The organism is Bacillus sp. FJAT-28004 (assembly GCF_001280845.1).
Classification (GTDB): Bacteria; Bacillota; Bacilli; order Paenibacillales; family Paenibacillaceae; genus Pristimantibacillus.
Genome location: NZ_LGHP01000002.1, coordinates 1 through 52386 on the forward strand (window position 1 = coordinate 1; position 52386 = coordinate 52386).

At 46.3% G+C, this 52386-nt stretch carries 46 protein-coding genes, 1 tRNA gene and 2 other annotated features; of the genes, 46 read left to right on the forward strand and 1 reads right to left on the reverse strand.

What is annotated here, in order from left to right; all coding sequences use genetic code 11:
- Positions 1-207: 207 nt before the first annotated feature.
- Positions 208-284 (reverse strand) — tRNA-Arg (locus AC787_RS22365).
- A 239-nt stretch (positions 285-523) separates the two neighbouring features.
- Between AC787_RS22365 and AC787_RS22370 the strand changes: the two genes are divergently transcribed.
- From AC787_RS22370 to AC787_RS34885, 46 genes are all read left to right on the forward strand, one after another.
- Positions 524-1429 (forward strand): hypothetical protein, encoded by a 906-nt coding sequence (locus tag AC787_RS22370; protein WP_235561093.1) that lies wholly within the window; start codon positions 524-526, stop codon positions 1427-1429.
- 88 nt (positions 1430-1517) lie between these two features.
- Entirely contained in the window at positions 1518-2807 is a 1290-nt protein-coding gene (tig, locus tag AC787_RS22375) for a trigger factor (protein WP_054027208.1), read from the forward strand.
- A gap of 228 nt (positions 2808-3035) precedes the next feature.
- Positions 3036-3629, forward strand: a complete 594-nt coding sequence (clpP, locus tag AC787_RS22380; RefSeq protein ID WP_053374767.1) for an ATP-dependent Clp endopeptidase proteolytic subunit ClpP — start codon at positions 3036-3038, stop codon at positions 3627-3629.
- A gap of 16 nt (positions 3630-3645) precedes the next feature.
- A complete protein-coding gene (gene clpX, locus AC787_RS22385; RefSeq protein WP_054027209.1) occupies positions 3646-4902 on the forward strand; it encodes an ATP-dependent protease ATP-binding subunit ClpX in 1257 nt (418 codons plus the stop codon).
- 206 nt (positions 4903-5108) lie between these two features.
- Positions 5109-6218, forward strand: coding sequence for a flavodoxin-dependent (E)-4-hydroxy-3-methylbut-2-enyl-diphosphate synthase (gene ispG / locus AC787_RS22390; RefSeq protein WP_054027210.1), 1110 nt, complete (start codon positions 5109-5111; stop codon positions 6216-6218).
- A 934-nt stretch (positions 6219-7152) separates the two neighbouring features.
- Entirely contained in the window at positions 7153-8856 is a 1704-nt protein-coding gene (gene lonB, locus AC787_RS22395; RefSeq protein ID WP_054027211.1) for an ATP-dependent protease LonB, read from the forward strand.
- A 37-nt stretch (positions 8857-8893) separates the two neighbouring features.
- A complete protein-coding gene (gene lon / locus AC787_RS22400; protein WP_054027212.1) occupies positions 8894-11263 on the forward strand; it encodes an endopeptidase La in 2370 nt (789 codons plus the stop codon).
- Positions 11260-11847, forward strand: a complete 588-nt coding sequence (yihA, locus tag AC787_RS22405) for a ribosome biogenesis GTP-binding protein YihA/YsxC (RefSeq protein ID WP_054027213.1) — start codon at positions 11260-11262, stop codon at positions 11845-11847. The genes lon and yihA overlap by 4 nt, the downstream gene beginning before the upstream one ends.
- Positions 11848-12059: 212 nt before the next feature.
- Positions 12060-12650, forward strand: a complete 591-nt coding sequence (locus AC787_RS22410) for a hypothetical protein (RefSeq protein ID WP_054027214.1) — start codon at positions 12060-12062, stop codon at positions 12648-12650.
- A 171-nt stretch (positions 12651-12821) separates the two neighbouring features.
- On the forward strand, positions 12822-13505 hold the full coding sequence (locus tag AC787_RS22415; protein WP_054027215.1) for a YjgB family protein: 684 nt from the start codon (positions 12822-12824) through the stop codon (positions 13503-13505).
- A 281-nt stretch (positions 13506-13786) separates the two neighbouring features.
- Entirely contained in the window at positions 13787-14185 is a 399-nt protein-coding gene (gene speD, locus AC787_RS22420; protein WP_054027216.1) for an adenosylmethionine decarboxylase, read from the forward strand.
- Positions 14186-14385: 200 nt separating this feature from the next.
- Positions 14386-15768 carry a glutamyl-tRNA reductase gene (hemA, locus tag AC787_RS22425; RefSeq protein WP_054027217.1) on the forward strand — a complete coding sequence of 461 codons (1383 nt, stop codon included), beginning with the start codon at positions 14386-14388 and terminating at the stop codon, positions 15766-15768.
- Positions 15769-15790: 22 nt separating this feature from the next.
- The gene (gene ccsA, locus AC787_RS22430; RefSeq protein ID WP_054027218.1) at positions 15791-16603 is read left to right on the forward strand and encodes a cytochrome c biogenesis protein CcsA; all 813 of its coding nucleotides are present in this window, start codon (positions 15791-15793) and stop codon (positions 16601-16603) included.
- A gap of 34 nt (positions 16604-16637) precedes the next feature.
- Entirely contained in the window at positions 16638-17282 is a 645-nt protein-coding gene (locus tag AC787_RS22435) for a bifunctional precorrin-2 dehydrogenase/sirohydrochlorin ferrochelatase (protein WP_054027219.1), read from the forward strand.
- Positions 17282-18253 (forward strand): hydroxymethylbilane synthase, encoded by a 972-nt coding sequence (gene hemC / locus AC787_RS22440; RefSeq protein WP_054027220.1) that lies wholly within the window; start codon positions 17282-17284, stop codon positions 18251-18253. Before AC787_RS22435 ends, hemC begins: the two co-directional genes overlap by 1 nt.
- Before the next feature lie 5 nt (positions 18254-18258).
- Positions 18259-19845, forward strand: a complete 1587-nt coding sequence (gene cobA / locus AC787_RS22445; protein WP_235561094.1) for a uroporphyrinogen-III C-methyltransferase — start codon at positions 18259-18261, stop codon at positions 19843-19845.
- A complete protein-coding gene (gene hemB, locus AC787_RS22450) occupies positions 19826-20824 on the forward strand; it encodes a porphobilinogen synthase (RefSeq protein WP_054028144.1) in 999 nt (332 codons plus the stop codon). The genes cobA and hemB overlap by 20 nt, the downstream gene beginning before the upstream one ends.
- Positions 20825-20828: 4 nt before the next feature.
- Positions 20829-22130, forward strand: a complete 1302-nt coding sequence (gene hemL, locus AC787_RS22455; protein WP_054027222.1) for a glutamate-1-semialdehyde 2,1-aminomutase — start codon at positions 20829-20831, stop codon at positions 22128-22130.
- A gap of 91 nt (positions 22131-22221) precedes the next feature.
- On the forward strand, positions 22222-23223 hold the full coding sequence (locus AC787_RS22460) for an RluA family pseudouridine synthase (RefSeq protein ID WP_054027223.1): 1002 nt from the start codon (positions 22222-22224) through the stop codon (positions 23221-23223).
- Between the two features lie 89 nt (positions 23224-23312).
- Complete coding sequence (locus AC787_RS22465; protein WP_054027224.1) at positions 23313-24617, forward strand: LysM peptidoglycan-binding domain-containing protein; 1305 nt, start codon at positions 23313-23315, stop codon at positions 24615-24617.
- 121 nt (positions 24618-24738) lie between these two features.
- Positions 24739-24979 (forward strand) — a binding site (T-box leader).
- 56 nt (positions 24980-25035) lie between these two features.
- Positions 25036-27678 carry a valine--tRNA ligase gene (locus AC787_RS22470; RefSeq protein WP_054027225.1) on the forward strand — a complete coding sequence of 881 codons (2643 nt, stop codon included), beginning with the start codon at positions 25036-25038 and terminating at the stop codon, positions 27676-27678.
- 29 nt (positions 27679-27707) lie between these two features.
- Positions 27708-29093, forward strand: a complete 1386-nt coding sequence (locus AC787_RS22475; protein ID WP_054027226.1) for a bifunctional folylpolyglutamate synthase/dihydrofolate synthase — start codon at positions 27708-27710, stop codon at positions 29091-29093.
- A 7-nt stretch (positions 29094-29100) separates the two neighbouring features.
- Complete coding sequence (gene murC / locus AC787_RS22480; RefSeq protein ID WP_054027227.1) at positions 29101-30495, forward strand: UDP-N-acetylmuramate--L-alanine ligase; 1395 nt, start codon at positions 29101-29103, stop codon at positions 30493-30495.
- 1335 nt (positions 30496-31830) lie between these two features.
- Positions 31831-33252 (forward strand): SPOR domain-containing protein, encoded by a 1422-nt coding sequence (locus AC787_RS22485; RefSeq protein ID WP_054027228.1) that lies wholly within the window; start codon positions 31831-31833, stop codon positions 33250-33252.
- A gap of 61 nt (positions 33253-33313) precedes the next feature.
- A complete protein-coding gene (locus AC787_RS22490) occupies positions 33314-33556 on the forward strand; it encodes a DUF4321 domain-containing protein (RefSeq protein WP_054027229.1) in 243 nt (80 codons plus the stop codon).
- A 54-nt stretch (positions 33557-33610) separates the two neighbouring features.
- Positions 33611-34240: a Maf family protein gene (locus AC787_RS22495; RefSeq protein ID WP_054028145.1), complete on the forward strand. Its 630-nt coding sequence runs from the start codon at positions 33611-33613 to the stop codon at positions 34238-34240.
- Between the two features lie 89 nt (positions 34241-34329).
- Positions 34330-35019, forward strand: coding sequence for a RadC family protein (radC, locus tag AC787_RS22500; protein ID WP_054027230.1), 690 nt, complete (start codon positions 34330-34332; stop codon positions 35017-35019).
- A gap of 39 nt (positions 35020-35058) precedes the next feature.
- The gene (locus tag AC787_RS22505; protein ID WP_054027231.1) at positions 35059-36090 is read left to right on the forward strand and encodes a rod shape-determining protein; all 1032 of its coding nucleotides are present in this window, start codon (positions 35059-35061) and stop codon (positions 36088-36090) included.
- Between the two features lie 58 nt (positions 36091-36148).
- Entirely contained in the window at positions 36149-37012 is an 864-nt protein-coding gene (gene mreC / locus AC787_RS22510) for a rod shape-determining protein MreC (protein WP_054028146.1), read from the forward strand.
- Positions 37009-37533, forward strand: a complete 525-nt coding sequence (mreD, locus tag AC787_RS22515; protein ID WP_054027232.1) for a rod shape-determining protein MreD — start codon at positions 37009-37011, stop codon at positions 37531-37533. The genes mreC and mreD overlap by 4 nt, the downstream gene beginning before the upstream one ends.
- Before the next feature lie 65 nt (positions 37534-37598).
- A complete protein-coding gene (locus AC787_RS22520) occupies positions 37599-38264 on the forward strand; it encodes a septum site-determining protein MinC (RefSeq protein WP_054027233.1) in 666 nt (221 codons plus the stop codon).
- Positions 38265-38267: 3 nt separating this feature from the next.
- On the forward strand, positions 38268-39059 hold the full coding sequence (gene minD, locus AC787_RS22525; protein ID WP_054027234.1) for a septum site-determining protein MinD: 792 nt from the start codon (positions 38268-38270) through the stop codon (positions 39057-39059).
- A 7-nt stretch (positions 39060-39066) separates the two neighbouring features.
- The gene (locus tag AC787_RS22530; RefSeq protein ID WP_054027235.1) at positions 39067-40212 is read left to right on the forward strand and encodes an FtsW/RodA/SpoVE family cell cycle protein; all 1146 of its coding nucleotides are present in this window, start codon (positions 39067-39069) and stop codon (positions 40210-40212) included.
- Between the two features lie 65 nt (positions 40213-40277).
- Positions 40278-41288: a M23 family metallopeptidase gene (locus tag AC787_RS22535; RefSeq protein WP_082361044.1), complete on the forward strand. Its 1011-nt coding sequence runs from the start codon at positions 40278-40280 to the stop codon at positions 41286-41288.
- Entirely contained in the window at positions 41281-42162 is an 882-nt protein-coding gene (locus AC787_RS22540; protein WP_054027237.1) for a M50 family metallopeptidase, read from the forward strand. Before AC787_RS22535 ends, AC787_RS22540 begins: the two co-directional genes overlap by 8 nt.
- A gap of 37 nt (positions 42163-42199) precedes the next feature.
- The gene (locus AC787_RS22545; RefSeq protein WP_054027238.1) at positions 42200-43429 is read left to right on the forward strand and encodes an Rne/Rng family ribonuclease; all 1230 of its coding nucleotides are present in this window, start codon (positions 42200-42202) and stop codon (positions 43427-43429) included.
- A 101-nt stretch (positions 43430-43530) separates the two neighbouring features.
- Positions 43531-43620, forward strand: a sequence feature (ribosomal protein L21 leader region).
- A 15-nt stretch (positions 43621-43635) separates the two neighbouring features.
- Entirely contained in the window at positions 43636-43947 is a 312-nt protein-coding gene (gene rplU, locus AC787_RS22550) for a 50S ribosomal protein L21 (RefSeq protein WP_053374798.1), read from the forward strand.
- A gap of 11 nt (positions 43948-43958) precedes the next feature.
- Positions 43959-44297, forward strand: coding sequence for a ribosomal-processing cysteine protease Prp (locus tag AC787_RS22555; RefSeq protein ID WP_054027239.1), 339 nt, complete (start codon positions 43959-43961; stop codon positions 44295-44297).
- Positions 44298-44385: 88 nt separating this feature from the next.
- Complete coding sequence (gene rpmA, locus AC787_RS22560; protein WP_054027240.1) at positions 44386-44697, forward strand: 50S ribosomal protein L27; 312 nt, start codon at positions 44386-44388, stop codon at positions 44695-44697.
- 232 nt (positions 44698-44929) lie between these two features.
- On the forward strand, positions 44930-45667 hold the full coding sequence (locus tag AC787_RS22565; protein WP_054027241.1) for a Spo0B domain-containing protein: 738 nt from the start codon (positions 44930-44932) through the stop codon (positions 45665-45667).
- A 13-nt stretch (positions 45668-45680) separates the two neighbouring features.
- Positions 45681-47006 (forward strand): GTPase ObgE, encoded by a 1326-nt coding sequence (obgE, locus tag AC787_RS22570; RefSeq protein ID WP_054027242.1) that lies wholly within the window; start codon positions 45681-45683, stop codon positions 47004-47006.
- Positions 47007-47137: 131 nt separating this feature from the next.
- Positions 47138-47575: an ACT domain-containing protein gene (locus AC787_RS22575; protein WP_054027243.1), complete on the forward strand. Its 438-nt coding sequence runs from the start codon at positions 47138-47140 to the stop codon at positions 47573-47575.
- 24 nt (positions 47576-47599) lie between these two features.
- Positions 47600-48886 (forward strand): homoserine dehydrogenase, encoded by a 1287-nt coding sequence (locus tag AC787_RS22580; RefSeq protein WP_054027244.1) that lies wholly within the window; start codon positions 47600-47602, stop codon positions 48884-48886.
- A 5-nt stretch (positions 48887-48891) separates the two neighbouring features.
- On the forward strand, positions 48892-49878 hold the full coding sequence (gene thrB / locus AC787_RS22585; RefSeq protein WP_054027245.1) for a homoserine kinase: 987 nt from the start codon (positions 48892-48894) through the stop codon (positions 49876-49878).
- Positions 49875-50750: a prephenate dehydratase gene (gene pheA, locus AC787_RS22590; protein ID WP_054027246.1), complete on the forward strand. Its 876-nt coding sequence runs from the start codon at positions 49875-49877 to the stop codon at positions 50748-50750. Before thrB ends, pheA begins: the two co-directional genes overlap by 4 nt.
- Before the next feature lie 197 nt (positions 50751-50947).
- The coding region (locus tag AC787_RS34885) for a LysM peptidoglycan-binding domain-containing protein (RefSeq protein WP_054027247.1) at positions 50948-52386 on the forward strand (1439 nt) is incomplete at its 3' end.

Here is a 52386-nt window from a genome sequence, read left to right on the forward strand (position 1 = left end):
TTTTGAGCCCTTATAAAAAATAAGGGCTTTTCTTATTGTCACTTACATAAACCTAATGTGTAAAATAAGTGCAAAAAAAAATCAAAACCTATCGTATTCTATCGTATTCTCACGATCTGCAAAACAAAAGAAAACCCGCTAAAGCCTTGTTAACCAAGGCTTTAGCGGGTTTATGTAAATCATTAAAATGATCTAGGTAATTCTTAATGGCGTCCCGGAAGAGATTCGAACTCCCGACCGACGCCTTAGAAGGGCGTTGCTCTATCCAGCTGAGCTACCGGGACACAAGAAATAATATAGCACATATCATTAATTTATTGCAAGCACTTTTTTGTTTTTATATCCTTTTTATTATAAAATAAGATTTATGAGTTGTCGGAATACTACATTTGTTTTTTCTTTTGAATGTACATGGTATAATCGTACGCAAGATTGTCCGAATGAACAAAAGGCGCGACCATAAGGCGGTGTTATCATTACAACTCCCAATGACACACAAGGCGACAACAAGGATAACGTTTACTTGTTCCCTAGCATGCTGGACCATTATCAGGTACAGTTAACCCGTATGCTGGAAGCGGAACAATACGGGGAGGCCAAGGAGTTGCTGCGCTTTTTGCTGCAATGCCAGGGCGAGGATGCTCGCCATTATGAAGAGTGGGACAGCTTACTAACGTGGCTTGACATGGCTTTTCCTGGAGAAGGAAATGATGAAGAAGGTACGGGATTCCTATTGGCCAAGCGAGAAAAGGAAGAGGACGAGGCGACTATTCGCGAGCAGCTTCTTAATCCTCCTGATCAAGATGAGGCTTATGTTAACCAAGTACTCTACATCATGCAAAATCATCCGATGATCGACCAGCAAATCCTTGCCCTTGAACGTGCAGCTTATATTCAAGCTCCGGACATGGATGAGTCCATTAAAAATTGGCTTTTGAACCAGCAAGTTCACCCGGTCGTTCAGTTTAAGGCACTGCAATGCTTGCGCAAGCGAGGTGCAGTTGGATCACTCACACTGGAGAGACTTGGTGAAACGGTAGAGCTTGATTTGGAAGCTACGCCTCTTTCTATGGATGAATTTCCATCACCCATTATTCGGATTTTGGAGCGGACAGAGCAGGTTGCTGAGGTCGATGATCCCACATTGCCGCATTTTGCTAGAGAGCTTTGGAAGGAAAGTTTACAGTTTTTGTATGGTACGGCTGCTTATCATTGGATGCTGAGAGAAGACGAGGACACAGTTGATTATTTTGCAGCTGCGCTGCATTTGACGCTGCTTCTTACAGTTTACGGTTCAGCAAACGATGACGATATTCGTGATACATACGGCATTACCGAAGGTTTAAGGTTCCGTTATGAGCAAGCATGCAAGGCGCTTAGACAGGTTGCCGTTCTGCAGCAATCGGGAGAAGATGAACCAGAGTCTTGATAATCTGGGCTAGCTTGTTTATAATAGAATGGTTTATGAAACGTGATAACTACTGATGCATGAGCATTTTTGGAGGGGAAGGCATAAAATGAAAGCAACTTGGGAAAAAATAGACAAGAACATCGTGTCAATCGACGTGGAGGTAGGGGCGGAGAAAGTCACTGTTGCTCTTGATCAAGCATTTAAGAAAGTCGTTCAAAAAGTAAACGTACCTGGATTCCGTAAAGGTAAAGTGCCGCGCGGCATGTTCGAATCCCGTTTTGGTATTGAGAGTCTGTACCAGGATGCAATTGACATCCTGTTGCCAGATGCTTATTCCGAAGCGATCAAAGAAACTAATCTTGAGCCGGTTGACCGTCCTGAGATTGATGTTGAACAATTCGCAAAAGGTGAAACATTCAAATTCAAAGCAAAAGTTATCGTTAAGCCAGAAGTTACACTTGGCGAATACAAAGGCTTGGAAGTTGAATCGGTTGTTGCTGAAGTTACAGAAGAAGAAATCGCAGCTGAACTTGAGCGTTTGCAACAACGTCATGCTGAGCTTACTGTTGTTGAAGAAGGCGCAGCAGCTAATGGCGACATCACAGTTATCGATTTCGACGGTTATGTAGACGGCGAAGCGTTTGAAGGTGGAGCAAGCGAGCGTTATTCACTAGAGCTTGGTTCGAATTCCTTTATTCCTGGTTTCGAAGAGCAAGTGGTTGGCATGCAAATCGGCGACTTCAAGGACATTGAAGTTAATTTCCCTGAGAGCTACCATGCAGAGCACCTTGCAGGCAAGCCTGCTGTGTTCAAAGTGAAGCTTCATGAAATCAAACGCAAAAGCTTGCCAGCTCTAGACGATGAGTTTGCAAAAGACGTAAGTGAGTTCGATACGCTTGAAGAGTACAAGCAGGATCTCGTTAGCAAACTAAAAGAGCGCAAAGACCAAGAAGGCGAGCAAGCTCGTGAAACAGCGGTTGTTGATAAAGCTACTGCAGCAGCAGACGTTGAAATTCCAGAGCCGATGATCGTGTCTGAAACAGATTACATGATCAAAGATTTCGAGAATCGTCTTAAAATGCAAGGTATGAACATGGATCTTTACTTCCAATTCTCCGGTCAAAACGAATCCGTTCTTCGCGATCAAATGCGTGGAGATGCTGAGAAACGCGTTCGCAACAACCTTGTGCTTGATGCAATCGCTAAAGCAGAAAACATCGTTGCAAACGACGAAGATTTGAATGAAGAGCTTGAGAAGCTGTCCAAATCATACAACCGTCCTTCTGAAGAGCTTCGCGAGATTTTTGAGAAAAACGGAAATCTTAACAGCTTGCAAGAGGATATCGCTCTTCGCAAAACAATTAAATTCTTGCTTGAAAACAGCAAAGCTGTTTAATAGCGACATACGAATAATAGAATAAATGCATGACTCAGGATAAGGCACGTCGTTGATACGTGCCTTATTTTGACCCTACATATGAAAATGTGCTTGTTTTGGAGGCTAAACTCCGTACATATCGAACGGCCGGCGTCGTATAATGTATTATTGGAAAAATGACATGAATACGATGACGTGTTACAATAAGTAAGTAACCAAAGTCATAAACGAAAAGAGGTTGGTCGCATGAATCTAGTACCGATCGTAGTCGAACAAACGAATCGCGGGGAACGTTCTTACGATATTTACTCCCGTTTGCTGAAGGACCGTATCATTTTCCTTGGGAGCGCAATCGATGATGATGTTGCAAACTCCATCATTGCACAGCTGCTGTTTCTGGCGGCCGACGACCCAGAGAAAGACATTCATCTATACATTAACTCTCCCGGCGGCTCCGTGACTGCGGGAATGGGTATTTTTGATACGATGCAATATATTAAGCCTGAGGTGTCCACGATTTGTATGGGCATGGCAGCAAGCATGGGCTCGCTACTTCTTACAGCGGGCGCGAAGGGTAAGCGTTTTGCGCTTCCTAACGCAGAGGTCATGATACATCAACCGCTTGGCGGTGTTCGTGGTCAAGCATCTGATATCAAAATCCACGCAGATTGGATTTTGAAAACGAAACAAAAGCTGAATCAAATTTACGTAGACCGCACCGGACAGCCTTATGAAAAAATCGACCGAGATACCGACCGTGACAATTTCATGAGCGCGGAAGAGGCTCTTGCCTACGGATTGATTGACAAGGTGATTACAGCACCGGTATCGACGATTTAATCGAAGGGGTGATTACATGTTTAAATTCAACGACGAAAAAGGCCAGTTGAAATGTTCTTTCTGCGGTAAATCGCAGGATCAAGTACGTAAATTGGTTGCCGGTCCTGGCGTCTATATATGCGATGAGTGCATTGAGCTTTGTACCGAAATTGTTGAGGAAGAACTCGGCAATGAGGAAGAGCTTGATCTTAAGGATATTCCGAAACCGAAAGATATCCGGGCTATTCTGGATTCTTATGTCATCGGTCAAGAATTTGCGAAAAAATCGTTGTCTGTAGCGGTATATAACCATTACAAACGGATTAATTCCGGAAGCAAAATCGAAGACGTAGAGTTGCAAAAGAGTAATATTTTGCTGCTAGGTCCTACGGGCTCCGGTAAAACGTTGCTAGCTCAAACGATGGCTAAGATTTTGAATGTTCCTTTTGCGATTGCGGATGCAACCTCGCTAACTGAAGCTGGTTATGTCGGCGAAGACGTTGAGAACATTTTGCTTAAGCTCATTCAGGCTGCCGATTATGATGTGGAAAAAGCTGAACGCGGCATTATTTATATCGATGAGATCGATAAAGTAGCTCGCAAGTCAGAAAATCCATCTATTACGCGCGATGTTTCTGGCGAAGGCGTTCAACAAGCCTTGCTTAAAATTTTGGAAGGTACGGTTGCCTCTGTTCCTCCGCAAGGTGGACGCAAGCATCCGCATCAAGAATTTATTCAAATCGATACAACGAACATTTTGTTCATTTGCGGCGGCGCATTTGATGGCCTCGAGTCTTTGATCAAACGTCGTATCGGTAAGAAAGTAATCGGCTTTAGCTCTACGGGCGAATTGCAGAAGGATCTGAAAGCTGGTGAATACCTCACGATGGTATTGCCGGAGGATCTACTGAAATTCGGACTGATTCCGGAGTTTGTAGGCCGTCTGCCTATCATTTCAACGCTGGAGCCGCTTGATGAGCCTGCACTCGTTCGGATTTTATCCGAGCCGAAGAACGCGCTTGTGAAGCAATATCAGAAGCTGCTTGAAATGGACAACGTGAAGCTTGATTTCGAACCAGCTGCACTTGATGCCATTGCGAAAGAAGCGATCAAGCGCAACACCGGCGCTCGCGGCTTGCGTGCGATTATCGAAAGCATCATGCTGGAAGTTATGTACGAGGTACCATCACGCGATGATCTAAGTACATGCCTAATTACAGAGCAGACTGTTCAAGAAAAAATCATGCCTGAACTTACATCTAAGAAAAGCAAGAAGAAAGAGGAGAGTGCGTAAGCTAGCACTCCAATATAAGAAGCTATAAGCTCACGCTTATAACTTAGCTTATATACGACCGCGAAACGTGCTGCTGCCGCTACATTGTAATGGAATGGAAGCAGCCGTTTACGCTCGACTACCGTCATTGTTTCCACCCAGCCGCGCGGTGTTTCAAAACCGCCAGTCAAAGGGTGGACTTTGCCGTTCATGGGAGAGATAAGCTTATGTACTTACGTCAAGATACGGTACCGGTTAAAGTCGGCAATCTAACGATTGGCGGCAGTAACGAAGTGATTATTCAAAGTATGTGTACGACGAAGACTGCTGATGTCGAAGCTACTGTTGCGGAAATACTAGGACTTGAAGAAGCTGGCTGCCAGCTTGTCCGGGTTACTGTCAACAACAAGGAAGCGGCTGAAGCCATCAAAGAGATCAAGAAACGCATTCATATTCCGCTTGTAGCGGATATTCATTTTGACTATCGTTTGGCACTGCTTGCTATCGAGAACGGCATCGACAAAGTACGGATTAATCCGGGCAATATCGGTCGCCGCGAACGCATTGAAGCGGTTGTTAAGGCTTGTAAGGAAAAAGGCATTCCTATTCGTATAGGCGTTAATGCGGGCTCGTTAGAAAATCATCTGCTAGAAAAGTACGGTTATCCGACGCCGGAAGCTATGGTAGAAAGCGCGCTTTTCCATATCGGTATTTTGGAGGAGCTTGATTTCCACGATATTATCGTATCGCTCAAAGCATCTGATGTTCCGATGGCAATTGCTGCGTACTCGATGGCGGCTAAAGTCATCAAGTATCCGCTTCACCTTGGCATCACAGAAGCTGGAACGCTGCATACAGGCACGATTAAGAGCTCTGCAGGTATTGGCGCATTGCTTGCGCTCGGCATTGGCAACACGCTGCGAATCAGTCTTAGCGCTGACACAGTAGAAGAAGTGAAGGTTGCTCGTGAGCTGCTAAAAACCTTCGGCTTGATTACGAATGCTGCAACGCTTGTATCCTGCCCTACTTGCGGACGACTGGATATCGATCTGTTTTCAATCGCGAATGAGGTTGAAGATTATATTTCAAAAATTAAAGTGCCAATCAAGGTTTCTGTGCTTGGCTGTGCGGTAAACGGTCCAGGCGAGGCTCGTGAAGCGGATATCGGCATTGCAGGCGCTAGAGGCGAGGGAATGCTATTCCGTTACGGAGAGCTGATCCGCAAAGTGCCTGAGGCTGAATTGCTGTCTGAGCTGAAAAAGGAAATTGACGAAATCGTACGCGTATTTGAAGCGACTGGTGAAATACCTGGCCGCAAGCATCATACACCAGCATAATCATTTAGGAAGAGGTTTATTTACGCCATTTATTGGCGTGAGTAAGCCTCTTTTTTGTTGATTAAAGAGAAAGAATGATATGAGTATACATTGCAAACAAACATTTCTCCTGCTGATCAATTGCCATTGTGTGCTATAGAGTCTATTATTCAGCAGCTTGTTAACTACGTTGTAGTTTTTGCAGCAGAATAACTCGCGAACCACTTTCTATCGAGCTGCATTGTATTTTTTACAATAGAATCACTCTATTCCATCTCGTTTTCCACTTTGACAAAGTTTCTGTTGCAGTTCTGCAATGTAGCATCCTATTCTGAGTGTGATGTCAGGTTTCTATTGTACTTTGTACAATGTGTGACCATACGATATTTTCATAAGTGACAAGCTGCGATAAAGTAATTTCTCCTTTAAATACCCGTCGCATCAAAATGAAGAGAATTGCTTGTGAAAAATAACAGCAATAACGGTTATTCCCACATCGTAGAGGCAATACTATTTTATACGCATGCTTATAACGGATGGCTATGTTCATTGAAATCATCTAAGAAGGTCTAAGTTCTTTTCTTAAGTCCTTCTTGCATTTACGTGAATGTTGCGCGTTGTTTAGCAAGAAAGGTATAAAAATGAAAGAAAAATTAAGTTTTTATTTCCATTTAAGGATTATATTCCTCGGGGAAATGACAATCACAATTTAGTCGGCAACACAGCCGTTAACGCTTGAAATATAAGCATGAAAGTATAACTGATATTTTCAAATCAGGCTTATATTTCTACGCGAAACGAGCTTACACAATTTAATCGGCTTCAGCCGTATACGCTTGAAATATAAGAATGAAAATAAATGATCATTTTCATGAAAGCTTATATTTCTACGCGAAACGAGCTTACACTATTTTGACGGTTTCAGCCGTTTACGCTTGAAAGGAGCGGATTACTAATGAGTTTAAGTGTTGTATTAATGTTTATTCAAGTGTTTTTTGCAGTCGTTATCGGCTTGTATTTCTGGAATTTGCTGCGCAATCAGAAGACGAACCGCTCAGCCGTTGATCGCGAGTCTCGCAAGGAGATGGATAAGCTTAGAAAGCTAAGAAGCGTATCGCTTACGAAGCCTCTGTCGGAGAAGACGAGGCCGCAGGCGATGCAGGACATCGTTGGTCAACGTGATGGTCTGCGTGCCTTAAAAGCGGCGCTGTGCAGCGCAAACCCGCAGCATGTCATCATTTATGGTCCACCGGGCGTCGGGAAGACAGCTGCAGCGCGTGTCGTGCTGGAGGAAGCCAAAAAAAATCCTTCCTCGCCGTTTTTGCCAGAGGCGAAATTTACGGAGATCGATGCGACAACGGCAAGGTTTGATGAACGCGGAATAGCTGATCCATTAATCGGCTCGGTTCATGACCCTATTTATCAGGGAGCAGGCGCAATGGGCGTAGCCGGCATCCCGCAGCCGAAACCGGGCGCTGTTACGAAGGCGCATGGAGGAATCTTGTTTATTGACGAAATAGGTGAATTGCATCCGATTCAAATGAATAAATTGTTAAAAGTACTAGAAGACCGCAAAGTGTTTCTGGAGAGCGCGTATTATAATTCGGAAGATTCGAATATACCGGTGTATATTCATGATATTTTCCAAAATGGCCTGCCTGCTGATTTCCGTTTAGTCGGTGCAACTACACGTTCACCACAGGAAATTCCGCCTGCTATCCGTTCGCGCTGTATGGAGGTGTTCTTCCGTCCGCTGCTTGCTGACGAGATTGCTTTAGTAGCAGAAAACGCAGTGAAGAAAATAGGCTTTGCACCTTGTCCTGAAGCGATAGATGTCGTCAAACGCTATGCGACTAACGGACGTGAAGCAGTCAATGTTATACAGTTAGCAGCAGGTGTGGCGCTATCCGAGAAAAGGGATACCATTTCTGCGGGTGATATTGAATGGGTTGTAAATAGCAGTCAAATTCCACCACGTCCTGACCGCAAGGTGCCGGATGCGCCGCAAATCGGTTTCGTAAACGGTCTAGCTGTGTACGGTCCGAATATGGGCACACTGCTCGAAATTGAAGTAAGCGCAATTCCTGCTGCTTCCGGCAAAGGTCTGTTTACAATTACAGGGGTTGTAGACGAGGAAGAACTTGGCGGAGGATCGCGGACGCTAAGAAGAAAGAGTATGGCAAAGGGCTCGGTGGAAAACGTAATTACGGTTTTGAGACGCATCGGACTTAACCCGCAAGATTTTGACTTGCATATCAACTTCCCGGGCGGTACACCGATTGATGGACCATCTGCCGGTATCGCAATGGCAACAGCCATAACATCAGCGATTAAAGGCATTCCGATCGATAATAAGCTGGCCATGACCGGAGAAGTTGGCATTCATGGGAACGTAAAACCTGTTGGCGGCGTATTAGCTAAAGTTGAGGCAGCTTTTCAAGCTGGTGCAAAAACGGTCATTATCCCGAGAGAGAACTGGCAAGCGATTTTTGCAGACTTGGAAGGTCTTAAGGTCATTCCTGTCGAAAAAGTGGAAGAAGTGTTCAAGTACGTATTCCCAGATGCTGAAGTATCCCCTGTGCGGGTTGAAGCTCCGCTTGGGACTGATCTTTTTATCGCTTCACCTGTTCCGTATTTGCAGGCTGATTCCGTAGAATGATAAACTAGGTTAGACGTAAACAATTGGAGGTGCTGGTGTGGGACCTAATAAATCGAAAGGTCGTCGGCTGCCCTTGCTTCCGCTTAGAGGGCTACTCGTTTATCCCAGCATGGTGCTCCACCTTGATGTGGGTAGGGACAAATCGGTTCGAGCGTTAGAGCGCTCGATGGTCGAAGATCATATGATATTGCTTTGTTCACAGTCTGAAGTGAACATTGAGGAGCCGACAGAGGAAGATATATATAAAGTCGGCACCATTGCGAAGGTAAGGCAAATGCTGAAGCTGCCTAACGGCACAATCCGTGTGCTGGTGGAGGGTGTTTCGCGTGCGGAGATTTTGGACTATTTGCCAAATGACGAGTTTTACGAAGTATCTGTAAAAGAATTGCCAGAGCAGGAGACGGATGATCCTGAGGTAGATGCGCTTATGCGCTCCGTCTTAAGTCAATTCGAGCATTATATTTCATTATCTAAAAAGGTTACGCCTGAAACATACGCGGCGGTATCCGATATTGATGATCCGGGCCGCCTAGCGGATGTGATTACAAGTCATCTTTCGCTGAAAATCAAGGATAAGCAGGATATTCTTGAAACCGTCGATGTAGGAGCACGTTTGGAGAAGCTGCTCGACATCTTGAACAACGAACGCGAAGTGCTTGAGCTCGAGCGAAAAATAAACCAACGCGTCAAGAAACAGATGGAGAAGACGCAGAAGGAATATTATTTGCGTGAGCAAATGAAGGCGATCCAGAAGGAGCTCGGCGAGAAGGAAGGCCGCGCAGGCGAGGTCGAGGAGCTGCGTGCGCAGCTGGCCGAAGCAGGCGTACCTGAATTAGTGAAAGAGAAGATCGAGAAGGAAATTGATCGCCTCGAGAAAATGCCGTCTACCTCTGCGGAAGGAGGCGTCATTCGCAATTATATCGATTGGCTGCTATCCTTGCCTTGGAGCAAAACAACCGAAGACGATTTAAGCTTGAGCAAAGCAGAAGCGATTCTTAATGATGACCATTACGGTCTAGAGAAGCCGAAAGAGCGAGTGCTTGAATATTTGGCGGTACAGAAGCTAGTCAAGCAGCTAAAGGGTCCAATCCTTTGCTTGGTAGGCCCGCCGGGTGTTGGTAAAACGTCGCTTGCCCGTTCAATCGCCAAATCGCTGGGTCGCAAGTTTGTGCGTATCTCGCTTGGCGGCGTACGTGATGAAGCGGAAATTCGCGGTCACAGGCGTACTTATGTAGGTGCAATGCCGGGCAGAATCATTCAGGGCATGAAGACTGCGGGTTCTTCGAATCCAGTATTTTTGCTTGATGAGATTGATAAAATGGCGATGGATTTCCGCGGGGATCCAGCTTCAGCGCTTCTAGAAGTACTCGATCCAGAACAAAACAACACGTTCAGCGATCATTATGTAGAAGTTCCATTCGATCTATCAAATGTGATGTTCGTAACAACCGCTAATGCGATGCACAATATTCCTCGTCCGCTGCTTGACCGGATGGAGGTCTTGTATATTCCAGGTTATACGGAACTTGAGAAGCTGCAAATCGGAAACCGCTATCTTTTGCCTAAGCAGAAAAAAGAACATGGCTTGACCGAGGAACAGCTTATCGTCTCAGAAGAGGTGTTGCTGCAGCTGATTAGGGAATACACGAGGGAGTCCGGCGTTCGTAACCTAGAGCAGCAGATTGCAGCAGTGTGCCGTAAGGCAGCGAAGCGATTTGTTGCAAGTGAGCAGACGGAATCCACCGAGCCATTTGAGGTTACAAGTGAGCAGCTTAAAGAATGGCTGGGACCTTCGAAGTTCCGTTATGGCCTAGCTGAAAGCGAAAATCAGATCGGAGCGGTTACTGGTCTTGCGTGGACTGAGGTAGGCGGAGATACGCTTGTCATTGAAGTAACGGTGATGCCGGGTAGCGGAAAGCTAACGTTAACTGGTAAACTAGGTGATGTCATGAAGGAATCTGCGCAAGCGGCTTTCAGTTATACGCGCTCGAAAGCAATTGAGCTGGGCATAGACCCAAGCTTTCATGAGAAAAACGATATTCATATTCATATTCCAGAGGGTGCGATTCCTAAGGACGGACCATCAGCCGGCATTACGATTGCGACAGCGCTTATTTCAGCTCTTACAAACCGCTATGTGGATAAGGAAGTGGCGATGACGGGTGAAATAACGCTCAGAGGCCGCGTGCTTCCGATTGGAGGTTTGAAAGAAAAGTCGCTGGCAGCACATCGCGCGGGCATTCGCAAAATATTGTTGCCGAAAGAAAATGAACGGGATCTACGGGATATTCCCGATAGCGTACGTCATGATATGCAATTTTTTCCTGTCAGTCATATGGATGAAGTGCTGCAGCATGCGTTGCTTCCGGTTCAAACGGAAGAGAAAGCAGGTACATCGATTTTATGAAAATTACACAAGCAGAATTTATCATCAGTGCAGTAAAACCACATCAATACCCAGAGGACGCCTTGCCAGAGATAGCTCTGGCAGGGCGTTCGAATGTCGGAAAATCTTCATTGATCAATAAACTTATTTTACGCAAAAACTTAGCTAGAACGAGCTCGCAGCCAGGTAAAACGCAGCAGCTTAATTACTACCGTGTTAATGACCTTATTTATTTGGTTGATTTTCCCGGGTACGGCTATGCGAAGGTTTCGAAGACTCAGCGCTTGCAGTTTGGCGAAATGATTGAACGTTATATCCGTGACCGTGAGCCGCTTAAGCTTCAGCTGCTAGTTATCGATATTCGTCATGAACCGTCTCTGCTGGATCAACAAATGTACAAATGGCTGAAGCATTATGAAATCCCAACATGCGTCGTTGCGACCAAGGCGGATAAAATTCCGAAGTCGAAATGGGACAAGCATATTAAAATGATCAAAAAAACGCTTGAGGTCGATCCAAGCGATTCCGTCGTATTATTTTCCTCCGAATTAGGGCTTGGACGCGAACAACTGTGGGACATCATTACCGATGCGATTGCTACATGAGGTAGCAAGACCAGCAAGTTATTCTATAAATCAGAGGATTTAGTGAAATAGTCGGCTCTCCTCGTGAATTCTACCGTTATTTTGTGGAATATGCGAGAATATCGGGGATGAACGACAGGAATAAAATGATCAGATCACGTATAATATACTTAAGCAACAAGACCAGAGTTAAAGACCAAAGCGTGCAAGTTCAAAGAATTGAGGAGATTTTTATGGCTAAGCGGCTAGCCACAGAGTATGTAAATGCCAAACTGCAATTGACGAATGAAGAGATGGCTGAGTTTATCCGTTCATTTGAAGAGCAACAAATACACCTTCAGGTGTTGGTGCTCGACAATGGAAATCAGGAGCTCGTTCTCGAAGATGTAGCAGGGAGGGAAGAAGTCCGACTAACCTTTGAACGTCAACAAGACTATTATGTGTGCGTATTATCTTGCCGTCTTGTGCAACCGAGGCTGACCAATGCTATGCGAAAAGCACTTTCTGCTTTCCGCGGCAACGCGATCGTCAACCGAATCTACAGTCATTATACGATGATCTATCATTATAAGAATGGTTCCGTTCACCAAATTGTCGAAAGCTCGAGCACGGGAGACCGTATTGTATTCGAATTCAAGGATACACTCGGCCAGTTGGAGAGAGTATTCCGCAGTCGTCTGATCGAGCGGGAAATCGGATTGATAAGCAATGCAGTCAATGAATTGCTTGACCTTCGCAACCAGACTAAGGATGCAGAGGAAATCACGAAAATTGATGAACGCCTAACGGATTTGACTCGTAAGCTCTTCATCCTAGAAGCTTAATACGTGTAGGATATTATGTATAAAGGGGCTGCTGCTGCAGCTTCTTTTTTTTGTTTTCAATATCTTACATTTGTGAAATGTGCAACATTTTGAACGCTTAAGCAGTTAGTAGCAGGGTAAGGCAATTGAATGGCATCTTAGTATTTTTATACAACAAGGAGATGAGCAGGAATGAATCAAACCAAACGATTTAAACAGTTTGCAATCGGAATTTCATTTGCGATTGCATTATCTTTAACGGCATGCAGCAATAAGGATACAGGAGCGGATCAAGCGCCACCGCCGGCAACGGAAATACCAAGTGGGCAGCCAGAGACAAGTACATCGCCCTCACCGAGCGCCCAACCAAGTGCCTTGCCTTCTGAGCAGCCTGATGAGAAGCCAGGTAGTAACGACAGTGGGAAGCCGTCTAGCGGCTCTGAGGTCGGTGAAACGATCAGTTCGGTCTATAAGCTTGCGAAAGAAGGTAAAGTTCCAGGCTCTGATTATGCTGCCCATATCGCACTATATGATGAGATTGAGAAAAAATGGGGCAAACCTGATACCAATGAAGCCGCTGGAAAAGGGATTTATGCTACCTACAAAGATAAAGGAATTACATTTGGATATAACAAAGGCATGCTTGTCTTTGATGTAAGATCTTATTCGGAAAAGCTTCAAGGCATTACTTTGAAAGATATTGAGATTGCGCTTGGGTCTGCTGATGAAGAAACGGTTAACGGTACGGACGCCATTTATACCTATGAGGTTAACGATCAATACCAGCTTAAATTTATTATGGCTGAAGCTACAGGCAAGGTTGATCATATTTCGGTATACTGTCCACAGGATGCAAAAAATAATATGGCGGGATAACCACACCGCCCATTGCGAGATAAGCTGCAACGTCATACATTGAGAACGGGGCTGGTAATGAAAGGTTATTTCCATCCTTTAGAAAAAAAGTATTGCAATTATCCCAGATAGATGTTATTTTTATTCTCGTTGAAAAGATTGTTGATGTTAATAATAGGAACCAGGATTCACTCAGGACATTGTTATGTTGCGAGAGATTAATCCCTCGAGAAGTGAATGACGTAGGTCCTAGCGGATGAAATTTTTCAAACATTTTATTCCTAGGAAGGGGGAACCGGAAGATGGAATACTCAACTTTCGGAAGACACGTTGCTGTTGATACTTGGGGTGTAGACTTTGATCTACTGAACAGCGCTGAATTTTTGCAATCACACATGGTAGAGGCTGCTGAAGCATGTGGTGCTACTGTATTGTCGGTTCAAGCCAAACAATTCGATCCTCAAGGCGCAACTGTGCTCGTGCTGCTGTCGGAGAGTCACCTCTCGATTCATACGTATCCTGAGAGAGGTTTTGCTGCGCTTGATTGTTATACTTGCGGCGAAACTGTAGATCCTCAGCTTGCGATCGACTACATGCTCGCTGTACTGAAGCCAAAAGCGACGTATGCGAAGAAGCTTGTACGCGGTATGGGCGAACTGCAAGTAGAAGAGCCAAAAATGAAACAAACTGAGCTCGTTTAAGAGCTTTAAAACTTATTGCTCATAGCGAAATAACCATGGATGGTATCCATGGTTATTTCTTTGTAGTAAAAGGGAATAATGAGTCTGTACTTTTCAAATATTATTCATAAATGAACATTATCTGAATGTTTTACTATGCTATAATTATCGATAACATCAATGGCTGATACGCTTAGGAAGAAGGAGGCAGGTGACCGCGCATGCACATTATCGCAGTAGGACTGAATTACCGAACGGCTCCCGTAGAAGTAAGAGAACAATTTGCGTTCGCAGAACGGGATTTGCCGGAAGCATTAACACAACTCATTCAGACACAAAGCATAATGGAATGTGTCATAGTAGCGACCTGCAATCGGACGGAGCTTTATGCAGTTGTAGACAGGCACCATCTATGCGGGCATTATATTCGAAGCTTTATGGAGAAGTGGTTCAAGCTGCCTAGGCAGCACTTCACCAACCATTTATATATGTACGAGGACGAGAAGGCGATTGAGCATTTATTCCGTGTAACGAGCGGACTTGATTCCATGGTCATCGGTGAAACACAAATTTTGGGGCAAGTAAAAACAGCTTTTCAGCTCGCTCAGCAACAGAAGACGACGGGTACTGTTTTTAATATGTTGTTTAAACAGGGTGTTACGATGGCCAAGCGTGCCCATTCCGAAACGTCGATCGGCGAATCTGCTGTTTCTGTGAGCTACGCTGCTGTTGAGCTTGGGAAACGGATTTTTGGGCAATTCAACAAAAAAACGGTTATGGTCATCGGTGCGGGTGAAACGGGCGAGCTTACTGCCAAACATTTGTACACGAATGGCGCTGACAGAGTCGTTGTCGTAAATCGGACTTATGAGCGGGCGACGCAGCTGGCAGACAAGTTTAACGGGATCGCATGGTCGATGGAAGAAGCAGTGGATAGACTTCATGAAGCAGACATTATTATTAGCTCAACAGGCTCGAGCGAGTATGTGTTAACGCGCAAGCAAGTTGCAGCAGCTATGCAGCGAAGGAAAGCGAAACCTCTCTTTATGATCGATATTGCGGTTCCGCGTGATTTGGATCCTTCGATTGCTGCAGTTGATAATGTATTCTTATACGATATTGATGATTTAGAAGGTATTGTGGAGAGCAACCTCGCGCATCGACGTCAAGAGGCTGCCAAAATTGAAGCGATGATTACCGAAGAAATCGAAGTGTTCGAGCAGTGGTACAAAACGTTAGGCGTAGTTCCGCTTATTCGAACCTTGCAATCGAAAGCAGCAGGCATTCACGAGGAAACGATGAATAGCTTGACGAATAAATTGCCTGATCTCGGTGAACATGAACTGAAGGTTATCCGTAAGCTTACCAAAAGCATCGTTAACCAAATGATGCAGGATCCAATTTTGCGAATTAAAGAAATGGCCGGCGAGAAACGAGCAGACGAAGCGATGGATATGTTCGTTAAGCTGTTCGCGCTCGAGGAAGGTCTTGCTAAAACGCGTCAAGCGGAGCTTGAAGCGGCAACAGATACTGTCGCTGCTGCAAAAAAGAAAAATGTTCAACCCCATGCAGCTGCGGCGGTATTAGCACCTATTACAAGATAGAGGGCTGCTAGGTGGAGGAGCTATGGAGACGCAAAACTTTTTATATGATGCGATACTTTATATTTACGCCCTGAGCCTACTGTTTTATTTCTCCGACTTCATGAATGCAAGTCGGAGAGCGAAACGGATGGGTACAGGGCTGCTTATTTTTGTTTGGGTATTACAGACTGGTTACCTTGTGACTCGCATCGTATCTCACCTACAAATGACGGCAGTAACGACATTTGAATACTGGTTAGGCTTTTCTTGGCTTTTAGTTACCATATCGTTAGTAATCAGCCGTTTTATAAAAATTGATTTTATCGTGTTTTTTGTCAATGTCGTTGGATTTGCGGTGTTAGCGCTCAACCTATACAGTAATTCTGGAGATGGGGAGTCGCTTAGAGTTTGGGAAACGACAAGAGAGCTATTATACATCCATATCAGTCTCGTTCTTCTTGCGTATGCCGCTTTAACAATAGGCGCTTTGTTCGCTGGCATGTATTTGTTCTTGCATAACCAGTTGAAACGAAAGCGTTGGTCAAACTTTGTACGCAGATTGCCGAGCTTGGATCTGATTGAGCGTTACGGAGATCGAGCAGTTATTGTTGGGGTTCCTTTGTTTGCCATGTCTCTTGCCATTGCGGTGACATCCATACTCGTCGAAAGACGTTTTGCACTGCTGGTCGACTGGAAGGTATTGTCTTCATTCGGAACACTAATCATGTACATTATTTATGTGTACCAAAGGGCGACGCTCAAGCGCCCTGGACTGCAATTAGCCCGCTTTTATATTCTTTCGTTCGGATTGCTACTTCTAAATTTATTTACTAATTATTTCTCCTCCTTTCATTAACGAAATAAATGACGGCTGGGAGGCATGGACAGAAGTGAATGGTTTATATCCAATCTTCATGCAGCTTAAAGGCAAACGCTGCGTTATTATAGGCGGCGGCAGTGTTGCACAGCGCAAGCTGCTTGGGCTGCTGGATGCTGGAGCGGATGAGATCTGGGTCATCAGCCCGTCTTTTACTCCGAGAATGGACAGCTTGGCTGCTGAGGGGAAAATCCACTGCTCCCAGCGAGAGTACACTGATAGTGATTTATCTGGTGCATGGCTAGTATTTGCGGCAACAAACGATAAACGTTTAAATGCAGCGATAGCGGCGACAGCAGATCGACTCGGCATATTAGTAAACGCGGTGGATGATGCGGGCAATGGCTCGTTTATTTCACCCTCAATCGTGCGGCGTGGAGATTTGCTGCTTGCGGTTACGGCCTCGGGCGCAAGCCCTGCGCTGTCTCAGCAAATAAAGAAAGAGCTCGAAGCGCTTTACGGCCCGGAATACGAAGAAATAACAGCACTATTGCGTCGCTTCCGGGAAAAAGTGTTAAACAGGTTGCTTGATGAGCAGGAGAGGCAATCCGTGTTGAAGCTTGCAGCCGAAGAAGCTGCGCAGCTAAAGCGGATTAACATTGATATGGATGAATGGCTGCAAAGCTTGCTTCATCGGATAGACAGGGGGCTTACATAATGGTAACAGCTAACAAAGGACAACGAGTTATCGTCGTAGGAACAAGGCAAAGCGCACTTGCGCTTACACAAACCGGACAAGTGATCGATGAGCTGACTCGCATAAGTGAAAAGCATGGGTTTGATTATAAGTTTGAAGTGAAGAAGATCGTAACAAAAGGTGATCGAATACTCGATGTTACGCTGTCAAAGGTAGGCGGAAAAGGGCTATTCGTGAAGGAAATTGAACAAGCGCTTGTAGACGGTGTTATCGATTTAGCAGTTCATAGCATGAAGGACATGCCTTATGAGCTTCCGGAAGGGTTAATGAATGGAGCGATTCCAAGACGCGTCGATCCTAGAGATTGCCTTATCACGCGTGAGGGCGGCGGATTGTCTGAATTGCCACTAGGAGCGAGAGTAGGGACGAGCAGCCTGCGCAGGTCATGCCAGCTCAAAAACGCAAGACCTGATCTTCAGCTTGAATCGATACGCGGCAACATTGATTCCCGTATTCGCAAATTAGAAACCGAAGGTTTTGATGCAGTAGTGCTTGCCGCAGCAGGCCTGAAGCGCATGGGATGGGAAGATCGCATATCTGCGAACATTCCTGTTGATATATGCTTGCCTGCTGTCGGACAAGGCGCACTTGGCATTGAATGCCGTGAGAGTGATGAGCAGATTCGAGAACTGCTTTCCCTGCTTAACGATAATGAAACCGAGCTTACAGTGCGCGCTGAGCGCAGTTTCCTAGGATCACTGAATGGCGGCTGTCAGGTGCCGATCGGTGCATATTGCACGTTAGGTGAAGAGAGCGCAGGCGATAGCGGGAAACGTGAGCTCATCTTGACGGGGATGGTCGGCTCGCCAGATGGAGCAACGTTGCTGAAGGAAGTTATGAAGGGGTTTGACCCTGAGCAGCTCGGCCGTGATGTTGCAGATGCACTCATAGCACGCGGTGCAGACCGTATTTTAGCTGAAATTGGGGGATGACGGGCTTGGACAAGGGGAAGGTATATTTGGTTGGCGCCGGACCGGGAGATCCGAAGCTGATAACTGTGCGCGGACTGCAATGCTTGGAGGAATGTGAGGTTGTCGTATACGATCGCTTGGCAAGCCCAAGATTGCTTCGATATGTGAAGCCGGGAGCTGAGAGGATCTATGTCGGCAAGCTGCCTGACCGTCATACGATGAAGCAGGAGGAGATCAATCAGCTTCTTGTGGACTTGGCGTTGCAAGGCAAGATCGTTACTCGTCTGAAAGGTGGAGATCCTACGATTTTTGGACGAGTTGGAGAAGAAGCGGAACTTCTCTATGATAACGGAATTGAGTTCGAGATCGTGCCAGGCATCACCTCGGCAATTGCTGTTCCCGCTTATGCAGGCATTCCAGTCACACATCGTGATCTGGCATCGTCCTTGTCCATTATTACGGGTCATGAGAGTCCGGATAAGCTTGATCGCTCTATTCACTGGGATAAAGTAACGAATGCTACGGGAACGCTTATTTTTCTAATGGGTGTTGCCAAAATAGGATATATTTCTGAACAGCTCATCAAGCATGGCAAGCCTCCTCAAACGCCGGTTGCACTCATTCGCTGGGGAACTCGAGTTGAACAGCGTACAATTGTCGGCACGCTTGCGACGATTGAGGCGATCGTCAAAGCAGCGAACTTCCAGCCGCCTGCCGTTATCGTAGTTGGCGAGGTTGTTTTGCAGAGAGAGAAGCTGAAATGGTATGAGAACAAGCCGCTATTTGGTTTGCGCATTCTAGTTACACGGGCTAGAGCACAGGCGAGTGAGCTTGCTGAACGAATTGAATTGCTGGGCGGAGAGCCATGCGAGTTTCCAGTCATTGAAACAATTGAACCAACTGACCCAGCCGTTATAGCTAACTTGAAGGATCAACTGGAACAAGCAGAACAATATCAATGGCTGATGTTTACGAGCGTAAATGGCGTAGAGTATTTTTTTGAATGGCTTCGAAAATTCAATATCGATATTAGGAGATTTTTTGGCGCGAGAATTGCTGCAGTTGGCCCAAAGACATCTGAGGCGCTTGCAAAGCGCGGCTTAGTGGTTGACGAGGTGCCTGTGAAATTCCATGCGGAAGGACTGCTGGATAAGCTAGCACCGCAGCTGAAGGCCGGAGAACGAGTGCTGCTGCCCCGAGGAGATCTTGCCCGCGAGGTATTGCCACGTGAACTGAAAGCCATGGGACTTGTGCCAACGGAAATCGATGTTTATGAAACGGTCATTGTCGATCAACAGGATGAGCTTGCACTCGAATGGATCCGAGAGAGAGAAATTCACATGGTTACATTCACCAGCTCGTCCACGGTGACAAACCTGCTTGAAGTATTAAGACGCAAGGGAATAGCAGATCCTGTCCAATTATTAGCGGGCATTCCAATTGCGAGCATCGGTCCACTTACAACGAAGACTGCAATAGAAGCAGGCTTGAACGTAACTATTGAGCCAGAGGATTCAACGCTCGATGGGTTGCTTCAGGCAATCGATGATTATCAGCAAAAACAACTTGCTAGTCGAGGAGGAGTACTAAATGATGAGTTTCCCAACCGTTAGAAATCGCAGATTACGCAAAACGTCTGCTCTCCGGAGCATGGTAAGAGAAACCGTGCTGAGTGTAAATGATTTTATATATCCGATATTCGTTACGCATGGTCAAAATATAAAAGAAGAAATTCCATCTATGCCGGGTGTATACCACCTGTCGATGGATCTTTTGGAGCAAGAAATTCGTGAAGTCGTTGCCTCCGGCATTCAATCGGTGCTGCTGTTCGGCCTTCCAGAATATAAGGATGCTTTAGGATCTTCGGCTTATGATGCGAATGGTATCGTTCAACAAGCAATAAAAGCAGTGAAGAAGTGGGCGCCGGAGCTTGTTGTTGTCGCTGACACCTGCTTATGCCAATTTACCGACCACGGTCATTGCGGTATTGTTCATGTGCATGAGGAAACAGGCATAGCTGAGGTGGATAATGACTCTTCCTTGGATTTACTCGTACAAACAGCAGTGTCGCAAGCGGAAGCAGGCGCAGATATTATCGCTCCCTCCAATATGATGGACGGCTTTGTACTTGCTATTCGTGAAGGACTAGATGATGCAGGCTTTAGTGATGTTCCGATTATGTCGTACTCTGTGAAATTCTCTTCTGCTTACTACGGTCCTTTCCGTGACGCCGCACATTCAGCGCCACAATTCGGCGATCGTAAGACGTACCAGATGGACCCAGCCAACGTGCGCGAAGCGCTTCGTGAAGCCGAGTCCGATATTGCAGAGGGTGCCGATATGCTCATGGTCAAGCCTGCTCTAGCTTACTTGGATATAGTAAGACTGCTTAAAGATAGTTATAATTTGCCGGTTGTCGCATATAACGTAAGCGCCGAATACTCGATGGTGAAGGCCGCTGCAGCTAATGGCTGGATCGATGAGCAATCGATCGTCCTTGAAACCTTGCTCGGCATGAAGCGTGCTGGTGCTGATCTCATTATTACGTACCATGCAAAGGATGCAGCTCGTTGGTTGAAGGGAGAGGGGTAAACAGATGAGTGATCAGTCGAACCTTAGAAATGATGCACGCTCGGTAGCGGCATTCGAAAGAGCGAAAAAAGTAATGCCAGGCGGTGTGAACAGCCCAGTTAGAGCGTTCAAATCGGTGGGTTTGAACCCTGTATATATGGAGCGGGGACAAGGCAGCCGTATTTATGATATTGATGGCAATAGCTATATCGATTATGTAGCATCATGGGGCCCTTTAATTATGGGGCATGCCCATCCTGAAGTTATCGAAGCGATTAAACGTACGGCGGAGAAGGGGACAAGCTTTGGCGCCCCGACAGAGCTTGAGACTTTGATGGCTGAGCTTGTTTGCGAGCGAGTGCCTTCTGTTGATATCGTTCGAATGGTCAACTCGGGTACGGAAGCGACGATGAGCGCAATAAGGCTTGCACGCGGCTATACGAAGCGTAGCAAGATTTTGAAATTCGAGGGCTCGTATCATGGTCATGCGGATAGCCTGCTCATTAAAGCAGGTTCAGGTGTTGCGACGCTTGGCTTGCCAGACAGCCCTGGTGTTCCGGAACATGTGGCTTCGCATACGATTACGGTGCCTTACAACGATATCGAATCGGTAAAGCTTGCTTTCGAAAAGTTTGGTGAGGAAATCGCTTGTGTCATTGTTGAACCGGTAGCTGGCAACATGGGCGTTGTTCCACCGTTGCCTGGTTTCTTGCAAGGCTTGCGCGATGTTACATCGCAGTACGGCACCGTTCTTATTTTTGACGAGGTGATGACGGGCTTCCGCGTTGGCTATAACTGCGCGCAGGGACTCTACGGTATCAAGCCGGACCTTACTTGCTTCGGGAAAGTAATCGGAGGCGGCTTGCCGGTCGGCGCATACGGCGGTAGACGGGAGCTAATGGAGATGATTGCTCCAAGCGGACCTATCTATCAGGCAGGTACATTATCAGGCAATCCGCTTGCGATGGCGGCAGGTTATGCAACATTGAAGCTGTTAACCCCTGAAGTGTATGAACATATGGAGCGTCAAGCAGTTAGGCTGCAGCTCGGTTTTGAAGCGAATGCACGCAAGCATGGCATTGCTAACACGATTAACCGTGTCGGTTCCATGGTTTGTCCGTTCTTCACGGATACGTTTGTCATTAATTTCGAAACGGCAAAAACATCCGATTTGGAACGGTTTAAGACGTATTTTGCAGCGATGCTTGATTTGGGTGTAAGCATTGCCCCTTCGCAATTCGAAGGCATGTTCGTATCTGGGGTTCATACGAATGAGGACATCGATGCAACGATCGAAGCGCATGAAATGGCGTTTAGCCGATTGTAAAATAGCTTTGCTGTATTTTGAAGTGAAGGATAAAGACTCGTGAGGAAACGAAGTTATTTTTTGTTTCATTTACGAGGAGGAGGAACGTTCTATGATTAATGGTCAAATGAAGAGGAATGGACAGTGGCTGGAGCTGGACTTTGCGGCTCTTGGCACCGCCGCCTCTGAAACCATTAATCCCGATTCGGAAAAGGATCCGGCAGCTTTGCCGGAGCTTGCACAGCCGCGGGCTGGCAGTCATCCGCACCTTGTGCGTCAGTGGCTGCTGGCCCGTTCCTTTTTTCCGCAGAAGTGGATTAATCGGTTGTTTTCAATTGGAGGCATTCAGTGGAGCGGGGAACGGCTGCAGCTGCTTGCTTTTCCGCCAGTCGACCCGCGCAGCGATGTTTCGTACCGGCATTTGCGAATGGACAAAAAGATTGATTTACCAGCCGTGCTGTATGAGGACGATTTTTGCATCGTATTCGACAAGCCATCTGGTATGGCTGTGCATGGCTCGTCTCCTGGCCAAAGCGGAACACTCGATGAGGCGGCAGCATGGCATCTTTTAAGCCAAGGCGATCCTTTGAATGTACGACATATCCATCGGTTAGATGATGATACTTCGGGTCCTGTATTATATGCAAAAAATGATTTGGCCCAGTGGAAGCTTGATGAGGCGATGAGAGCGAAAGCAATTGACAGACAATATATGGCTGTGGTTCAAGGCCGGCTGTCAAAACCTTCGGGTACGATAAATGCCCCTATTGGGAAGGATCGACATCACCCGGCAAGGCGCAGAGTCTCAGAAAATGGCGATCTTGCAATTAGTCATTACGAGGTCGTGGCAGCAAGTGCCCGATTATCGCTAGTACGAGTAAAGCTAGAGACTGGACGAACGCATCAAATACGTGTGCACTTAAGCCATATCGGGCATCCTCTGCTGGGGGACGGTTTGTATGGAGGCGACACACAGCTTTTGAAACATCAAGCGCTGCATGGGGAAAAACTGATTTTTCCTCATCCACTGACGGATTCACTGATGGAAGCAGCCTCACCTTGGCCGCAATGGTTGATGCAGCTTTCAGAAGACATGGAGTTCCGTTCAAAATGATAGTCATGCTCCTGCCCTACCTACCATATAGATAAGTAGTGAATGTAATGTTAGACCAAGCATTCAGTATGAGAGGGGAGGACTTAGGCGTGTCGGATCAAACGAACGGATTACGTTTTGATGTGTATGAGCGCGTCCACTTGCCCGATGATGTTGCGGCAATTGACGAGTTGGAGGAAATTGAGCTAGTTCCTCGAATTCAAGTCATCGATCAAGGGGACCATGCTGTGCTTAGAGGGCAGCTTCTGCTCAGCGGGGTATATAGGAGTCAATCTGATTCCGAAAACTCCCTGACGCTGGAGCACTGGATACCGGTCGAAATAACGCTGCCAATGAACCGCATATCACGGCTGGATGATATTTCGATTGAAATTGATAATTTTGATGTCGATCTTTTGTCTGCTCGAACGTTAAACGTTACAGGCGTTCTTTCATTACGTGGTATTTCTGCTCAGCCTATTCAGGAGCCTGAGGACATTTGGCGAGAAGAACCATTCACTGTCATTCATCAACGGGAAGCTTATGATGAGCGAGCTTTGGAAGCCTTTATTAGTCAGAATGCCGCTAATGAACAAACGTACATAGCGGAAGAGATTGATTTTGCTGCACAAGAGGAGATTTCTAACGAGCAAATTGCCGACGAATCGGATGAATCGGAGGAAGCTATCGTTACAATCTCTTCCGCATCATCAGAAGGTGGCTGGTCGTCTTCGCATTTATTCTCATCGCCTGCTCAGCAGGAAGAGGAGCGCCAGGAAGAAGAACGCCAAGAAGAACGTGAGATATCGCTATCTTCTCAGCAATCAAACAACGAGGGATGGCTAGCGACATCCTCGCCGTTTGCGAATGATTCTTCTAGCGATTCAACTGTTGAAGCTTCAAGCGAGGAAGCTTTGGAAGAGGAGCGTCAAGAGTCAGAACGAATCGATGCTCCAATAGCTCCAATAGCTCCAATAGCTCCAATAGCAGAGGCTTTCCCGCAGCAGAGTCCTGTTCCAGAGCAGGAAAAGCAGGAGCCGCGTATCGCAATTACAAACAAGCAGCCGCAAGAGGGTTCTGGTTTGGCAGGAGACGTCGGCATTCTCACACTGCTTCAGACGAGTCGGCGTGAACAAGCAGCACGTCAGGCCGCGGAACAGGTAGTCGCTCAGCAGCGGGCAGATGAGGAAGCTAGAGTACAGGCTTCCGGCGATGAGATTGAGTGGAAAAACTTATTTCTAGGCAAACGCTCGGAAGATAAGGAATTTAAGAAAATTCGGATGTGTATTGTGCAGCGGGACGAGACGCTTGATGTCATCGCATCGCGTTACAGTATGAACCCAAGAGAAATCGTGATGTACAACCGTTTAGACGACTCAAGCGTGTCGGAAGGACAGCTGTTATACATTCCATAGAGGTCATAATGAACGAAAATGCCCTTATTGCTCATAAATTTGAGCGATAGGGGCATTTCTTATATCTGCCATGGTTGACTCGGATGAGCAACAAAGGTATGATTAAAGGTATATATGCGTTATAACGACATTGATGGGGAATAGTAGGCAGCAAAGCCTTCAGAGAGTGGAACCGTTACGCTGAGAGGTTCTGCAGGAAGTGACTGCTACGAGTCGCCCCGGAGTTGCCTGAGCCAAGTAGGAGCAACATGTGCTCAACCGAAGTCAGGCCGGCCACAGCCGTTATCTGTTTGAGTGCCATGCGGATACATTTCGCGTGGAACAAAGGTGGTACCACGGAAGCTTAACCTTTCGTCCTTTATGATAAGGGCGGCAGGTTTTTTTTGTTTTTGTAGATCGATTTATGGAGGATGGACGAATGTCAGAAAATCAAACGACAACTGCAATGCCGACAACTTATGATCCTAAGGCAGCTGAGCAGAAATGGTACGATTACTGGATGCAGGGAAAATTTTTCGAGGCAGGCAAACGACCGGACGCGCAGACGTATACGATTGTTATTCCGCCTCCTAACGTTACCGGAATGCTGCATATCGGGCATGCGTTAGATTTTACCCTACAAGATATTTTAATTAGAACGAAGCGGATGCAAGGTTTCGACACGCTTTGGCTGCCAGGAACTGACCATGCGGGCATCGCGACTCAGACAAGAGTTGAGCAGAAGCTGCGTGAGCAAGGAATTTCGCGCTACGACCTAGGTCGTGAAGCATTCCTAGAGAAAGTATGGGAGTGGAAGGATGAGTACGCAAGTACGATTCGTGATCAATGGTCGAAGATGGGACTTTCCCTCGATTATTCGAGAGAGCGGTTCACTTTGGATGAAGGTCTCTCCAAGGCTGTACGCGAGGTTTTTGTTAAGCTCTATGATAAGGGCTTGATCTATCGCGGCAAAAAAATCATTAACTGGGACCCTACTGCTCGCACAGCTCTTTCAGATATTGAGGTAGAGCATAAGGAAATCAATGGTCATCTGTATCACTTGAAATACCCGCTTAAGGACGGTTCAGGCTTTATAACGGTTGCAACGACACGTCCAGAGACGATGCTCGGCGATACAGCTGTAGCGGTTCATCCAGAGGATGATCGTTACAAGCACTTGATTGGACAAATGATCGTGCTTCCAGTAGTTGGACGCGAAATTCCGATTATTGCAGATGAGTATGTCGATAAGGAATTTGGTTCAGGTGCCGTAAAAATTACGCCTGCGCATGATCCAAATGACTTTGAAGTTGGCGAGCGTCACAGTCTGCCGCAGATCATTGTGATGGATGAGACAGGTACAATGAACGCTGAAGCTGGTCCTTATCAAGGTCTCGACCGTGCGGATTGCCGAAAACAGCTCGTTAAGGATTTGCAGGAGCAAGGGGTATGCGTGGAAATCGAAGATCATGTGCATCAAGTTGGTCACAGTGAGCGCAGCGGCGCCGTTGTTGAGCCATATTTGTCTACACAATGGTTCGTTGCTATGAAACCTCTAGCTGAGGCTGCAATCGCAGCTCAAAAGGCTGGAAAAGGTGTCAACTTCGTACCAGAGAGATTCGAGAAAATATATTTGCACTGGATCGAGAACGTACGCGATTGGTGTATTTCGAGGCAGCTATGGTGGGGTCACCGCATACCGGCTTGGTATGATGAGACGACAGGTGAAACACATGTCTCCCGTGAGAATATGGAAGGCGACCACCTTACCCAAGATAATGACGTGCTTGATACGTGGTTCAGCTCTGCATTATGGCCGTTCTCTACGCTAGGCTGGCCGGATGAAACGAATGACCTGAAACGTTATTACCCAACGGATGTACTCGTAACGGGTTATGACATCATTTACTTCTGGGTATCCCGAATGATCTTCACAGCTCTTGAGTTTACAGAGCAATCTCCGTTTAAGGATGTGCTGATGCACGGGCTTGTTCGTGACTCCGAAGGACAAAAGATGTCCAAGTCGAAGGGCAATGGTGTCGATCCGCTTGAGGTTATCGAGAAATATGGCGCAGATGCTATGCGTTATATGATCTCGACAAGCAGCACGCCAGGACAGGATTTGCGTTTCCGCTGGGAGAAGGTTGAGCAATCGCGCAACTTTGCGAACAAGATTTGGAATGCATCACGCTTCGCGCTGATGAATCTTGAAGGGGTTGAAGCAGCTGATATTGATATCACTGTTAAGCTTGGCACAGCGGATCGCTGGATTTTGCATCGCCTGAATGAAACGGTTCGTGATGTAACACGTCTAATCGACAGCTATGAGTTCGGTGAAACTGGACGTTTATTGTATAATTTCATTTGGGACGATCTTTGCGACTGGTATATTGAGTTCGCTAAGCTTAGTCTTTACAGCACGGATGAAGCAGCTAAAAAAGCTACGCAATCGGTACTTGCTTATGTGCTAGATCGTACACAGCGTCTTATTCACCCGTTCATGCCATATATCAGCGAAGAGATTTGGCAGCATCTGCCTCATGTCGGCGATACGATCACTTTGGCAGAATGGCCGGTTTATGATACTGCGCTTGAAGCGCCGGACGCTGTGAAAGAGATGGAGCTCCTGATGGAGATGATCCGTTCAGTGCGCAATATCCGTGCAGAAGTAAATGTTCCGATGAGCAAAAAGATTGAAATGCTGATTAAGCCTGCTAGTGAGGCAGAAGCTGCTATTATGTCCCGCAACGAAGAATTTATTAAACGTTTCTGCGGTACGTCAAGTCTGGAAACGGGCATGCACATTAGCGCGCCGGACAAAGCAATGACTGCGATCCTAACTGGTGCTGAGATTTATTTGCCGCTTGCCGGTTTGATTGATATTTCACAGGAAATTGCTCGTTTGGAGAAGGAACATCAGCATTTGAATACCGAGGTAGAGCGGATTGAGAAGAAGCTCAGCAATGAAGGTTTTGTGGCAAAAGCGCCAGCCAAGGTAATTGATGAAGAACGCGCCAAAATGAACGATTATGCAGACAAACGCGACAAGGTACTAGCTAGAATTGCGGAATTGCGCGGATAACGCTGCAAAACGGAAGAAGGACGATTAGAATGACGGATCAACAAATAGAGCAGCGGCCAGCAGGGCCGCTGCAATCCTACCGGGAAGCGGTAGATTGGATTACTGGGCTTATTCCTTTTGGTATTCGTCCAGGTCTTGAGCGGATCGAGCAATTGATGGAACGGTTAGATAATCCGCATCGCAGATTAAAGTTTATTCACATTGCGGGAACAAATGGCAAAGGGTCTACTTGTGCTTATTTGACCAGCGTTTTGCTGCGCGGCGGATATGATGTAGGCACATTTACATCACCGTATATAACGAAATTTACGAATCGGTTTCAATATAACGGCATGGATATTGAAGAAGAGACGCTGCTTAGGCTTGCTAATGAGCTGAAACCTCATGTTGAGGATCTTGCTCAGACAGAGCTAGGCTCGCCTACGATGTTTGAAGTATCTACGGCGCTTGCTATCCTATTTTATGCGAAAGTCACTTATCCCGATTATGTTGTGTGGGAGACTGGACTTGGCGGCAGACTTGATGTGACTAATATCGTTCAACCGGTTGTTACCGTAATTACGAATATTGGACATGATCATATGGATAAGCTCGGTGATACGATTGCTGCTGTTGCGAGCGAGAAGGCTGGCATTATTAAAGCAGGAATACCGGTCATTAGCGCGGTTACTCAGCCAGAGGCAATTGAGGTTATTAAACAAGTGGCTGCCGACAAGAAAAGCACGCTATACTTGTTAGGCGAACAGTTCCATGAAACGGCAATCTCGGTTCGTGAGAATGAGCAGACTTTCCGCTTCGAAAATTTGTTCCGCAGCATCGAGCCTTTAACAATAACGCTTAATGGAGCCCATCAACGGACGAATGCAGCGGTTGCTGTCATGACGCTTGAGGTGCTTCGTCAATATAATGCGCTAGTTGTAGAAGATGAAGTGTTATCAGAAGGATTGCAGACGGCTGCATGGCCGGGACGCCTTGAGATGGTTTCTGAGCAGCCTCGTATTTTGATTGATGGCGCACATAATCCAGAAGGTGCGGAGTCACTCGTGGACGCTTTGAAAAATACTTACAAGTATGATCGTTTACATCTTATGATGGGTATGCTGGAGAATAAGAATCATCAGGATGTTCTTAAGCATATACTACCAATAGTGGATACGCTTATTGTGACCGAGCCTGATTATCGAATGAAAAAAGATGCTCCTGCTTTGGCTGATTTGGTACGTGAAATGCGTCAGCAACAGCCAGATCAGTACGCTTTCGAGCTTGTAGTGGAACAGAACTGGCAAGCAGCATTACAAAAACTACAACAGTTAACCGGGGAAACAGACCTTGGAGTCGTGACAGGCACGCTTTATTTAATTGCTGACGTTCGCTCCCGCATTTTGTATGACTCGGATTCTGAAAAAGGTTGGTGAACCGTCTTTGAATACGGCAGAACACGTTCATTTCATCGGAATCGGCGGTTACGGAATGAGTGCCATTGCCCGCGTTATGCTGGAAATGGGCTATAAGGTGACCGGGTCCGATGTCGCACGTCAAGAATTAACAGAGAAGCTTGCAGCAAATGGTGCCAGCATTTATATCGGTCATCAGCCCGAGCATGTGAATGGAGCGGACTTGGTCGTATACTCCACGGCGCTTTCCAAGGATAATGTAGAGCGGAAAGCTGCAGAGGAGCTTAACATTCCTGTTTTGCACCGGTCGCAAATGCTGGCTAGATTGATGAATGCAGGCAAAGGAATCGCGGTAGCCGGCGCACACGGCAAGACGACGACATCTTCAATGATCGCGCTTGTTATGGAATCTTGCGGTGCGGATCCAACCTATATTATCGGTGGAGAAATCGTTAATGTAGGCACAAACGCAAAAGCGGGCAAAGGTGAATACGTCGTAGCGGAAGCGGATGAGAGTGACGGTTCATTCCTCCACTATCACCCTACGCTAGCTATCGTGACGAATATTGAGCCGGATCATCTTGAAAATTATGATGGTGATTTCGGTAAGCTGAAGGCTGCTTATGTGCAGTTTTTGCAACAGGTGAAAGCGGACGGCAAGGCAATTGTATGCGCGGATGACGAGACGGTTAACGAACTGATACCGCAAGTATATAAAGGCAATATTAATTCATCGCAGCTAGTCACTTATGGCATTGACGGCGATGCAGACTATAAAGCTCAAAATGTCGTTCTCGGAGACCGGAAGGTAACCTTTACGATGACGCATAAAGGGGCATTGCTTGGAGATGTGGAGCTATCAGTCCCAGGTCTTCATAATGTGTACAATGCAATGGCTACGGTTATTACATGTCTTGAAGCAGGCTTGTCCTTTGACAAGATTGCTGTTGCGATTCAGTCATTCAGAGGCGCAAAACGGCGCTTCCAGGTGCTTGGAGAAGTTAATGATATTTTGGTCATTGACGATTATGCCCATCATCCGACGGAGATCAGAGCGACAATCAGTGCTGCAAAAGCAACAGGTAAGCGTATTATTGCCGTTTTTCAGCCACAGCGTTATACGCGGACGTTTTTCTTATTCGAGCAATTCAGCCGTGCATTCCCTGAAGCTGATGAGGTAATCATTACCGATATATACTCGCCAGCAGGCGAGTTGCAAATCGAAGGAGTGACATCCCGCAAGCTGGTGGAGCTTATCAAAAGCAACAGCAACGCGAATTCCGAATATATTCCAACCAAAGAAGAAGTGCTTGCATACTTGACTGAGCGGGTCGCACCTGGCGATCTTGTTATCACAATGGGAGCAGGCGACATTTGGAAGGTAGCGGATTCGTTAGCCAAATCGTTGAAATCCAACCAGTAAGCATTTAATGCCCGGCGGTTCCATATTGGAATCATCGGGCATTTTGTATGATTATGAGGTTCTATGTGAAAAAGGATCTGCTGAAGCTCATATAAAATAAATTTATCGATTATCGAATCGATTCAAACTTTCAACTCACACAACTACCTAACTTACTGTTCTGTCCAACACGCACAATTACCCAACTATAACTACCTCAGCTCACTCAACTACTTAATTTACTGTTTTGTCTAACACGCAAATTTCCCAATCCCAACCCCAACCCCATCAGGTAATCCACTAAACTTACACGAAATAGTAAAAGTAACTATGACTATCAAAATTTGTTTAGGTGAGATGTTTTAAAACTTTGTGTGATGAATGGCTACGCCTTATTGAACTACGTTGCAGAAAGTGCAATAGAAACCTGACATGGCGCACCGGATTAGGAGCTACGTTGCAGAAATGCAGTAGAAAAGGCCTTCAGATTGGAAAACGAGGCTGGATGGGGTGAATCTATTGTAAAAACTGCAACGTAGGCGAGTAGGTAGCGGTGAGAGTTGGATTCTATTGCAGAAACTACAACGTAATAAACAAGTTACTGTTAGAAGATTCTTTAGCGTTTACATGAGATACAGATTTGGGAGCAACGCGACAAAAATGAAACAGTATTGGTCTTAAACAGAAATATGAGGTTCAAGTGAGTAGTAATTCTACTGTATTAACACAGCGGAGCCTAGACGTATCTGAATAGGCAGTGGTACGAAAGTGAATCTATCGCAGGAACTACAACTTAACAGAGCGCCAGATCCCTCCATACAAACTCTAACTACTCACCATGCTCGGCCCGAACTTATACTAACTAGGATTTAGAAGCCTCCAGCGGGTCCCAGAGGGATGGAACGCTCCCACGCCACATGAGCTTATGAAAGCCAGTTACGGACAATCATTAGCCCAATGGCGGGTGCCAGAGAGTGTGCAACTAGGCTTAAGGTGGCTTTCAGCATGTCCCAGAGGGACGGAGCTCTCCCACGCCACTGAGCTTATGAAATCCAGTTACGGACAGTCATTAGCCCAATGGAGGGTGCCAGAGGGTGCACTAGGTTAAAGAGGCTTCCAGCGGGTCCCAGAGGGACGGAGCGCTCCCACGCCACATGAGCTTATGAACGTCTGTTACGGGCACTCGTTAGTCCAATTGTGGGTGTCCAGAGGGTGCAACCCTTGGGGCCCTCCCTTGGAAGGGAGGGTTTGGGTGGGTTCGAAAAGCATTTAAATCTATTTAAAGGTAGCCCCGGTCTAAATCTCTTAAATGTCTCATAGATTAATACTAGATGAAAGGGACAAGGAGTGGATGAAATGACTCAGAAAAATCGTATTACTTATCGTTTTGACCGTAATGGCAATGGACAGTCCGTTAACGAAGAAAGCCGCAACGATGACAACCAGCAAGAGGCTCACGATAGTAAAGCAGCTTCCTCTATTAACCCAAGCAACAATTCGAATAAGACGGTTTCAAAGAAAGTTGTTCCCCTATATCCATCTACAGAACAGCATTCGGTCAGCGAAATCAGTCCGTGGAACAGTCCGTTCCAAGAGGATATTGGCGCATTGGAGCAGCTTATTAGAGATGCTGATTCTAAGCCGGTATCAACGCCAAAGCCGGCTCGGCCCAATCCCCCAAAAGAAAAGAAAAAAACGGCCAAACGAGCAGAGATGGATTATCCGTATGAGCAGATTGAGAATCAAAAGCCACACAATGAAAATTATATGGATAGGGATTACGTGCAGGAGCCGCATCAAGCATATGAGGATGAGTTCGTAGATGACGAGATCAGTATAAAAAAAGTTCATTATGCTCGAACGAAGCGTAAGGCGGGAGCGCCATCTTGGTTTAATGTGTTTTTGTCTGTGACAGCTGCGCTCGCTACTGGAGCGCTGTTTGGTTATTTATTGTTGTCATTATTTACGGGTGCAAGCATATGGCCTGGAGGCAATGGTGATAAGCCGGATTCACTGCCGGTGATCGGGGACTCTATCAAAGGGGAAACAGGTAAAGAGCCTATAGTAAGTGAAAATGCGGGCGAGCAGGAAGTGGGACTTGAAAACAAAAACGATCCTGTTGCAAAACCGGATCCAAATATCGCGATGGCTGCACTTAAGGGGCTGGATCGTTCTTATTTCATGCTTCAATTCGGAGTCTTTAGCAATACTGAGGGCAGGGATGCGGCTATGGCACAATTGGCCCTTAAGGGGCTTGCTGGAGCCGCAATGACGAGTGCTTCCGATTATCGCGTATATGTGGGAATGGGCAGTGATCGCAAAGAGGCTCAGGTCATTCGAAATATGATGCCGGAAACAGATCTTTATATTAAGGAAGTAAATATAGTAAATCCAGGAAAAATACCGTTTAAAGGCGATCAAAAGGTGGCTCAAACCTTCTTCGATCAAACGGCTGCACTCGTCCAAATGTTGGATGATTTAACAATAGCTCAGCTTGAACAGCCTACATTATCACCACTGAGCGATGTTGCAGCAGATTCATGGAAAGCCGAGCATCAAAAATGGACAGAAAACGCAGAAACGCTGCGAATAGGTATAGTGGATGCGGATGGTAAGTCGTATCTGGATAAGCTCATTCAAGCGATGAATACGGCAGCCAAAACGATGATCGAGTACGATAAAAAGCCTTCTCAAGCACATTTATGGACGACTCAAGCGGAAGTAATGAAAGTGATTATTACGCAAAAAGAATGGTTTGAGAAGATCAGTGCATTGTAAACGAATAGGTTCATGCGTATAATAGTCTTAGGTGTCAATTCATGACGAGAGGCGTTGAAAGATGAAGAAAAACGGCTGGATTCTTCTCATTTTTATCATACTTGGCTTGTTAGCCGGTGCTCTAGTAGCACGATGGCTGGCTCCAGTTCCCGGCATCTCTTTTTTGACGAACCCGATCGAAACATCATGGTCACCTGCTGTGGATCTATATGTGCTTAGTTTCAACTTATCGCTGCATCTTCAATTCAGCATGATTAGCTTAATTGGAGCCGTTATTGCGATCTGGTTGTACCGCAAAATGTAGAGAATCGGATATTGACGCATGAAGGAAAGCATGAGGGAGCGCAGCATTCAAAATATGGAATTTAAAACATTACGCAACGAAGCAATTAGCCAGCTAGTACTGGCCTCTTCGTCACCGCGCCGGAAGGAACTGGTCGCATCGCTGGACCTTTCTTTGCCGGTTTATATTTTGTCTACTGATACGGATGAAACGATTGAAGCAGGCTGGTCACCATCGCAGGTTGTCGAGCAGCTCAGCCTGCGCAAAGCAAAAGCAGCTATACCTTTATTGCAACAAAAGCAGGAGGTACTGACGTCTTTAATAATTGGTGCGGATACCATTGTAGTTCTTGACGGCGATGTGCTTGGCAAGCCTGTTGACGATGAAGAGGCTAAAGCTATGCTTAGACGACTCCAAGGTCGTGCCCATGAAGTGTACTCAGGTGTTGCTTGCGTTCAGTCTTCTACTGGGGAGGCCTTGGTTGCTCATCGCAAAACAAAGGTGATCATGAAGCCTCTTAGTGAGAATCAAATTGCTAGGTACGTTGCCACTGGCGAGCCGCGGGACAAAGCGGGCTCTTATGGCATACAAGGTCTGGGTGCGACGATTGTAGAGCGAATTGACGGCTGTTATTTCAATGTTGTTGGCTTGCCCTTATCGCTTCTCTCAGACATGCTCGCTACCTATGACATTGCTGTTTTTTAAAAGGGAACTTAATTGATTTCAATCGGATTTTTTTTCTTGAATGTGGCAGGATATGAATAATTCATTTTTCGAAGAGGCGGGATTGGGACATGTTGCCGCAACCTATGATTTTGCGTGATGTCCCCCATGAAGAACGTCCAAGAGAGCGCATGATGAAATATGGGGCAGAAGCACTTAGCCATACCGAATTGCTAGCTATACTGCTGCGCACAGGTACGAAGCGGCAATCCGCCGTACATGTGGCAGGAGCAGTGCTAAAGCAATGCGGCAGCTTGCGAAATTTAATGGATATGAGCATGGAAGAATTAACAGCCATTCGAGGAATTGGCCCGGCAAAGGCGATTCAGCTTCGTGCCGGCATTGAACTGGGAAGAAGAATAACCCGGAGTCAACTTGGTGAAGCGGTTATCGTGCGCAAGCCGCAGGATGCTGCTGACTTTGTGATGGAAGAGCTCCGTTATTTGAAGAAGGAGCACTTCGTATGTTTATTTCTAAACACGAAGAATCACATTATGGCCCGTGAAACCTTATCTGTCGGTACGCTCAATGCATCGCTTGTTCATCCTCGAGAAGTATTTCGTGCAGCTATTTCGCGTAACAGCGCATCTATCATTTGTGTTCATAATCACCCAAGCGGCGATCCTACGCCTAGCCCGGAAGACATTGCGTTAACGGGACGTCTGGCGGAAGCTGGACAGCTAATCGGAATAGAAGTACTTGACCATTTGGTTATCGGAGACGGAAGATACGTAAGTTTGAAGGAACAAGGTCATATGTAATATAATAAAGTGATGTGGCAATTAGAAGGGAGCAAGAACATGTTTGGTGGTTTTTCGAAAGATTTGGGTATTGATTTAGGGACAGCGAATACGCTGGTATTCGTAAAGGGAAAAGGAATTGTGGTAAGGGAGCCTTCGGTGGTGGCCCTTCGTACAGATACAAAAACAATTGAAGCAGTAGGCGAGCAAGCTAAAAAAATGATCGGTAGAACGCCTGGCAATATTCGTGCTGTTCGTCCAATGAAAGATGGCGTTATCGCTGATTTCGAAACAACAGCAACGATGATTAAATATTTTATTCGCCAAGCCCAGAAGCAGCGCTCTTTATTTCCGCGTCATCCGAACGTAATGGTTTGCGTGCCGTCAGGAATTACAGCAGTTGAGAAACGTGCTGTTGAGGATGCTACTAAGCAAGCTGGAGCTCGTGAAGCCTATACGATTGAAGAACCGTTCGCAGCAGCTATCGGTGCGGATCTGCCTGTATGGGAGCCAACTGGCAGCATGGTAGTTGATATTGGCGGAGGAACGACAGAGGTTGCTGTAATTTCATTAGGCGGAATCGTTACAGCAAGATCCATTCGTGTAGCTGGTGACGAGATGGATGAAGCGGTTATTCAATATATTAAAAGACAATACAACCTTATGATCGGGGAAAGAACATCCGAGCAGTTGAAGATGGAGATAGGTTCGGCGCTTCCTCTAGATCGTCCTGAAACAATTGAAATTCGTGGACGCGATCTCGTATCGGGATTGCCAAAAACACTTGCGATTACATCCGATGAGATAACGGAAGCATTGGCGGATACGGTGAACGCTATCGTTGATGCAGTCAAAGTAACGCTTGAGAAATGTCCGCCGGAGCTATCTGCAGATATTATGGACCGGGGTATCGTACTTACGGGTGGAGGCGCCTTGCTGCGCAACCTGGACAAGCTGCTGCAAAGAGAGACTGGAATGCCAGTCATCGTTGCTGATAATCCGCTTGATTGTGTAGCAATCGGCACAGGCCGCTCACTTGATAACATTCATTTATTTAAGGCAAGAAGCTCAGCATCTCGTTCGAGACGCTAAATAAGGTCCGCAGGGGAAACGGATATGAAATGGGCAGGTGGTCGAGCTGTTTAAGCTAATGCGAAATAAGCGAATGTTTATGCTTATGATCGGGTTTATTTTGTGCATAGCGGTCATCGGCTTCTCGCTAAGCGATCGCAAGGAATTAACATGGCCGGAAAAATTTCTGAAGGATTCGGCAGCATACGTGCAGCAATGGTTCTACAAGCCCGCTGGTTATATAGCGGGCTTCTTCGAGGATATCGGCAATTTACGTACGATTTATGAAGAAAATGAGCAGCTGCGCACTACTGTCGCTGCCTATTCTCGCGATAAGATTACGTACAATTTCGTAGAGAAAGAGAATGAGCGCCTAAAGGCTGACCTTAAGTTCACGGAACGCCAGAAGGAAATGTATAATTATAATTATTTGATTGCGCAGGTCGTGTCTATCAGCAATGATGCAAACAATCGGACCATGACGATTAATTTAGGTTCCAAAAATGGCATCAAACCAAATATGGCTGTAACGACCATTGATGGTTTGATCGGTCTCGTAAGCTCGGTAACTCCTTTTACAGCAGCGGTTACGCCAATTACAGAACTAGATGAAGCATCGCCTACATTCAACTCCATTGCAGTAACAGTTATGGGACGAGAGAATGAATCTTTCGGTATTTTAAGCAGCTACAACAAGGAAACATCCAGGATCGTTATGACGAAAATTGCTGAAGATGATAAAATAGATATTCAAGATACCGTTATAACGTCAGGTCTAGGCGGTATTTATCCAAGAGGTCTCGTTGTCGGAACGGTTGAAAACAAGCAGCTTGGTGATTTCGGTCTTACCTATAACGCTGCGGTTAAGCTTTCGGCAAGCTTTGATCATTTAACTGAGGTGTTCGTTGTTCAGGTGCCTGCATTGGAGGAAGCCGAGAAATGAGATTGAACCGAATTATCCTGCTCATGTTGCTCTTGTTCGTTATCGAGGGAGCAGTGATGCCGTGGATTATTCCAGCTGGCTTCGGTCAACGGATCATTCCTCACTTTGTATTTGTAATGGTCATTTTCTCTGGTCTCTATAGCAGAAGGCATCTAGCGCTAATGCTTGGCATAAGTTTCGGAATGCTTCAGGATGTTGTGTATTTTGGTCATCTGCTAGGCATTAATGCCTTTATTATGGGTTTAATGGGTTATTTTACGGGGGTTTTGCTGGAGCATCGCCGTTCAACGCTCTTGATGGCTATATCAATTATTGGTTTTGCTTGTCTCTTGTATGATAGCGTCATATATTTTATATACAAAGTTTTTCGGATTACGAATGAAAGCTATGCATGGGCACTCATTGATCATATCCTTCCTAGTTTATTTTTACAGCTGGCGTTTGCACTCCTGTGTTATGTACCGGTAAGAAAATGGTTTGAAGGGCAGACAAAGGTGAAGGCAGAGAAGGACGAGGAATAAAATATTGATGCAGGCAGGATTTTGCCCAGCTTAGCAAGAATCCATTAGGTTGGGGAGGGACGAACGTGACCGATAAGCAGCATATTATTATTAAGGGTGTAAAAGAAGGTCTCGTGTTCCTTCTCGACGATAAATGTGAATTTGCGACGCTTCTAGATGAATTGCAATACAAGCTGGAGAAGACGCATCAGCAGTTGCTCGCAGGTCCACTTGTTCACGTTCAGGTGAAGCTCGGATCCAGGCACATATCTGATGATGATAAAGATCGCATCAAAAACGTGATACGATCACAAGGAAACCTGATGGTTCAATCTGTTGAGTCTGAAGCGCCGAAGATCGATCCTCAGTTAGAACAGCAACCTACTCTGCAAGTGCTCACATCTATTATACGCTCGGGTCAGACCTATGAGCATGATGGGGATTTACTTTTAATCGGCGATTTGAATCCAGGCGGGACGTTAGTGTGCACAGGTGACATTTATGTGCTGGGCGCCTTGCGCGGCACCGCGCATGCAGGGGTTGGCGGACGGACTGACGTCATTATTGCGACATCGCTTATGCGTCCAACTCAGCTTCGCATTGCGGATGTCATCAGCAGACCGCCAGAAGAATGGATGACCGGCGATGCCTCTATGGAGTTCGCCTTCCTAAGCGAAGGCCGAATGCAAATTGACAAGCTAGCGCAATTATTCCGCATACGGCATAATCCTATAATGTTTAAAGGAGTGTAAAGCATGGGAGAAGCGATTGTTGTAACATCAGGTAAAGGCGGCGTCGGCAAGACGACGACCTCGGCAAACCTGGGTACCGCGCTAGCTTTACTTGGTAAGAAGGTATGCATGGTTGATACAGATATCGGACTTCGCAATCTAGATGTGGTGATGGGGCTTGAAAATCGAATCATCTATGATTTGGTTGATGTTGCCGAGGGTCGCTGCCGCTTGAATCAGGCGCTCGTAAAGGACAAGCGTTTTGAAGAACTTTATATGCTTCCTGCCGCACAGACGAAGGATAAGGATTCTGTTACGCCTGAACAGGTTCGGAATATGATTTTAGAGCTCAAGAAAGAGCATGACTACGTTATTATAGATTGCCCAGCTGGGATCGAACACGGTTTTCGAAACGCGATTGCGGGAGCTGACCGGGCTATTGTGATCACTACACCGGAAAACGCTGCGGTGCGTGATGCCGATCGTGTAATCGGGCTGCTTGAGCAAGAGAAAATACCGAGTAAGCTCATCATCAACCGCATTCGTCAAAATATGATGAAAACCGGTGAAATGCTTGATATCGATGAAATTTGTCAAGTACTGGCAGTTGATCTAATCGGGATCGTTCCTGATGACGAGAAAGTTATTTCTGCCGCTAACAGCGGAGAGCCGACGGTAATGAATCCGGCTTCACGTGCCGCAATCGCCTATCGAAACATTGCACGCCGTATACTCGGCGACATGGTTCCACTCATGCTGCTCGATGAGAAGGCGGGAGCGTTCAAACGTTTCCGTAAGTTCCTTGGAATAGGATGATTACGACTTGCTTAACAAAATAAAAAAGTTGGATTGGGGTATTTTGATAATCTTAGTACTCCTCATGATTTTCAGTACCCTTCTCATTCATAGTGCAACTGCAAATTTCCCGAAATATGCCGGATCTGAGTTTAAACAACTCAAGTTTTACGGATTGGGCTTTTTCGTTGCTATCGCTGCTACCTTATTTGATTATCGTATTGTGCTAAAGAGCTGGCATGTCCTTTACGGCATCGGGGTTGTATTGTTAATTCTAGTATATTTTTTTGGTGCGGTTATCAATGGTGCCAGAGGATGGTTTCAGTTTGGAAGCTTTTCGTTTCAACCAGCGGAAATGGTCAAAATCATACTCATTATCGGGATCGCTTATATTATGGGACGTCGACAGGGTGATCGGTTGACGTTTTCTCGAGACTTGCTTCCGATAGCTGCCTTTGCTTTTTTACCGTTTTTGCTCGTTATGATTCAGCCTGATCTCGGCAATGCGATCATCTACGTTGTTATCGTATTAGGGATGTTGTGGATTGGCAATGTAAAGTATACTCATGTCGTTGCAGGTCTTGGGGTTGTTATTGTTGGTTTAGTTCTTTTTGTTTCTCTGTTCAATACATTTAACCAACAAATTTTCACTTTCTTGAACGATAACGAAATGGGACACTGGCATAAAAGGATTAATACGTTTATCAATCCTGAGACAGCCACGGCTGATGATAGTCATCAATCGGAAAACGCGCAAATCGCAATCGGCTCTGGGGGTTTAAATGGAGACGGATATTTGCAAGGCGATATGAAAAATGGCGGATTCGTTCCTTATCCGTATTCAGATTCAATCTTCGTTGTTGTTGGAGAGGAATTCGGGTTTCAAGGCGCAGCGATACTACTGCTTCTTTATTTTCTGCTCATTTATCGAATGATCATTATAGCCTTTAAATGTTATGATTTGCGAGCCTCATATATCGTTATTGGAATAGTATCGATGTATGTGTTCCAGGTGTTCCAGAACATTGGAATGATGATTGGAATTATGCCAATAACGGGAATAACATTGCCTTTTATAAGCTATGGAGGCACATCTCTACTTCTCAATATGTTGTCAATCGGGCTCGTGTTTAGCATAAAGGCCCATCAAGAAAAATACGAGATGGCTGATTAAAATATAAGTCAAGCTAGGAAGCTGCTACTGAAACGGATGTCATCCGATCGGGGTGGCTTTTTTTTATGAGCAATAGCGCTCGCATACTTGTCTCATTCCCCACATATCCATGTATAAAGGAACAAGCTGTCCCAAGGATGATGGAAGCGGGGGAACATGAGATGCTAATGAAGGATAATGAGAAACGGCGCAATCAGCAGAAAAATCAACTTGCAGGGGGTCGACAATCTCCATCGGCGCAGGAGGATCTGTATTCAGACCCGCGCATGCCATACAAACACGAATATTTTGATGAAGACGAGGTAGAAGAGCTCGACCCAGAGGTCGTTTGGAAAACTAACCCGAATCCTTGGGATAATTGGAAAGAGGACAAAGGGTTCATAGATAAGCGAAGATTTGTGAAAGGGCCTGATCTTTCGAATCATAATGAACCGGGATCAGGCGGAGGGAAAAATAATCATACGTTTGGCAAGGAACTGAAATGGAAATTGGGAATCGCGTTATTGTTATTTGGTGCGGTATGGGCGATGTTTCGTTACGACACGGTATACACACTCAAGGGACAAGCGCTCGTTAAACAAGCACTTACGGATGAGATCGATTTTGCAGCAGCTGCTGCGTGGTACAAGGAAACTTTTGCCGGTGCTCCTTCTTTTATACCTATCTTTCAGGACAACTCTGAAGATGTAGTAGGCGCGGATGGGACGGTAAAGCTGCCGATTGTGACGCCATTGCAAGGGGGATCACTTATACGGACCTTTGCGGAGCTGCTGAACGGAATAGAGCTTGCTGGTAGCTCTGAAGCAGAGGTCGTAGCCGCAGAAACGGGGCGCGTACTGCTATTGTCAGATCAAAGCGACCAAGGTTCTACGATAGTGATCCAGCATGTTAATCAACGCGTAACGGTATATGGAATGCTTGGGAAAACCAATGTTAAAGTAAATGATTGGGTTGAGGCAGGCGATTCGATCGGCAACCTGTTGAAATCAGAAGGTACGCAGCCCAGCCTGCTATATTTTGCTGTAAAACAAGATAACTTGTATATCGATCCAGTGGGCGTGATACCGATTGATTAAATGGAAAGGGATCCTATGGTCGGTCCATCCCCTGTTCGTAATCATTATGCTTGGGTCGGTCATGACGGGCTACTTTGCCGAGCTCATCACATTGTTCCTACTTGTGCTTGTCCATGAGATTGGTCATGTCATTGTAGCGCGGGGCTATGGCTGGACGATAAAAGAAGTAAAGCTGCTGCCCTTCGGCGGAGTTGTAGAGGTAGAGGAAGCTGGCGGCGTACCCGCAAAAGAAGAAGCAATCGTAGCTATTGCGGGTCCTTTGCAAAATGTTTGGATGGGACTAGCTGCTTGGGGCTGCGGACAGCTAGGTTTATGGGACCCTGAGTGGGCTGAATATGTGTGGAAGGCAAATGTAATGATCGGCATGTTTAATTTACTGCCTATTCACCCACTTGATGGGGGGAAGCTGCTGCAGGCGACCTTAAGCTACACGGTCAACTATTATAAGATGCTTATTTGGTCCGCTCGCGTCAGCCTATTGTTCAGTATGCTTATGATCATCGTTTCTTTTCTTCCGTGGCTTGTATACAAGGACGGTGTGCAGCTCAATCTGTTGATTGTCGGCATATTTCTTGTCATGACGAATTGGACGTATTACCGCAACGTTCCGTTTTTGTTTTATCGTTTTTTGCTATACCGCGAACGAATTACTTTGCAAGCTTTGAAACTCGGGCACATCGCAAGTCCGATTATTGTAAGCGGCAAGCAGTCGATCATTTCCGTAGCGAGGCTTTTCCAAAGGGAACGATATCATTTAATTTATATGGTTGAGGCACACAGCAAAGAGGTCAGAGTGCTGCCGGAGCAGAAAATTGTCGAGGGTTGTTTGTCCGAAAATAATCCGAATCGTGCAGTGTCCGAACTTTTCAGTTAAAATAGATGAAAAGCGTACGGGCAGGTGATATTCAGAAATGAAGCAAATGTTGATGCACGTAAATGGTGAAATGCTGCAAACCGCTGTACTTGAAAATGGCCGACTAGTTGAATTTTTTATGGAAAAATCAAAAGCAAGCAGTTTGGTTGGCAATGTGTATAAAGGACGTGTCGTGAACGTTTTGCCAGGCATGCAAGCGGCATTCGTAGATGTCGGACTAACTAAAAATGCATTTTTGTACATAGATGAGCTGCTCCATCCTCATTTGGAAAAACAACCCGCAGAAAAGCCGCTCATTCAGAATATAGTTAAACCTGGACAGGAATTACTGGTACAAGTAATGAAAGAGCCGCTGGGAGGCAAAGGAGCCCGTGTAACCACACATTTCTCGCTGCCTGGCCGCTTTCTTGTTTATATGCCAAATGCTGATTATATCGGCGTTTCTAAGAAGATTAGCACTGAAAGCGAGCGAGCTCGTTTACGCGCGATTGGTGAGAATCTAAGGGAGCTGGAGGAAGGCATTATTTTACGTACGGCGGCTGGAGCTGAAAGTGAGCTGTCTTTGCATGCCGATGTCTCTGGGTTAAGAGAGATTTGGCAAGGCATTGCTGAACGCAGCCAAGAAGCGAGTGCGCCAAGTGAGCTGCATAGAGAGGCAGGCTTGATGCGGCGAGCTGTAAGGGACACGTTAACGATGGATATGGATGAAATTTGGATAGACGATGCGGAAAGATTTGATGAAGCATCAGCACTGCTCGAGGAGATGACACCTCAGCTGCGCGAGCGGCTAAAGTGCTTCGAGTCTAGGCAAGGCATTTCCTTGTTTGATACGTACCGAGTGACGGAGCAGGTGACGAGGGCATTCGATCAAAAAATCTCACTTACCTGCGGAGGCTATCTCATTTGGGAAGAGACGGAAGCATTGACGGTCATTGATGTGAACACGGGCAGATTTATCGGGACCTCTGGCCTTGAGGACACCGTATTTCGCACGAATATGGAAGCAGCAGACGAAATCGCGAGATTGCTTCGAGTTAGAGATGTAGGCGGCATTATTATTATTGATTTTATTGATATGGAGCAGGATAACCACCGTGAACAGGTGATGCAGAGACTCGTAGAGAAGTCGCGCAATGATCAAACGAAATGTACGATCTTAGGCTGGACAAAGCTGGGATTAATAGAAATGACGCGTAAAAAGGCTCGTGAGAATGCTGTCCAACAACTGATCGAGCGCTGTGAGAGTTGCGGAGCGCATTTAAAATGATTAGAGTTGTATAAATAGTTTTAAATTTCTTGGTGGATGAATTGATATAGCTTGCATAGTATGGTACAATCTTTGGGTGTGTGTCTCGTACCTCATTGGAATGGGACGTACAAGTACCGCTCCGATTGGGTAAATAAGCGTTTACGGCTCATGCCGTGAGCCACCTGAATTAGGCGAGTCTTCGAAAATAAGGAGGTGCACCAACAATGTTCGCAATTATCGTAACTGGCGGCAAGCAATACAAAGTTCAGGAAGGCGATGTTATCTACATCGAAAAACTGGATTCTGAAGCAGGCGAAAGCGTAACGTTTGATCGTGTTTTGGCGGTTTCTAAAGGTGACGGTCTTGTAACTGGAACTCCGGTTGTTTCCGGCGCTACAGTAACAGGCAAAGTCGAGAAACAAGGCAAAGGCCAAAAAATCATCGTTTACAAATACAAAGCCAAAAAGAACTATCGTCGTAAGCAAGGTCATCGTCAACCGTTTACAAAAGTAACAATCGAGAAAATCCAAGCGTAAGAGGAATTTCTATGATAACAGTTACCTTTGTACGAAGAGCCGCTGACAGACGTATCGTATCTTTTGCGGTCGAAGGACATGCTAAATATGCGAAACCCGGCAAAGATATCGTTTGTGCGGGTGTATCAGCCATTTCGGTTGGTACCGTTAACGCGATCGAAGCTCTTGCAGGAGAGGAGCTCCCTGCCAAGATGAAGAACGGCTGGCTATCGTCGGATATTCCGACGCTTGCAGACGAGGCTTCGGATGGTCGGATGCAGCTGCTGCTGGAATCGATGGCGGTTATGCTTGACACTATTGCAAAATCATACGGCAAGCATGTCGTCATTCATGAACATCTTAATGCGTAAGCGTTCGGAGTAGGTTTGTTTCACAAACCTTAAGTTCATGCTTACGAAGCAGGTTTGCTCACCAATCCTTTAGAAGGAGGGAATAACTATGTTGAAACTGAATCTTCAGCTCTTCGCTTCGAAGAAAGGTGTAGGTTCCACTAGAAACGGACGTGACTCACAGTCGAAACGCCTTGGCGCTAAACGTGCTGACGGTCAAACCGTATCTGCTGGAAGCATTTTGTTTCGCCAACGCGGAACAAAAATTCACCCAGGAACTAACGTAGGCATCGGGAAAGACGATACGCTTTATGCAAAAGTAGAAGGCGTAGTGAAGTTCGAACGTTGGGGACGCGACCGCAAAAAAGTGAGCGTGTATCCAGCTGTTCTTGCTCCGGTAGCTGCAGCAGTAGAAGCTTAATACAACCTAATATATGCAACAAGCCCCGGCCTGCATCGCTTGGCCGGGTTTTTTTATTCCATGGTTGATGACCGTAGGACGGCCGCATGATATACTGGATAAGCGAGCAAAAACGCTTTCAGAGTCTTTAGACGATGAAGTAGCTTTGACGGGGAAATATAAGCCGTTTATTAGGAAACTTACTTATAAATGCTTATATTTTCGGGAAATACGACGAAAGTAGGTTTAATCAATGGGACGCTTAACAAAGGCGAAATATTACGTGGCAGCAACAATCGTATTGCCATCTGCTGCTGTATTTATTTGGCCCAATCAAGTGTGGTTAACTGCTGTCTTTCTCGTTTGGCTTATAGCTGTTGCGACTTACTGGATACGAACGGAAAGAAAAGAGCACGCAGAGCAGACTACGCGGACGATTCACTCGTTGCAAAATTCTGCCATACGAACTCTCAATCATCATCGTCATGACTGGATGAACGACCTGCAAGTCGTGTTTGGTTATATTAGGCTAAAAAAGCTGGATAAAGCCGTCGAGTTTGTGGAGAAAATAAGTGAACGGATGGCTGTGGAGAGTAGTATATCCAAGCTGGGTGTTCCATCTCTGATTAGTTATATCCAATCGTTTCGTACGATAACGAATGCGCTGGAATTGCAAGTTGTCATTAAAGGCGATATTCATTTAAACGAAATAACGGCAGAAGCCGATCAAATAGCCGAAACGCTCATTCATACGATTAACGCATATCGGTTTGCGGCGAAGCCTGGCTATGGTGATGCTGCTGTTCTTACGCTGGAGCTATCGCTAGATGAGGATGCACTGTATGCAACTTTCTATTATGATGGCGAACTAATGAATGAACAGCAATGGAAGCAAAAAATACAACAGCATTTGGTAGGCGCGCCAATGCAGCCGATCAACTTCGAGCAACCGTATGCAAAGGTGTTGCTGAGGGCGGAAATGCGCGCATGAACGGGGGCACAACATGTTTGTCGATAAAGCGAAGATATTTGTAAAAGGCGGCGACGGAGGCGATGGTATCGTTTCTTTTCGCCGTGAGAAGTATGTCGAGCAGGGCGGTCCTGCAGGCGGAGACGGTGGCCGTGGCGGAGACTTGATTTTTCAAGTTGACGAAGGGCTTCGTACACTAATGGACTTCCGCTATCAGAAGCATTTCAAGGCTGATCGCGGTGAGCGCGGAAAAGTAAAAAGCATGCATGGAGCGGGCGCTGACGATACAATCGTACGTATTCCGCCGGGCACAATAATCGTTGATGATGATACGCAAGAAATTATTGCGGATATGACTCGTCACGGTCAACAAATCGTTATTGCAAAAGGCGGACGCGGTGGACGCGGCAATATTCGCTTCGCTACGCAAAATAATCCAGCTCCATATATTTCGGAGAATGGAGAAGAGGGGCAAGAGCGCTGGGTTGTGCTTGAGCTTAAGGTAATGGCTGATGTAGGCCTAGTTGGTTTTCCTAGCGTAGGTAAATCCACTTTGCTATCCGTCGTTTCTGGCGCTAAGCCCAAAATTGGTGCATATCATTTTACGACGATTACACCTAATCTAGGTGTCGTTGACGTCGGGGATAGCCGCAGCTTCGTTATGGCTGACTTGCCTGGGTTAATTGAAGGAGCACATGAGGGCGTAGGCCTCGGCCATGAGTTTCTTCGTCACGTAGAGCGGACAAGAGTTATCGTTCATGTCATTGATATGTCTGCATCTGAGGGACGCGATCCTTTCGAGGATTGGGTGAAAATCAATGAGGAGCTTGTTCTCTATAATGAGAAGCTCGCAGATCGTCCGCAAATTATTGCAGCTAACAAAATGGACATGCCGGATTCTGAGGAGCAGCTTGAATTGTTCAAGCAGAAGCTTGCAGAAGTAAGCGGTGATCGCCAATATGAAATTTTGCCAATCTCCTCGCTAACGAAAAAAGGCGTACAGGAACTTCTATATAAAGCAGCTGACGTTCTGGATACGGTTTCTGAGCAAGTTGAAATCGCAGATGTGAAAGATGTTGCTGAACGGAAGGTTTACACGTACGAGAAGCGTCAAGAAACGACATTCACTATCCATAAGGAAGATGAAGTGTACGTTATCGTGAGCGAAGGTATTAGTAATTATATGAAACGGATGAATTTGACTTCCTATGATGCGGTCATGCGCTTTGCGCGTACGATGCGCAAAATGGGCGTTGATGCCGAGCTTCGGAAGATGGGAGCAAAAGACGGCGATATGGTTCAAATCGGTGATTTTGCTTTTGAATTCTTCGAGGGCAGCGACTATAATCCGAATGGCTAGAGCATTCGCACATATTAAGAAATGAAGACGGCGAAAGCCGTCTTTTCTTATTTTGCCTATTGCCCCAAGCTGTATATTTCGATATAATGTCCACTATAGGTGAACAATTGTCTTTTTGAGGAGGACGAATAGTGACGAAACGCTATTATGTCGTTCGAGAGGATATTTTACCGGAAGCGATTATGAAGACGATACAAGTAAAGGAGATGCTTGGCCGGGGAGATGCGGCAACCGTTCATGAAGCGGTTGAACGCGTGGGACTTAGCCGAAGCGCTTTTTATAAGTATAAAGATGGTGTCTATGCGCTTAATGAGCTGGAACGAGAACGAATTGCGACGATCTCCATGGATTTGGAGCATCGTTCAGGCGTGCTCTCGAACGTGCTTAGCATGGTAGCGAGCTTGGATGGCAATGTGCTGACGATGAATCAGACTATTCCGCTTCAAGGGTTCGCTAATGTCGTCATTTCGGTCGATATTTCGCAGCTTTCCGGGGAACTGTCATCGCTGGTCGAGATGCTTCGCAGCCAAGCTGGCGTGCGTAAAGCTTCGGTCATCGGACAAGGATAACAGAATCGATAATGGAGGGTATATATGAAGCCGGTTAAAGTTGGATTATTAGGTCTTGGAACAGTTGGTACTGGTGTAGTTCGCATTGTTGAAGGGCATCAGGATGATTTGGCAAGTCAGGTCGGCTCGCCGATCGTAATTGAAAAGGTACTCGTTCAAGACAAAAGTAAATCGCGTAATATTGCAGTTGACTCAAGCAAGCTCACTGAGGATCCTTGGGAAGTAATCCGTCACCCTGAGATTGATGTAATTGTTGAAGTTATGGGAGGAATCGGGCTTACAAAAGAGTATATTTTGGAAGCACTCTCCCTTGGCAAGCATGTAGTAACCGCAAATAAAGATTTGATGGCTATGCATGGTCCTGAAATATTGGCGAAAGCCAAAGAAAACCGTTGCGACGTGCTATATGAAGCAAGCGTAGCTGGCGGCATTCCGATTATACGTACGCTTGTCGAAGGTTTCGCCTCCGACCGCATTAATAAGATTATGGGTATCGTGAACGGCACTACCAATTTTATTTTGACAAAGATGAGTCAAGAGGGCGCTTCCTACCTAGATGTGCTTAAGGAAGCTCAGGAGCTGGGTTATGCTGAGTCAGATCCGACATCGGATGTTGAAGGACTGGATGCAGCGCGCAAAATGACAATTCTCGCTACGATCGGCTTCCGCGCGAATGTAGCGCTTGAGGACGTATCCGTTCAAGGCATTTCTTCCGTATCGAAAGAGGATATTTTGTATGCGAAGCGTCTGGGTTATGAAGTGAAGCTGCTAGGTATCGCAGAGCGTCAGGATGACCTTATCAGCATCAGCGTACAACCAACGATGGTTAAACAATCACATCCGATCGCATCGGTTAATGGCGTATTTAACGCGGTTTATGTATATGGCGAAGCTGTTGGCGAAACGATGTTCTACGGTGCAGGCGCGGGTGAGCTTCCGACGGCTACCTCGATCGTATCCGATTTGGTTGCAGTCGTGAAGAACCTAAAGCTTGGCGTGAACGGTATGCAGGGAAGTCTTGCATATAAAGAGAAGAAACTCAAAACCGACGAGCAAATTTCATCGAAATATTTCATTCTACTTAATGTAGCGGATCGTGCCGGTGTTCTTGCACGCATTACGCAAGTACTAGCTGACTTTGAGGTTAGCTTGGAGTCTGTATTGCAGCAGCCGACACCGTCAAGTCCGGAAGCTGAGATCATCATCATCACTCATGATGCGAACAAAGCTGCAATCCAGAAGGTACTTTCTAAGTTTGAGTCACTGGATGTCGTTCATAAAGTGAAAAGCGTCTATCGCGTAGAAGGATAAAGCTTATGAACAATCGCAGAGTTATCGTGAAAATACCAGCAAGCACGGCTAATCTAGGACCAGGCTTCGACACGCTTGGGATGGCACTTTCGTTATATGCTTGGATTGAGATGAGCGTCTCTGAACAAACAGAATTCCAGTTTTACGGCGATCAAATGAGTGGTTTGCCAAAAGACAAAACCAATTTGATCTATAAGGTTGCGCAGCTTGTGTTCAAAGAGGCAGGCGTATCTGTGCCTGAGCTCTCTATTTCGATGCACAGCGATATTCCGCTTACTCGCGGTCTTGGCAGCAGCGCATCAGCTATAGTTGGCGCTCTTGTAGCTTCAAACGCATTGATTGGCAGTCCGCTTACGGATGATAAGCTGTTCCAAATGGCAACAGCGCTGGAAGGGCATCCGGATAATGTGGGCGCATCCTTATTCGGCGGCATTGTCGTCTCTGCTTGGGATGGAGAGAGAGCTGATTATGTTAGAATTGAGCCGCATCACAAGCTCAAGACGCTAGTAGCGATTCCAGCCTTTCAGTTGTCGACGGAGAAAGCGCGCCACGCGCTGCCGTCTTCAATCAGTATGGCTGACGCAATATTTAACGTCAGCCGCAGCTCTTTGCTCGTCGCTGCGCTTGCTGGCGGCGAGCTGGGAATGATCCGCCATGCGATGAAGGATCGGCTGCACCAGCCTTATCGTGCAGCGTTGATTCCGGGCATGGCGACCATTCTAGAGCGCGCGGTAGAGCACGGCGCGCTGGGCGCAGCGCTAAGCGGAGCAGGGCCGACGCTGATTGCATTTGTTGAGGCTGGGACTGAACACAGCTCAGGCGAATCCATGCTCGAAACATTTCTGCTTGATACGCTGAAGCAGGAGGGAATTGAAGCGAAGACGCTATGGTTGTCTCCATGCGCTCAGGGTCCTCAAATTACGATAGAGGATATTTCTTCGCAACCTGCGATTCCTCTGCCGGATAGAATTAAAGGAGAAATGAAGCGATGAAGACGATAGCAGTTTTACCTGCTGGTTCCGTATCGGATGAAGCAGCGAGACATTTATTCCGCGGAGAAGAAATAGACTGGAAGCATCATAGGTTAATATCCGATGTGTTCTTATCTACAGTCAACGGAATAAGTGATTACAGCGTCATTCCGATCGAGAATACGATAGAGGGTTCCGTAAGCCTCCATATGGATTGGCTTGTACATGAGGTTGATATTCCGATTCAAGCGGAGTGGGTTTACCCGTCCATTCAAAATTTAATTGGCCGTCAATCCGAGCTGTTAAACGATAACGGGGAACTGGATTACTCGCGTATTACCAAAGTGATTAGCCATCCTGTAGCGATCGCACAGTGCTTGCAATTTTTACGAACGCATCTACCGCATGCCGTCACAGAGCATGTCAGCAGTACAGCAGAGGGTGTTAGAATCGTTAAGAACAACCCGAACGCTGGTTTGGCGGCTATAGGCACGATGACGGCTGCTGCGAACGAGAAGCTCGATGTTCTTGCAAGCGAAATTACGGATCATGATAATAACTACACTCGTTTTTTGCTGGTCGGGTCAAAACCGTACACGGATCGTCAATCCGATAATATAAAAACGAGCATATTAATAACGTTGCCAGAAGACTACCCGGGGGCGCTACATCAGGTTCTATCTGCTTTTGCATGGCGCAAAATCAACTTGTCCCGTATTGAATCCCGCCCGACGAAGAAGAAGCTCGGCAATTATTATTTCTTTATCGACATTGACATGGCTCTTGATACCGTTCTGCTGCCATCGGCCATACAAGAAATTGAAGCAATTGGCTGCCAGGTTCGCGTATTAGGAAGCTATCCAAGCTTTACTGAATTCAAGAAACAACAATAGCTTTTATTCGTAAAAGTGCAATAATAATCGATGTGTTTATAGAAAGCCGGGTTCACTCTGAGGGGTGAGCTCGGCTTTTTTACTATTTTTTTTGTGAAAGTGGAGACACCTGCCCATATTCTGCATAGGATGTAAGGATTGATAATAGGCATTAGCAGTGCCTGGTTATTCAGAACGTGACAGGAGGTTAACAGCGAGTGAAAATCCATATTGTGAAAAAGGGCGAGTCCTTATACTTTATCGGCCAAAAGTATAACGTAACGCTCGAAGAGCTTTTGAAGCTGAATCCGGGTATTACGAATCCGGACGCCATTGATGTTGGCATGAAGCTGAAAATTCCGTCAAGCCACACGGGGGGCTCAGGAGGTGGAATGGATATCATGCACCAACACATTGTAAAACAAGGTGATACGCTTTGGAAGCTCTCGAAGGCTTGGGGTGTGCCTCTAGCGGATATGATTAAAGTGAATCCGCAGCTTAAAAACCCTAACGTGCTGCTTACTGGTGAAATTGTGAACATTCCTAAGGTTGGCGAAACGATGACTGAAGGAACTGGTGGCCAGGGTACAGGACATAATACTGGTCAGAGCTTGGCACAAAACACGGGAGGTCACCACGCCCTTCACCCAAGTTCAATCATGCAAGGGGTACAGGGCTGGGTCGGAAAGCTTTCTACAGCTCCTATTATTGGAAAAACACCAACAGCTCCAATCGCTGGCAAAACGCCAACAGCTCCAATTGCAGGCAAGACGCCAACTGCGCCTATTGCTCCAGCACCAGTAGCCCCGGCTCCTGTAACGCCGGTTGCACCTGTTCAAGAGAAGAAACCAACAGCTCCTATTGTGAAGCCAGTAGAACCAGCTCCTCTTCCTGCCCCTAAAGCGGCAGCTATTGAGCCAGCCAAAAAAGCGCTGCCGATCGAGAAGCCTGTTGAGAAGAAGCTCAAACCGATTCATTCTGAATATAAGCCGAATGTTGATCTATTCAAACAATATGGCATTCCGGCAACCGAAGCATTATCCTTGTATGATTTGCCTAAAGCGCCTGAAGCAGTATCACCTGTTGCACAACAGCCTACTTACGGAGGATATGGGCACAGTCAGCCTATGACCATGCCAGCCCAGACAGGATACGGGCAACCGATGATCATGCCAATGCACACAGGGTATGGTTATGGCCAACCAATGACTATGCCAGCTCATATGGATCATGGTTACGGTTATGGCGATTGGCATCAACCAGTGCCATTCGGAAGTATGGTAAGCCCAATGAGTGAAGGTCACGAGGCACCATTTGAATGTCCTCCAGGGATGGTTTTTGTCGGAAGTTATCCATCTCCTTCTAGTATGCCCATGGGCGTTGGTTCGGAATGGGGTTATGGTTATCCAATGGTTAGTCCTCTCCAACAAGGCATGCAAGAAAATAGTCAGATGGTAGCGGGAGCTTCTGCTTCCCCTAACCAAAGCATGGTATCGCCAATGGCGACGCAGCCAAACCAAGGCATGGTATCGCCAATGGCGACACAGCCGAACCAAGGCATGGTATCGCCAATGGCGACGCAGCCAAACCAAGGCATGGTATCGCCAATGGCGACACAGCCAAACCAAGGCATGGTATCGCCAATGGCGACACAGCC

Excerpts from the sequence above, each read along its gene's own strand:
- AC787_RS22565 (WP_054027241.1), top strand. The coding sequence starts at position 44,930 with ATGGGACGCTTAACAAAGGCGAAATATTACGTGGCAGCAACAATCGTA.
- AC787_RS22555 (WP_054027239.1), top strand. The coding sequence starts at position 43,959 with ATGATAACAGTTACCTTTGTACGAAGAGCCGCTGACAGACGTATCGTA.
- mreC (WP_054028146.1), top strand. The coding sequence starts at position 36,149 with ATGCGAAATAAGCGAATGTTTATGCTTATGATCGGGTTTATTTTGTGC.
- rpmA (WP_054027240.1), top strand. The coding sequence starts at position 44,386 with ATGTTGAAACTGAATCTTCAGCTCTTCGCTTCGAAGAAAGGTGTAGGT.
- yihA (WP_054027213.1), top strand. The coding sequence starts at position 11,260 with ATGAAAATTACACAAGCAGAATTTATCATCAGTGCAGTAAAACCACAT.
- ispG (WP_054027210.1), top strand. The coding sequence starts at position 5,109 with ATGTACTTACGTCAAGATACGGTACCGGTTAAAGTCGGCAATCTAACG.
- AC787_RS22470 (WP_054027225.1), top strand. The coding sequence starts at position 25,036 with ATGTCAGAAAATCAAACGACAACTGCAATGCCGACAACTTATGATCCT.
- speD (WP_054027216.1), top strand. The coding sequence starts at position 13,787 with ATGGAATACTCAACTTTCGGAAGACACGTTGCTGTTGATACTTGGGGT.
- rplU (WP_053374798.1), top strand. The coding sequence starts at position 43,636 with ATGTTCGCAATTATCGTAACTGGCGGCAAGCAATACAAAGTTCAGGAA.
- AC787_RS22495 (WP_054028145.1), top strand. The coding sequence starts at position 33,611 with ATGGAATTTAAAACATTACGCAACGAAGCAATTAGCCAGCTAGTACTG.
- AC787_RS22490 (WP_054027229.1), top strand. The coding sequence starts at position 33,314 with ATGAAGAAAAACGGCTGGATTCTTCTCATTTTTATCATACTTGGCTTG.
- minD (WP_054027234.1), top strand. The coding sequence starts at position 38,268 with ATGGGAGAAGCGATTGTTGTAACATCAGGTAAAGGCGGCGTCGGCAAG.
- ccsA (WP_054027218.1), top strand. The coding sequence starts at position 15,791 with ATGGAGACGCAAAACTTTTTATATGATGCGATACTTTATATTTACGCC.
- AC787_RS22410 (WP_054027214.1), top strand. The coding sequence starts at position 12,060 with ATGGCTAAGCGGCTAGCCACAGAGTATGTAAATGCCAAACTGCAATTG.
- AC787_RS22505 (WP_054027231.1), top strand. The coding sequence starts at position 35,059 with ATGTTTGGTGGTTTTTCGAAAGATTTGGGTATTGATTTAGGGACAGCG.
- pheA (WP_054027246.1), top strand. The coding sequence starts at position 49,875 with ATGAAGACGATAGCAGTTTTACCTGCTGGTTCCGTATCGGATGAAGCA.
- thrB (WP_054027245.1), top strand. The coding sequence starts at position 48,892 with ATGAACAATCGCAGAGTTATCGTGAAAATACCAGCAAGCACGGCTAAT.
- obgE (WP_054027242.1), top strand. The coding sequence starts at position 45,681 with ATGTTTGTCGATAAAGCGAAGATATTTGTAAAAGGCGGCGACGGAGGC.
- clpP (WP_053374767.1), top strand. The coding sequence starts at position 3,036 with ATGAATCTAGTACCGATCGTAGTCGAACAAACGAATCGCGGGGAACGT.
- AC787_RS22415 (WP_054027215.1), top strand. The coding sequence starts at position 12,822 with ATGAATCAAACCAAACGATTTAAACAGTTTGCAATCGGAATTTCATTT.
- hemC (WP_054027220.1), top strand. The coding sequence starts at position 17,282 with ATGGTAACAGCTAACAAAGGACAACGAGTTATCGTCGTAGGAACAAGG.
- AC787_RS22545 (WP_054027238.1), top strand. The coding sequence starts at position 42,200 with ATGAAGCAAATGTTGATGCACGTAAATGGTGAAATGCTGCAAACCGCT.
- lonB (WP_054027211.1), top strand. The coding sequence starts at position 7,153 with ATGAGTTTAAGTGTTGTATTAATGTTTATTCAAGTGTTTTTTGCAGTC.
- clpX (WP_054027209.1), top strand. The coding sequence starts at position 3,646 with ATGTTTAAATTCAACGACGAAAAAGGCCAGTTGAAATGTTCTTTCTGC.
- AC787_RS22460 (WP_054027223.1), top strand. The coding sequence starts at position 22,222 with ATGATTAATGGTCAAATGAAGAGGAATGGACAGTGGCTGGAGCTGGAC.
- hemB (WP_054028144.1), top strand. The coding sequence starts at position 19,826 with ATGAGTTTCCCAACCGTTAGAAATCGCAGATTACGCAAAACGTCTGCT.
- hemA (WP_054027217.1), top strand. The coding sequence starts at position 14,386 with ATGCACATTATCGCAGTAGGACTGAATTACCGAACGGCTCCCGTAGAA.
- AC787_RS22535 (WP_082361044.1), top strand. The coding sequence starts at position 40,278 with ATGAGCAATAGCGCTCGCATACTTGTCTCATTCCCCACATATCCATGT.
- hemL (WP_054027222.1), top strand. The coding sequence starts at position 20,829 with ATGAGTGATCAGTCGAACCTTAGAAATGATGCACGCTCGGTAGCGGCA.
- tig (WP_054027208.1), top strand. The coding sequence starts at position 1,518 with ATGAAAGCAACTTGGGAAAAAATAGACAAGAACATCGTGTCAATCGAC.
- mreD (WP_054027232.1), top strand. The coding sequence starts at position 37,009 with ATGAGATTGAACCGAATTATCCTGCTCATGTTGCTCTTGTTCGTTATC.
- AC787_RS22475 (WP_054027226.1), top strand. The coding sequence starts at position 27,708 with ATGACGGATCAACAAATAGAGCAGCGGCCAGCAGGGCCGCTGCAATCC.
- AC787_RS22580 (WP_054027244.1), top strand. The coding sequence starts at position 47,600 with ATGAAGCCGGTTAAAGTTGGATTATTAGGTCTTGGAACAGTTGGTACT.
- AC787_RS22485 (WP_054027228.1), top strand. The coding sequence starts at position 31,831 with ATGACTCAGAAAAATCGTATTACTTATCGTTTTGACCGTAATGGCAAT.
- radC (WP_054027230.1), top strand. The coding sequence starts at position 34,330 with ATGTTGCCGCAACCTATGATTTTGCGTGATGTCCCCCATGAAGAACGT.